Origin of the sequence: Corynebacterium sp. MSK158 (assembly GCF_030229085.1) — a bacterium.
Lineage (GTDB): Bacteria > Actinomycetota > Actinomycetes > Mycobacteriales > Mycobacteriaceae > Corynebacterium.
In genome coordinates this window covers 1-57,671 of sequence record NZ_JASPHJ010000003.1, presented here as the reverse complement: position 1 = coordinate 57,671, position 57,671 = coordinate 1, and the positions used below count along the sequence as shown (strand labels likewise).

Here is a 57,671-nt window from a genome sequence, read left to right as displayed (position 1 = left end):
CGAGCTAGGGCGATGAAGTGTGCAGCATTAGCCACCATGGACTTACCCGAGCCCGTAGGGGTAGCGAGGATAACATTATCGCCGGCCAAAATACCGAGCGAGGCTTCTTCTTGCGCTGGGTACAAATTAATACCCCGGCTGGTGGTCCACGAGGTAAAGGTATCCCAGATCGCCTCGTCAACGAGGGACTCGGGTACTTCCGTCAAATCTGGCAGCAGCTGAGATAAGTTCACCCCAACCACCTTAGCGGCGATGGGGGCGGGTTAGTTAGATATCGTCACCTAAGTCGCCCTCACCCGAAGCAGAATCAGGGCCATCCTTCCCTTCATCGGACCTCGGGCCTTCTTCCTCGGTGGAATCTTCGCGGTCATCGATCTCGGTATTTATGATCTGCTGGCTTTCTTCTTCATCCAAGGAAGCCAAAAAAGCCTGGAATTCCTCGCTGATTTCCTCACCGGTAGGCATAGGCTCCTCGCCGGGCATGATCGCCTGCGGGTGCTCCTTGCGGTAGCGCTCCATATAAGCGTCATACTGTTGCTCGAGTTGTTGGACTACGCCTTCAATCTCATCCGAGCCACCAACTTGCTCCTCCAGTTGGTTTTCCACGCGAGAAATATCGGCCTCAATGCTGCCCAAAGGAATATTGAGGCGCGCCGCCCGAGCCACCGAATCCAGCAACTGGAACGTGGCCTGCGGATAAGGCGAAGCTGCCAGATAATGCGGCACGTGGACGGTATATCCAGCCACCGTGCGGTGCTTATCCGCTAGAGCCTTTTCCAGATAAAGCGCGGCGGAGCCTGGGACCATCATGGTGGAATCCATCGAGAGCATGTGCTCGGTCAAGCGGGAGGAGGTGCCATGGGCCGTGACCACCGTGGGGCGGGTGTGCGGCACCGGCATCGGCGCGGCATAGAGCATGATGGTGTCTTCGATGTTGAACTTTTCCACCAGCTTCACCACGGCGGTAGTAAACGCCTCCCAGCGCATGTCTGGTTCAGGGCCAGACAGCAGTAGGAAGGTCTTGCCGGAATTATCGCGCAGCACCTTAATACCAAGATCCATGGACTCGATTTCCAGCGCCCGATCCTTATCAATCGTGATGGCTGGGCGGCGCGAGCGGTAATCAATCAACTCATCAGAGTTAAATGACGCCAGCTGACGGCCTTCCAAAGCGGCTTTCAGGTGGTCAGCACTTGCCTCAATGGTCTGGCCAGCGTCAGCATAGCCGTGCATGGCAACAATCATGGTGGGGCCTTGTCCGTCACCGGAATCATCCCGAATCACCGGAGCCGGATATTCCAGCTCATACATGCGGCGATCTTCTTCGTGCATGTTGTGTTACCTCCTTGCTTTCTTACCTACCCCAACGCCGCGTGCGTGCTTACTATTCCCGCGCGCACTGCGAGGTTAAATAAACAATTGTGCCCCAAACCGCTGCGCATTGCCAGCGCAATCCCGGGCGGGGTGTGGAAAGCCGCTTGCCGACGCCCCCTTCACCCCACCTATCCACAGATCCCCACCACCTATCCCTTAGCGGCCTATGCACAGTTGCGCGCGTGGTTGAAGCTGGAGCCATGGACATCACAACACCAACTCAGCCCATCCGTACGCCCGGCGATATCCTCGCCAATATCCCAGGAATCCTCGGATTCTTTCCCACCGAATCAGTCGTCCTCATCTCCATCCAACCCAGCCAACGCGGATACAGCATTGGGCCAGTAGCCCGCCTCGATCTGCACGATGTGCCTGGTGCCCTGCACGAGGTGATGGATGCTTTTCACTGCGGAAACCCCGAAATCATTTTCTGCTTCGTGCTCTCCCAGCGCGAGGAAGGAGAGCTCTGGGATATTCTGCAGTCTCTTTACCATTTCCAAGACCGGACAGGTATGGGCATCGATGCCTGCTGGCTGTCCGAAGAACTATCCACCGATACCGCCTATGACCTCATCTTTGGCCACGCCACAGAAAGCGGCGAGGGCCCGCTGCAGAATTGGATGGAAGGAACCATACCCGCCATCTCGACGAGCCACACGATGCGCGCCTGCGTGAATAATGGCATGCTTCCGGAACTTAGCCGTCATGACTTGGTCCAGCGTTTCAAGGACCCGAACCCATACTTTGGGGAAGAAGAGATTAGGGCCATGGAGCGATGCGCCGAAGAAATTGCCCGCCAATTGCGCGCCGGGCACGGGTACGGCACGACAGAACCAGTGCAGGTGGTCAAACACCTTATCGCCGATGTGCGCTATGTGCTCAGCGAGGTCGAATCGCTGGAGGAAACCCTAGAAAATGAAGAATTGTTGTGCGTGGCAGCCATGTGGATGTCTACCACCTGGACCCGTGACCTAGTTATTACGGAACTCGTCTCCGCGCCGCAGGAAGCAGGAGACCTGTTATTGGCGGTAGCGCGTACATTCCAGGGGTCTATTCGCTATAACGCCCTGGCTTTGTATGCTGCTAGCCAGGTGTCCCATGAATTTGGAATTTATGCCGGTCCGGCGCTTTCCGTAGTAGTAGAAGAGGCGCCCCATCACAATCTGGGGCGCCTCATAGCGCAGGGTTATCGCAGCGGCATGGGAAAGCGGATGGTCTCCAGTCTATGCCATGGTTGCGAGCTAGCCCGCGAAGCAGCGGGGCTCCGCGTTGACAGCCCCGCCTAACACGCGCGGCATCTAGGACCGCTTCGCCGAATGTGCTTTATCGCCAAGCTGTCGGGTGAAGTTCCACGCGTCGGTGACGATGGTTTCCAGGTCCGTGCGGGTGGGATTCCAACCGAGCTCCCGCTGGATCTTCTCAGAGGAAGCGATAAGCGTAGCTGGGTCGCCCGCGCGGCGCGGGGCAACCTCAGCCGGAATGTCGTGGCCGGTTACCTTGCGGCACATCTCGATGACTTGCTTGACGGAGTACCCATCGCCAGAACCCAAGTTGTAAATGTGGTGCTTGCCAGATTCATTGGACTCGAGAGCAAGCACGTGGGCGTCGGCTAGATCGCGGATATGGATGTAGTCACGCACTGGGGTGCCGTCTGCGGTATCCCAGTCATCACCGAACATGAAAATCTTATCCCGGCGGCCCAAAGCAACTTGCAACACGATGGGGATGAGGTGGGTTTCTACCTCGCGGTTTTCGCCAATATTTCCGTAGGCGCCAGCCACATTGAAATAGCGCAGCGAGGTAGCGCCGAGGCCGTAGGCGTGGGCAAAGGACGTGATCATGTAGTCGATGGCCAGCTTGGTCGCACCATACGGATTGGTGGGCTGGGTTGGCATGTCTTCCGTAATCGGGACCTGGTCGGGCTCACCGTAGGTTGCAGCGGTGGAGGAAAAGACGAGGTTTTTGACGTCGTTATCCCGCATGGCATTAAGCAGCGTCAGGGTAGTAACGACGTTGTGCTGCCAGTACTCATCTGGTTTTTCGACGGATTCGCCCACCAAGGAGCGCGCAGCGAAGTGAATGACGCCTTCGAAGCCACCTTCGCCCAAGACCTCGGCAGCCTTGTCCGCGACGTCGCCCTCGACGACACGGGCGGCCTCCGGAACTGCCTCACGGTTGCCGGTGGAGAAATTATCGATGATGGTTACGTCATGGCCCTGTTCGACCAATACAGCAGCGCAAACGCTGCCTACATAGCCCGCGCCACCTGTGACGAGAAGCTTCATGGGTTATACCTCCACGCGCACTGCGTGCGCCAAATCGTCGGAAAGCACGACGCTTCTGCCTTCCGGTGTCGACAGTGTAATCGTGCCGCTGTTATTGACCACAGACACCTTGGCGCCCACTCGGATTCCAGCATCGGTGAGTTCTTGGAAGGTGCCATCATCAACCTGCAAGATTTCATTGACCTGGATGACGGTCGCAGAGACCTGCTCGCCATTGGGGAGATCGACCGCGCGGGTGCCCTGATCCGGCTGTGGAACATCGAAGCCAAGTGCAGATAGCGCCGGAATAGGATTGCCAAAGGGCGACCGCGTCGGATCATCGAGAACAGCGACCATGCGCTTTTCCACCTCTTCGCTCATCACATGCTCCCACCGGCAGGCCTCGTCGTGGACCTTGGCAATGTCGAGCCCCAAGACGTCGGTAAGCAAACGCTCTGCCAAACGGTGCTTGCGCATGACTGCGGTTGCTAAGTCGCGGCCCTTGTCCGTGAGATCCAAACTGCGGTCGGTGCGCACGTGCAAAAGGCCATCGCGCTCCATGCGAGCCACGGTCTGAGAAACCGTTGGCCCGGACTGCTCCAAACGCTCCGCAATGCGGGCGCGCAGGGGAGTGATGCCTTCTTCCTCTAGCTCGTAGATGGTCCGCAGATACATCTCCGTTGTATCAACTAGGTCCCTCACGTGGGCATACCTTTCTGTGTGAATACGGTTACGCGGCTATTGTCCCGCCCAAGAACGGGAAAGCGCTTTCTAGACTCTGCAGTCCAGATTAGCCTACCCAAGGCTTGGCTCGCCGCTAAGAACCAAGCCGATGCCTTATCAACGCCAAACCCCGAGCCCATGGCGGTACGTTGCCAAATGGGCCCGGGGAGAGGATGTGTTGCCGAATGCGGTAGGCGTGGATTACAAAGCGTACTCGCGCAGGCGATCGGCGCGATTGCCATCGCGCAGCTTTGCCATAACTTCGCGCTCAATCTGGCGTACACGCTCGCGCGAAAGACCGAAGCGGCGACCAATCTGATCCAAGGTGCGCGGAACACCATCATCGAGGCCATAACGCAGGCGGATGACATCCTGCTCGCGCTTTTCCAAGGTGTCAATCACGCCGCGGATATCAGAGTGGCGCATAGATGCGACGACCGCAGTTTCAGCATCGGTAGCTTCTGCATCTTCAATGAAATCGCCCAAAGGAGCTTCTTCATCGGTGCCTACCGGCATATCGAGAGAGACCGGATCGCGTGACTGGCGCAGCAGCATTTCAATCTTGTTCTCGTCAATACCGGATTCTTCCGAAAGTTCCTCGTTAGTAGCTTCGCGGCCCAAGGATTGATACATCTCGCGCTTAATGCGGGAAAGCTTGTTAACCTGCTCAACCAAGTGGACTGGGAGGCGAATGGTGCGGGACTGGTCAGCCATGCCGCGGGTAATCGCCTGACGGATCCACCAAGTGGCATAAGTGGAGAACTTGAAGCCCTTGGCGTAATCGAACTTCTCCATTGCGCGGATAAGGCCTAGGTTGCCCTCTTGGATGAGATCCAGCAGTGGCATACCGCGGCCGGTGTAGCGCTTTGCCAGCGAGACGACGAGGCGCAGGTTGGCTTCGAGCAGGTGGGAGCGTGCCTTCTTGCCTTCGCGGGCGAGGATCTTAAGGTCGCGCTTTTCTGCGCGGGTGAGCTTTTCTGCGTTATTGAGCTTGTACTCCGCGTATAGTCCAACCTCGATGGCCTGAGCGAGTTCTACCTCATCTTCCGCGCTGAGCAGTGCGGTCTTGCCGATGCCGTTGAGATAAACGCGGACGAGATCGGCTGAAGGATTATCGTTGGTTTGGTTGCGGCGAGATCCGCGGTCTACTTCCTGTTCTTCATCAGTAGTGGCACTTGAAGTGCCCTTGGCGGTGGTGGCAGATGTCTTCGTCATAGTGAAGCCTCCTGAATTTGTCGCCGGTTTCACAAAGTACAACGGAGTCTTAAGCGATTTAGTTCCCGGTGCGGAGAGAAATATTAAAAACAGTTGTTCCCCGTGGTACAACTCCACCTTTTCGGGGGAGAGGTACCACGGGGAACGGTTACGAGCTGCGAATAGCTAGGAATGTGGAACTACTATCCACGCACCTGGACGAGGTAGCGGTAGATAGTCGGTTCAGATACGCCTAGGCGCGTCGCTGCCGCGGCGATTCCTCCTTTAAGGAGGAAAAATCCTGCATCCTCGAGGTCAGAAACCACCTCGAGGCGCTCTTCGCGCTGCATGCGAGGAACTGGCGTGCTCTGGTTGGAAATCGCAGAGTTCAACATGGAATCGAGAAGGTGCTCCACGTTAGAACGCAAAGACTCGCTGACTTCTTCCTTCTTTGGTTCTTCTTCTGCAGCCTCGTCTTCTGGGACCGGGTCTGGTACCGCTACGGGGCGCTGCGGTTGCTCCTCCGTGCCGGGGTAGCCGCCGAAAGCCTTGGACTTATCAAATGCGGGATCATCTGCGTTGCCGATAAGTGCGGCGGCAGCATCGCGAATGTGTACCAACTCGGAGACATCAACATTGATGCACAGCATGCCGCGCATATGGCCGGAGTCGTCGCGGATGAAGTAGCTTGAAGAGCGGCAAATCTTGCCTTCCGCATTGACGGCGCGGTAGCCGGTCATCATGGGGATTGCTGCGGCATCGCCTTGTTTCATAAACCACAGTGCGAAGTCGGTCACGGGGCCGCCTAGCTGCCGGCCGGAGATGTGGCCGTTGGCGATGGCCATGATGGATTTATCGGGAACGTCGAGATCGTGGAGTACGATTTCGGTGTTTGGGCCCATTGCCTTACCGAGGAATTCGACGAGGGGAATGTACTGCTCGAGGAAATTTTCTTCGGAGGCACTGCCGCTAGGGAAGTTCATTAGCTGAAGCATGTCCTTTAATTCCTGTCAGGTTATAGAGAAGATATCACACGGAAGCGAATAGGCGGAAGGGGGAGTAGCGCCAAGAAAGCCGGATGAACACAAGCGGCTTAGCGCTGTGCTCACCCGGCTCATCGCTTCTTTACAGGGTGGTCTCTATCCACACACCGGAACTGGCGGGTGAACTGCTAGGGCCAGGCCACCTTGTGAGGTTTCCCTGTACTTGGCGTTCATATCCTTACCAGTCTTATACATGGTCCAGATGACTTCGTCCAAAGAAACGCATGGCTTGCTCTCGCGCTCCAGCGCCATGCGAGCGCTGGTGATGGAGTCAACGGCAGCGACAGCATTGCGCTCAATGCAGGGTACCTGAACCTGTCCAAGGACTGGGTCACAGGTCAGGCCTAGCTTGTGCTCCATGCCAATCTCGGCTGCAATGCAAACTTGCTCTGGGGTAGCGCCCATGAGCTGGGCGAGACCGCCAGCAGCCATGGAGCACGCTACACCAACCTCACCCTGGCAGCCGACCTCAGCGCCAGAGATGGAAGCGTTCATCTTGTACAGGGAAGCAATCTGGTTGCAGGCGAAGATGTAATCAGCAAACATCTCGGTGGTAACGGGCTCAACGAACTTGTCGTAGTAAGCCAGTACTGCCGGAACAACCCCGCAGGCGCCGTTCGTAGGTGCGGTGACAACGCGGCCGCAGGCTGCATTCTCTTCAGAGATAGCCAGTGCGAACATATTGACCCAGCTGAGGATGTTCAGACCATCGTGCGGTTCAGACTGCTCCAGGCGGCGCCTGAGGGCAGCGGCGCGGCGGGGGACAAGCAGGGAGCCTGGCAGCGGGCCGTCGGTAGCGGAGCCGCGCTTGATGCCGGTGTACATGACATCGCGAACCTTGCGTAGGTGCTCGTTGACCTCATCTTCGGAGCGCAGTGCCAGCTCGTTGGCAAGTCCAAGCTCCGGGAGGGTCATGTTGTTCTTCTCGCACAGCTCGAGCATCTCTGCGGCGCTGGCGTAGGGGAAGGGGATATCAACCTTGGCGTCGGTGCGCTTGGCAAAGTCTTCCTGCTTGACGATGAAACCGCCGCCGACTGAGTAGTAGGTCTTGTGCAGGATGTCTTCCTCGCCGGCGAAGGCGATAAGACACATGCCGTTCTCGTGCATCGGGAGGTACTCATCGTGGAAGTAGAAGCCGCCGTCCTTGGGGAATTCTACCTCGTGGGAGCCGCCCAGCATGAGCTTCTCGCTGCTGCGGACGTTCTTCATGAATTCGGAGATGCCGTCGATATCAACCGTCTCTGGCTCTTCACCAGCGAGGCCAAGGAGGATGGCCTTGTCGGTGGAGTGGCCGATGCCCGTGAGGGAGAGGGAGCCGTAGACATTTGCCTGAACTCGAGTGACCTTGTCAAAGAGGTCTTTTTCCTTGAGTTCGTCCACGAAAGCTTTGCCGGCTTTCATTGGGCCAAGGGTGTGTGAGCTTGAGGGGCCGATGCCAATCTTGAACATATCGAAGATGCTGATGAACATTGTTCTTTCCTTGAATCCTCTGCGATTTTCTCGTCTGCGGCGGTGCCTAGAAGGCCTGGACGATGGAGTAGATGATGGTTGCTAGGGCGACGAGGCCCATGAAGAAGACGAAGTAGTTGGAAGCCTTGCCCTTGTAGCGCTTCAGTGCTGGAACCTTGTGGATGGCGACCATTGGGATGATGAAGAGCATGATGGCAATCGTCGGGCCACACAGGGTTTCAATCATGCCCAGGATGGATGGGTCAGCCCAGGCGACGAGCCAAGCGGTGACCAGCATGAAGATGAGGGTGATGGTATCGAGCTTGTGGGCAGACTCTGCGTCGTCCTTGCTTGCGTTCTTGCTGCCCTTGATGACGAGGCCTTCGAAGCCTTCGGCTGCGCCGAGGTAGTGGCCGAGGAAGGACTTAGCAACTGCAATCATGGCGATGATTGGGGCAATCCACTGGATAAGTGGGTTATCGAAGTGGTTGGCCAGGTAGGACAGGATGGTGATGTTTTGTGCCTTAGCGTCTGCCATGTCAGCCGGGGAGAGGCTCAGAGCGCAGGAGAAGACGAAGAACATGACCACGACGACCATGAGGATTTCTGCGCGGAGCAAGGTCTTGCGGGACTTGGCCTCGGCGAACTTACCGTAGGTCTGGCGGCGGTCAACGGCGAAGGAGGAAATCATCGGGGAGTGGTTGAAGGAGAAGACCATAACCGGAACCAGCAGCATCAGGGTAACGCCCATGCTGTGGCCAGAAGCCTCGCGAGCAACGTTGAGGTCGAAGGAATCAAAGAGCGCGGTATTCCACTTCGGGATGAGGTAAAGGGAAAGTAGAACCAGGATGCCGATGAATGGGTAGACCAAGTAGGACATGACGTGAACTACGACGTCCTTGCCCATGCGGACGATTAGGATGAGGCCGCCCACCAGCAGTAGGGAGGTAAGCCAGCGGTCCGGCGGGGTGATTCCGAGCTGGTGCTCCAAGAAGGAGTTGACCGTGTTGGTGATGGTTACCGAGTAAACCAGCAGGATGGGGTAGACCGACAGGAAGTACAGGATGTTCATCAGAACGCCGGCCTTCTTGCCAAAGTGTTCCTCGACGACGTCCGTGAGGTCACCGTCTGGCTTGGAGCTAGAAAGTACCAAGCGGGTCATTCCGCGGTGAGCCCAGTAGGTCATGGGCAGTGCTACGACCGTCATGATGAGCAGCGGGATGATGCCGCCGATACCGGCGTTGATGGGGAGGAAGAGGACGCCGGCGCCGATTGCGGTGCCGAACAGGGAGAGCATCCATACGGTGTCTTCCTTATTCCACTTCGGTGCACCCTTCTGGCCATCAAACGGAGTGTCAATGCCAGGGGCTGGTGCGGATTCTTTGGAGGAGGGAGCTGCCTTGGAGGTCTTGAGGTCCTCAGGCATCTCAGCCTGGTTTTCTGGGTGCTGGGCTTTGTTACGCCGCTTGATTGAGTGGGACATTTTCTTTCCTACATCTAGTTGGTCGGCCGAAGCGTTTGGGCTTCTGCAACCATGATTGAGAAAATTTTTCTCACTCAATTTTGCGTTTGTAGGACTTTGAGAAACTGTCTCTCATCCTGCATATCCAGCCCTTTTGCTTCGCTGTGCCTTCAGTATAGAACAAAATCTTGCAGAGTGATAATAAATTATTGCACTGCGAGTAGGGCATTTATCACTCTCTGAGGATTTGCATTCCGTAGCGCTTTATGGCTTGCTCGACACAAAATCTAAAAAAGTGGTTTAAGTCACGAAAGCGTTTGTAAAAGGGCCTGCTTAACACGATTTTCAGTTCTCGTGGGGCGGAAATAGAGGGTGCGGGCTAGGTCTCTACTAAGACGGTGAAAGGTCCTTCGTTCACAGAGGAAACGCGCATTTTAGCCCCGAATTGGCCTGTTTCAACTGATACGCCGCGTTCCCTGAGGTTCGTAATAATCGCCGCGATGACCGGTTCGGCTTCGGGGCCTGGAGCGGCATCCGCCCACGAAGGGCGCCGCCCTTTGGCAGTGCGGCCGTACAAAGTAAATTGGCTCACCACAAGCACAGGCGCTCCGGCATCAATGACTGACACTTCGCCATCAAGAATGCGCAGTTCTGCAATCTTGCGTGCCATCTTCTTAGCGCGGGGACGCCAATCATCCATATCCTCGCGCGAGACCCCAATTAGAGCGAGAAGGCCACCGGTTTCGGGGCAATCGATGGCACCCACGGTTTCTCCATCGACGGTTACTGTGGCCTCCGATACCCGAGTCAAAACTGCGCGCATGGTTTACTTCTCCTTATATAACGAGTGGGGGACAGTGTGGATCTAGCTGAGGTCCGGAGAATCGGTATCTAAGAGGAGATCAGCTGGGATAAGCAGGCCATGTCGGACCATATCGATCACGGCGGGTAGGGCAGCAGTAGTAAGTTCTGCTTCGTCGAATCCGTGTGCCGCTGCATACAGGCCAATGGTTTCTTCCAGGTTCAAGCCCTGTGGGTTGAGTCCGGCGACAATGGCAGCGATGTGTTCATCTACTTCGTGGCTCCAGCGCGGACCGTCGGTGCGAGTAAGGCGTAGAGCGGCCCGAGTAAAGCCCTGGCCTAATTCCCCGTCTGGGGTACTGATATCTTCGCGTGCCAGCCCTGGGCGTACGTGGAAGTGCTTTCCCTGTAGCTCGCCGGGTACAAGGTCGCGCAACCACGCCACACGGGCAAAGTATTCTTCTACTTCAGGGCCAAGTGGGTCGCTAAAGGTCTGCGGCATTTCTTCGGCCAAGATATCGGCAGGTTCATCGTCGCCGATCCGTTGGATCGCGACAAAACCAAAGCCAATGCCATTGACCTCATGTTGCTGGAAATGTTCCAGCCAGGCGCGAGAGCGCTCTTGTCCTTCAGGGGAGCGTACATCCAGGGATTCATCCTCGAGCCAGGTGGACACATAGAGTGCGGGATCGGCTACGTCGCGCTGAATGATCCAGGCGGCAATTCCTTTGTCCGGCAGCCAGGAAGCAACGCGTTGCTGCCAGGTCTCGCCGCTGGTGTGTACCCAAGCGGCCAGAAGGTGAGCCGTTCCGCCAGGGGTTAGGTGATCGGTGGCACGAGAGACAACCAGCTCGCTAGCACCGTCCAGATTTAACCCGGAGTCGCGGTAGACATGGCCAACTTCCGGAAGGCCAACAACAAAAGGTGGGTTAGCTACAAGGCGGTCAAAGCGGCGGCCGGCTACGGGGTCAAACCACGAACCTTGCAGCAATTCCACTTTCTCGCTATCGCCAGTAGCGGCAATGGTAGCCTCGGCCAACTCCAATGCACGCTCATGCACGTCGGTGGCGGTAATCTTTTCAGCGCAATCGAGCTGCCCCAGCAATTGAACGCCTGAGCCAGTGCCTAGATCTAAGACGCTGCCCACTGGGCTTACTGGCGTGGATTGCAGCAGCGAAAGGCTTGCCGCACCAACGCCAAGCACATGGTCTGGGCCGGGTACGTGGTCGACCAAGGATGCGTCGACGTCGGAGAAGATGAGACGGTTGGCGCCAACGATGATGTGGGGGCGGATATCGAGGGCAATGTAGGCCTTGCCATGGGCGTCGGCAAGCGCAACATTGGCATCCAGCAACTGGGTAGCCAGGCGCGCACCTACCGCCTCGCCTAAAAGCGTCGCCGGTAGGTGTTCATGCAGGAGGAAGAAGCGGATCAATAAATCCAATTGAGATTCGCTGTGCGCGGCGAGCGTAACTGGTGCGGGTTCGCCGCGGAAGAGGGCCTCGGTAACTTCCGGACCTAGGTGCCCGGCTATGCCATCGGTAGTAAAACCGGCGGCGGTAAAGACATCGGAAAGCTCTTCGGCCAGCTTGGCTAGCGCGGTGGCATCAAAGTCGGGGCCAAAAGCGGTCGTCATGAAAGCAGGAATCCTTTACTTTTCTTCGTGATCGATGATGTCGTGGTGTGCCTCAATAGGTCGGGCGGTGCCGCCGGATACCTGTGGGGCGTGGGCTTGGTTATAAAGCTGCCGGTTCATGGCTGGCTTGTACACGTTTTTCTCGCGCTTATCCTTCTTTTCACCTCGGCCGTTGCCAATCACCACTGCTATCCAGGGGAGGGGAAACGTCACGCCTACAATGATGGCGGCTAGAAGCCACCAATGCATATAGAGGAAAAAGCCGGCGATGAGCAGGGAAGGAACGCGCAAAAACTGGAAGATTCCGTACTGAATTTCGCGGCGCTTGCGGTCCTGGCCAGGCGTGAGCTTGGCATCTGTGATGAGATAGCGCTCTTTTTTGCCTAACAACCTAGATTCGGCTCCCCTCGTGCGCGTCGGCGTTCCCTCGATAAGGGGAGAGGGGCGCAGTGGCTGGCGTGCATGACGTGTACATGTTCTCCAAGGGTAGCCGCCTGACTCGCAAAGTTCGATGCCGATGCGGCAAAATGGAGTGCGTGACTACGACTACGAAGACAATTGAACGGCCAGATATTCGTGAAGACACTTCGACGACGGATAATGACACGCCGAAGTTCTTCCACTACGTCAAAAAGGATCACATCCTCGATTCCGCGGTGAACGGCAAGTATGTCGTTGCGCTGTGCGGCGAAACATTCCCGGTGACCAAGCAGGCAAAGCCGGGTTCTCCGGTGTGCCCCGATTGTGAGCGTGTGTATAAGGGTCTGCGCCGCAAGTGAGGACTTTTAAGAAGACTAACCTTCGCGCCTGGCAGCAATCCGCCCTCGATAAATTCCTCGCCACTAAGCCGCAAGACTTCATGGCGGTGGCGACCCCAGGCGCCGGAAAGACTACCTTCGCCCTGCGCATTGCCACCGAGCTCATGGAAGACCGTACGGTCGAGCGCGTAATCGTGGTGGTGCCTACCGAGCACCTCAAGACCCAGTGGTCTAGCGCTGCCGCACGCGTAGGTCTGGCCCTAGATCCGGCGTTTAGCAATTCCTCCGCCGTTAATCCCTCGATGGACGGCATTGTGGTGACTTACGCGCAGGTGGGTATGCACCCCTTTAAGCACCGCGCTGTGGCCTCTGCCCGGCGCACTTTGGTGATCCTTGACGAGATTCACCATGCAGGCGACGCCAAGAGCTGGGGAGATGGCGTCAAGGAAGCTTATGATGATGTCAATCACCGCCTGGCTTTGACCGGTACGCCTTTCCGCTCCGACGACTCGCCCATTCCATTCGTCCAGTACGTGGACGATGGGGAGGGGCACAAGGTATCCCGCTCGGACCATACCTATGGCTATGGCGATGCGCTTGCCGACGGCGTCGTGCGCCCCGTTGTCTTTCTTTCTTACTCTGGCGAAGCCCGCTGGCGCGATTCGGCCGGTGAGGAACATGCAGCCCGTTTGGGCGACATTATGAATGCGGAGCAAACCGCCCGAGCGTGGCGCACCGCTTTGGACCCCAAGGGCGAGTGGATTCCTGCGGTGCTGCAGGCGGCGCATACCCGCCTGATGCAAATGCGGCGCAATATGCCGGATGCAGGCGGCCTCGTGCTGGCTTCGGATACGACGACCGCACGCGCGTATGCCAAGATCCTCAAACAGCTTTCTAATACGCCAGTGTCGGTGATTTTGTCTGATGATCCCGGCTCCTCGGACCGCATTCAGGAATTTTCTGAGTCCACCGATGAGTGGATGGTGGCGGTCCGCATGGTGTCCGAGGGCGTCGACGTCCCGCGCCTTGCGGTGGGCGTTTATGCTACCTCGGCGTCGACTCCTCTCTTTTTCGCCCAGGCCATCGGCCGCTTCGTGCGCTCGCGCATGCCGGGCGAGACGGCATCGGTTTTCCTTCCATCGGTTCCTGTGCTGCTGGGCTTGGCGGAAAATATGGAAAAGTCCCGCGACCACGTCTTGGGTGAAGAAAAGCCCGACAAGGAAGGTTGGGATGACGACCTGCTAGAGCAGGCGAATCAGAAGAAGACCGAACCAGACATGCTGGAGAAGTCATATGAGTCGCTTGGTGCCGAAGCAGAGTTTTCGGGACTGCTCTACAACGGTTCTCAGTTCAATACTGGGGATATGACCACTGATGAGGAAGCGGACTTCCTTGGCATTCCCGGGCTACTTGATGCGGACCAGGTAAAAGATTTGCTGCGCAAGAAGCAATCCGAGGAAATGGATCGCCGCGAAGCGGAGGAAAAAGCGCGACGCGCGGCTGAGGCGGAGGAAGCCCACCGCCGTAAGCTCTACGGCATGGACTATGCGCCGGCCTCACGGAAGAAGTCTATGGAGTCTGAGTCCAGCGACACCGGAGTCGTCGATGAGCTAGGCCAGCTGCGCAAAGAACTCAACACGGTAGTCTCCATCGCTGCCCAGCGCTCGGGCCGCCCGCACGGTGCTATCCATACTGAGGTGCGCAAGGCCTGTGGCGGCCCGCCCACCGCGCTGTGCAATGCCGAGCAGCTGCGCGAGCGCATCGAATACCTGCGCAAGTGGTAGAACAGCTCACGGTGGCTAGAGAGTAGTTACGCAGAAAGCCCGCACCGAAAAAATTGGTGCGGGCTTTCTGCGCTCCTGCAGCTGCAGCGATTAGTCGAGGTAATCGCGCAGAACCTGCGAACGAGAGGGGTGGCGCAGCTTCGACATCGTCTTGGACTCGATCTGGCGAATGCGCTCGCGGGTAACTCCGTAGACCTGGCCAATCTCGTCTAAAGTGCGCGGCATACCGTCGGTCAAGCCAAAGCGGAGGCGAACCACGCCGGCTTCACGCTCGGACAGCGTAGTCAGCACGTCTTGGAGCTGATCCTGTAGCAAGGTGAAGGATACGGCATCGACCGCAATGACGGCCTCGGAGTCCTCGATGAAGTCACCCAACTGGGAATCGCCTTCGTCACCGATGGTCTGATCCAAGGAAATGGGCTCGCGAGCATATTGCTGGATTTCGAGCACCTTTTCCTCGGTGATATCCATCTCCTTCGCCAGCTCCTGCGGGGTAGGCTCGCGGCCCAAGTCCTGCAAGAGCTCGCGCTGGATGCGGCCCAGCTTGTTGATGACTTCCACCATGTGAACTGGGATGCGGATGGTACGAGCCTGGTCAGCCATGGCACGGGTAATGGCCTGGCGGATCCACCAGGTGGCGTAAGTGGAGAACTTATAGCCCTTGGTGTAATCGAACTTCTCCACCGCGCGGATAAGACCCAAGTTTCCTTCCTGAATGAGGTCCAAGAAAGCCATGCCACGGCCGGTGTAGCGCTTGGCCAAGGAAACCACCAGACGCAGGTTGGCCTCCAGCAGGTGGTTCTTGGCCTTGCGGCCATCGCGGGCGATGCTGCGCAGGTCGCGCTTTTCCATGGGGGAGAGCTTGGCAGCTTTATCGCCTTCGGCGCGGGCCTTCTCCATCTCATCCATGCGGTGCTGTGCGTACAGGCCAGCCTCGATGCGCTTGGCTAGGGAAACCTCTTGCTCGGCGTTGAGTAGGGCGACCTTACCAATCTGCTTGAGATAGGCACGGACGGAGTCAGCAGAGGCGGTTAACTGCGCATCCTTGCGTGCCTGACGCAGCGCAGCGGACTCTTCCTCGTCCCAGACGGAAGAGGAGTCTTCCTCTTCTTCCTCATCGTCGTCGTCCAAGTCCTCTTCGAGGTCTTCGCCGGCGTCGAAGTCATCATCGTCTTCGATGTCCGCATTGGTGGGATCGAAGTCGACGTCTTCGTCGTGCTCGTCCTCCTCGAGCTCCTCTTCTGCTTCCGGCTGTGCCTGCTTGTCGGACTCGGCTGGGGATTCCTGCTTCTTTGCCGCGGATTTGCGGACCGTCTTCTTAGTGGCCTTTTTGGCAGACTTCTTAGTGGTCTTCTTGGCCGACTTTTTGGCGGTCTTCTTCGCAGTCTTCTTGGCTGTTTTCTTAGCGGTCTTTTTGGCCGTCTTCTTAGCCGTCTTTTTCGCGGTTTTCTTTGCCGTCTTCTTGGCGGTCTTCTTTGCAGGAGTAGATGCCTCAGCGGCGTTTTCGCCCTCGCCGAGTGCCTGGTCTGAAGATTCAGTGGCTGCCACGTACGCCCTTTCGACTAACTTCTTGATTGAAACAGCTCAGTGCGCCCTAGTTGGGCGCTCGTGCATCAGTGTGATGTTAACGCGTTGTGGCCTTATGCAGGCCAGACACGCCCTAGAGCTATTTAACTTAGGATCGACCGCCCAGTATAGAGGATCTTTCCAATCTGCCGGTGGATAGGGTCACCTGCAGTGCGTAAACATTACGGTTTCAAACCGTCTACCGCCGCCATCGCAGCTCCGACAATTCCTGCGCGATTGCGCAGTTGTGCAGGCATGACGGGGGTTTCAATATCAAGGTGTGGGCCCCACTTTTCAAACTTACGGGAAATCCCACCCCCAATGAGGAAGGCCTGCGGGTTAAAAAGCTTTTCATATTCCGCGAGGACCTTGTTGAGTCGTTTAGTCCACTGCTTGTACTTGAGTTCCTCGCGGTCCTTCACGGCCGAGGACGCAATTTTCTCAGCCTCGTCATCGCCCACCATCAGGTGCCCCAGTTCGGTATTGGGGAACAACTGGCCGTCGAGGAAGAAGGCCGAACCGATACCGGTGCCCAGGGTTAGGAAGATTACGGAGCCGTGCTTGGCGATGTCCTCTCCGTAGGCAACCTCGGCTAGTCCCGCCGCGTCGGCGTCGTTAAGCACGGCAAAATCCGAATCCAGGTAGTCCGCAAAGAGTTCTGTGGCGTTGACGCCAATCCAATCCTTGGAAATATTTGCCGCAGTCTCGACTTCTTGGTTGCGAACCACGGAAGGCAGGGTGATGCCAACGGGGCCGTCCCACTGCTTTTCCTGCACGATTTGAGCTACTACCTTGGCAACATCATGCGGGGTAGATGGCTGTGGGGTGGCGATCTTCATACGCTCGCCCACGAATTCGCCGGTGGCAAGGTCCACCTCAGCGCCTTTAATGCCGGAGCCGCCGATATCGATGCCAAAGGAATGGCCAGAAAGAGTAGTCATGTCCGACAGTCTAGAAGAAGGCACAATAGTTGGCATGACTGAGCAGATCGATTTTTGCCAATTGCGGGATTTTGCCGTTTCTACCGCCACCCGGGCTGCGGAATTAATTACTGCGCGGCGCGCAGAACTAGTCGCAGGTGACGGCATCGCGGCGCATACCCACACCAAGTCCAGCGACGTAGATCCAGTAACGGAGGTCGATACCGCGACAGAGGAGTTCATTGCCACCACCATTCGCACCCAACGCCCCGGGGATGGAATTTTTGGCGAAGAAGGCGCCAATGTGGAATCAACCAGTGGCGTTACCTGGATTGTCGATCCGATTGATGGCACCGTGAATTTCCTCTACGGGGTGCCGGACTACGCCGTATCCATTGGTGCGGAATACCAAGGTCACCTCGTCGCTGGCGCGGTGGTCAACGTGGCGCGCGGGCGCACCTATGCGGCCGCAGCTGGGCAGGGCGCTACGGTCACCGGACCAGACGGAATTGAGCACGCACTGCGGTGCGGCCAGACACAAGATCCTGCGTTGGCATTGGTGGCGACCGGCTTTGGTTACGAAGTCGACCGGCGAGCAGCCCAAGCCGAGCTCCTCACCAAGCTCCTGCCTAATGTACGTGATATTCGCCGCATCGGCGCTGCCGCGCTCGACTTATGCAGGGTGGCAGAGGGGACCGTTGATGCCTACTTTGAGCACGGCATCAATGCGTGGGACTTCGCTGCCGGGGCAATCATTGCTCGCGAGGCAGGTGCGGTGGTGCGCCATCCAGGCTTTGATAAAGGCTCCGCTGACGGTGAACTTACCTGGGCCGCGGGGGCAGATTTGGCCCCCGCATTCGAAGAGCTTTTAGCAGCGCACAGGGCCACGGACGTGCTGCGGGGGTAATAGTTTCCCGCGCCGGCGAGCGGTGATATGACATCTAGCCATTTGTGCTTTACTATGCGCGATCGATAAATACCATTCCTTAGAGCAACTTGACCATTAGGGGCGTGCATTATGGCCACCGATTATGACGCACCGCGCCGGCGCGCGGAAGATGAACTCGAAACTGATTCCTTAGAAGGACTCAAAGCCGCTGAGAGCGATAACAACGGCATGGACGATGACGGAGAAATCGTCGAAGCCTTCCAGCCGCCAACAGTAGACCTCACGGGCGAGGAGCTTAATGTTGAGGTAGTTCCACGTCAGGAAAATGAGTTTACCTGCGGTTCGTGTTTCCTAGTGCAGTCCAATAAGCGTTACTCCCACGAAGAGGACGGCCAGCCAATCTGCAAGGATTGCGCCTAAAAGGAATACGCAGCAGAAACGAAACCCCGCACTTGGCAACCTTCTACGTGCCGAGTGCGGGGTTTGCTGTAGCAACCACCAAAATTTTGGTGGTGTGCAAAGTCATTAAAGATTAGTGCTGCTCCGGAACAAAGGCGTGGAGCAAGGCCTCCGGATCCTTCGAGGCGATGAGCCAATAAGGAGTATCATCTTCTGGATCATCGAGCACCATCATGGCGTGCTCATCCACCCAAGCGTGGGAAACCAAAAACGCCGCGGGATCGAACTGCGGACCTAGCGCATTGCGCCGCGCAGATTTGGGAACGGTGATAGACCGCGACACGACGTCGTTAGGCAATTGGGCATCTTTGACCGTGAGCCAACGCGTTCCATCCGGGTCCCGCTCTACCTTGATGACTGTATTGGACCAGGTAATAAGTACCCATACGGCGATAGCACCAAGGAGGATCGCGGGAATAATGGTCCACCACATGGAGCGGTTAAGGCCAGCGGTAGCGGAAGTAAGCCCCACGATGGCGGCTGCAAAAAGCCAAAAGTACCAAGGGACCCATTGGCGTTCGCGGTAGAGCACCTGAGGGGCCACCGTGCCCTGTGCCGAAGCGGCGCTTGACGGTGCCGGAGTTGCGGAAGTAGCAGATGTATCAGACACGTCTAGTCAGTCTAGACCACACGTGCCGCAGAATGAACCTCCCAAGGCAGGTAGGATTGGCCAGGTGACTGACTCGATTCCGCATTCTCAGCCAGAAAGCCCCTTTGGGGACGTTAAAGTCAAGCGCCTGGATAAGGAGCTTCCACTACCGCACCGTGCCCACCGTGGTGACGCCGGTGCAGACCTCTATGCAGCCGAAGCTCTTACCCTGCAACCCGGCGAGCGCGCCCTCGTCGGCACCGGGATTGCCATTGCGCTGCCGCTAGGAACGGTCGGCTTAATTCACCCGCGCTCCGGACTAGCCGCCAAGCAAGGGCTTTCCATTGTCAATACCCCGGGCACGGTAGATGCCGATTACCGCGGGGAGATCAAGGTCTGCCTCATCAACCACGACCGGCACACTCCCATTGAGATCGAACGCGGAATGCGCATCGCTCAGCTCGTGGTCCAGCGCGTAGAGCTGGTGGGGTTTGCTGAGGTTGAAGAATTGGATGACACTGTCCGCGGAGCCGGTGGCTATGGCTCTACCGGTGTGTAGTTAAAGCAGTAGAGACTCAACGAAACTTTTAGAAAGGACGTAGCACTCATGGGAATCTGGCCCTTTGGCAAGAAAAACGAGGAAGAAAAGAAGGCTCAGGACAAGCCTGCAGCACAAAGTGAAAAGCCGGCGGACCCCACTTCCGCGGATGCGGAGGCGCAGGAGACTTATGCTCCAGTAGGCGACACCGCAGCAGATGCCGCGGCGGCTTCTGGCAATGAACCTCGCGAATTCGCTCATGATGCCATCAACGGCCAGACCGGCCCCTTTGATGGCGACTCCGTCGATATCGAGACCTTCGATTTCAGCGACTTTTCCATTGGCGTATTAGATCTGGGGTCCCTGCGCATCCCACTGCCAAAAGAATCCCAGGTACAGGTGGAGATGGGTGAACAAGGCCCACGAATGCTGCACATCGTGACCAAGGTAGGGCGAATTACTCCAGTAGCCTTTGCTGCCCCGCGTAAGCCAGGCCAGTGGGCAGAATCCGTGGAGGAAATTAAGGAGGGCATGAGCCGCGACGGTCTTACCGTAACTACCGAGCCAGGGCCTTGGGGTGCCGAGGTCGTGGGCAAGAACGACAACGGCCAGGTCCGCGTCATCGGCGCAGATGGTCCGCGCTGGATGCTGCGCATGACCCTGGCCGCGCCGGCCGGTATGGAAGCCGACCTCGCTGACATGGCCCGCGAGGTTGCCGCCCGGACCTTCGTCTACCGCGGGGAAGACCCCATCTTGGCGGGAAATGCTTTGCCGGTCATCATGCCTGAGCAGCTCGTAGAGCAGGTCAAGCAGGCTATGGACCAGCGCCAGCAAGAACAGCAGGCAGCCGCTAATGCTCAAAACCACCCAGAAAACGGAGTGGGCGGCCCTGATCCTGCGGCAGAAGCAGAGGCGGAGCAACACTTGCGCGATTTGGGCGGTACCCCACACCAGGGTGAGAATGGATCGTCCCCGCAGAATCCCGATGAGGGCTCTGCACCTAATTCCAAGAACTAGGCAAAGCAGTAAACCACGTGACACATTCTTCCTCGCCGCAACCTTCCCCGGACGCTAAGAACCTGGACTCTGAGGAGTCTGCTGCCGAACCCACCCTGCTGGAGCAAATGGGAGGCTTGTCAGGGCTCATCTCGGCCACCTTGCCGGTCATTGTGCTGATTCCTGTCAATAACTTCTTTGGGCTGGGACCAGCCTTGGCGGCGGCGCTCGGCGTGGCCGTTGTTATTGCACTCTGGAGGGTAATCCGTAAAGAGACCCTGCAGCCAGCCATATCGGGTCTGCTGGGAGTGGCCCTTTGCGCAGCCATCGCCTGGTTTACCGGTGATGCCAAAGGGTATTTCTTGTACGGCATTTGGATGTCGTTGGCGCTGTGTATTGCCGCGGTACTATCAATCCTCTTTCGGTGGCCCGCTGTGGGTGTCATCTGGAAGGGGATTAATGGCGAGGAAATGCAGTGGCAAAAGGTTGCCCAGGCGCGCCGGGCCTATGCCATCGCTACTGGTGGGTGGGCGGTTATCTTCCTGGCCCGTTTTGTTGTTCAGCGCGCCATTTATGATGCGGATGCAACCACGGCCTTAGGGGTGACCCGAATCTTGATGGGGTGGCCATTGACGCTTCTAGTTACGGCGCTGACCGTGTGGATGGTGCGCCGCGCGGATGCAGCCGTTGACGCAGCGGCGGGCGCAGGTGAGCACACTAACGCAGAACGAGAACCAAAGTCTGAGGCAGAAGATGACTGAATCAACGATGAGCCGCGGCGATAGTCTTGAGGTCACCATTGACCGCATGGCGCACGGCGGGGAAGGAATTGGCCAGGCGCCGGATGGGCGAGTGGTATTCGTTCCTCGCGCTTTTCCTGGTGACGTCGTAAAAGCTACGGCCGGCCGTGTAAAGAAGTCGTTCATTAAGGCAGAGCTGGAAAGTGTACTAAGTCCTGGGTCGTTGCGCGTTCCATCGTCTTGTCCTGCAGCCGCGCAAGGAGCAGGCTGCTGTGATTTCGCCGAGCTGGATCCCGCGGCCGAAACAGGAATCAAGGCAGAGATCTTGTCGGAGCAGCTGCGCCGAACCGGCGTTGTCACCGGTGAGGAACTGAAAATTGAGCAGCACACCCTAGAGCCGGTTCGGGGATGGCGCACGCGGGTGAGGTGGGGCGTCGATAAGCAAGGGCGCGCCGGAACCCGTCAGCGTCGGTCCAATGAACTCATTACGGAAGCTGCGTGTACGCAGCTGGCTCCGGGATTGGCAGAGGGGCTCGTTGGAGAGGGCGCGCGCCGGTTTACCCCAGGTGCTGAGGTTATCGCCGTTCTCGATGGCGAGGGCAACCGCCACGTGGTGGAAACCCGCAAGGCCCCGCGCGGGCGCCGCGTGGAGATCATCCGTGAGGTGGTAGAAGGCAGCGGCAAGGTGCACGAGCATGTCGACGGGCGGACGTTTAGCTTTCCTGCTACCGCCTTCTGGCAGGCCCACATCCACGCACCGGCCGCGTATACCGATCTGATAGCGGAGTGGCTCGGGGGCCGCGAGTACCAAGAGCACACCGCCTGGGATCTCTACGGTGGCGTTGGCCTATTCGTTCCCGCACTGGCCCATGCCGTGCAGGGCAAGGTTATCTCCGTGGACTACTCACCGGCGGCTACAGCGGGGGAACAGGCCGGTCTGGCAGACTGCGAGGTGGAAATAAAGTCCGCGAAGGTGGAGCAGGTCGCCGCACAGCTTCCCAAGCCTGGCGCTGTAGTCCTTGATCCGCCGCGCACCGGAGCAGGGGAGGACGTGATTCGTTCCGTGGCGGCCGCTGCACCCCAGGCGGTCGTTCACGTGGGATGTGACCCCGCTACCTTCGCGCGCGACATGGGATACTGGAACCAGCACGGATACGGAATAGAAAAGATGGCACTCATTAACGCGTTCCCTGGAACGCACCACTTTGAAACGATTGCTCTCATTACCCCTGCCTGATGAGCCTTTATGGCTCCGAGGCGGGGTGCGGCACGGCGCCGCGCCGTTCTCGGAATATTGACCGATATAATATTCACCGCCCGCCGCGGGTACGGTAGAAAAGAAGAACTAAGCACAGAAGGAGTTGAAGGCCGCTCCATGACTATCTTGGATACCATTAACTCGCCGCAGGACCTCAAGGCACTGTCTGCAGACAAGCTTGAGGAGCTGGCGGCAGAGATTCGGCAGCGCCTCATTGACAAGGTCTCCGTCACGGGCGGACATTTGGGGCCTAACTTGGGCGTGGTGGAATTGACCATTGCGTTGCACCGCGTATTTGATTCTCCGCGCGAGCCGATTATTTTTGACACTTCGCACCAGTCCTATGTGCATAAGATGTTGACTGGGCGCACGGATCAATTCGATACCTTGCGGCAAAAGGACGGCCTTTCGGGGTATACGGACCGCGGCGAGTCCGAGCATGACTGGACCGAGTCCTCCCACGCTTCGGCGTCGCTGTCTACGGTCGATGGCTTGTCAAAGGCCTTCAAGATTCGCGGCAACGGTCACCGCAATGTCATCGGTGTTGTCGGTGATGGCGCCCTCACCGGCGGCATGTGCTGGGAGGCGTTAAACAATATCTCGGAGGATAAGGGGCGCAATGCGGTCATCGTGGTCAATGACAACGGCCGTAGCTATTCGCCCACCATCGGTGGAATCTCTGAGAATCTTGGCCGCATCCGCTCCCAGCACGGTTATGACGAGCTCATGGAACAGGGCAAGCGTCGCCTGAAGCAAATGGGATGGGTAGGCGAGCGGGCCTTTGATGCCTTGCACGCTATGAAAGAGGGTGTCAAGTCCACCGTCTTGCCTACCGAGATGTTCCCGGAACTGGGCATGAAGTACATCGGCCCCATCAATGGCCACGATATCGATAGTTTGGTGCATGCCCTGACTTATGCCCGCGATTATGACGGGCCCATCATCGTGCACGTGGTTACCGAAAAAGGCCACGGATTTGCCCCGGCTGTCAATGAGCCGAAGGACCAGATGCACTCCACCGGTGCTATCGATCCGGTCACCGGCGTGGCTAAGGGCACCAAGCAACCTGGGTGGACGGCTGCCTTTTCAGAGGAGCTGTTAGCCGCTGCCGAAAAGCGCGATGACATCGTGGCCATTACCGCTGCTATGGCCGGTCCTACTGGGCTCGCTCCCTTTCAAGAGCGCTTCCCAGAGCGATTCTTTGATGTGGGAATTGCCGAGCAGCACGCAATGACCTCTGCCTCTGGTCTGGCGCTTGGCGGGATGCACCCCGTCGTGGCGGTGTATTCCACCTTCTTAAACCGCGCCGTGGATCAGGTCATTATGGATATTGCGCTGCTAAAGCTGCCGGTAACCATCGTGCTTGACCGCTCTGGGGTTACCGGTTCCGATGGCGCTTCGCACAATGGCGTGTGGGATATGGCGCTCATGAGCATTGTGCCAGGAATGCATATTGCCGCCCCGCGCGATGGCGCGCGCCTGCGGGAGCTCTTCCGGGAGTCGCTAGAGATTGAATCTGGCCCGTCCGTGGTCCGCTTCCCTAAGGGCAATCTGCTGCCGGATATGGAAGCGGTGGATACCTTGGGCGATGGCGTAGACATCCTGCACTATGGCGAAGCTGATGCCGGGGAGGACACCCCTGAGGTACTCATTGTTTCTATCGGGGCCATGTCCGCGCGCAGTATCGAGGCTGCGAAGCTGCTGGACGAGCAGGGCGTGAACGTTACCGTTGTTGACCCGCGTTGGGTAGCGCCGGTGGCAAGCTCTGTGGTGGCTCTCGCCGCTGACCACGACTTGGTGGTTACGGCAGAAGACGGCCTTGTACGCGGCGGTATTGGCTCCATGATTTCGGAGGCCCTCAGCGCAGCCGAGGTCGATACTCCTGTGCGCCGACTCGGCGTTCCGGGTTATTTCCCTAAGCACGGCTCCCGCGGCGAGGTTTTGGAAGAGTTCGGGTTGACGCCTGAGCTTATGGCGGCGTCAATAAGCGAGTGGCTAGAAAATCTCACTGCTGATGCCAACGCGCGAGGAGAAGAGAACTAAACCTAGCCTGCTAAATATTCCTAGAAAAGACCGTCCACGATAATCGGGGCGGTCATTTCTATTTGCCATTCGCGCGCGCCCTCCGCGCGGAGATACGCAGCGACGTCGCCTGGCTGCCGGATGGCGCCAGCGACAGAATCAGGTCCGCGGTGGCGCTTATCGGCGCGCACACCTACCTTCGCCCATACCGCTGCACGCACAGCGGCAGGGCGGATAAGGAGTTCGGATGGCATACCGAGCTCAGCGGCAAGATCGGCGATGTCCGCGCGGATAGTTTGGTAAATCTCCCATAGGTCCGGGTAGTCCTTGGCCCAGATGGTTTTGGAAGGAACCGGTTGTGGGGCGCGATGGACGCGAGGCCGCTGCTGCGGAGGAACGGCGCGGGCCTGGTGAAGTACAGCCATCCACTGGGCGGTGGCGCCCTTGCGCCGGCGGGGAAATCCCTTGACTCGGGCAAGATCGCGGGCGGTGGTGGGAAGGGTGCGCGCAATTTCTACCAGCGTCCTATTTGCTAATACCCGGCCGGGCGCAGTGTCCGTGCGCCGAGCGATAGCGTCGCGCTTGGCCCACAGCGCTCGAGCAGCAGCGAGCTGACTGCCGCTGCGCAAACTGGAGATGCCCCTCAGATCGCGCCACGTGTGCGGCTGGGGAGCGAAGTCTCCGGAATGTTCCTGGACTATGGCGGAAAATTCTTCTAAAGCCCAGTCCATCTTGTCTTGTTCGGCCAAAATATCGCGCAGGGCGTCGGCTAGCTCGAGAAGCAGTTCCACATCGAGCGCGGCGTAAGCCTTGAGTTCCTCGCTGAGCTGCGGGGTGGACCAGTCGGCGTCGCCGTAGCCCTTTTCCAATTCGACGTCAAAAAGCTCTGTGACCATAGTGCCCAGATTGGGCCGTTCAAATCCCGCGAGCCGTGCCGCCAGTTCCGTGTCAAAGATGGAGCCGGGAAAGAGACCGAGCCACCCGAGACAAGGCAAATCCGAATGGGCGGCGTGAATAATCCACTCCGCGCCGTTGAGCACTGGGGCAAGGGCGGCCGTAAGCTCCTCGCGGTGGCCTTCAGGGGCAAAAAGCATCGTGCCCGCGCCGCGGCGGCGAATTTGCACTACGAAGGCGCGATCATCGTAGCGATAGCCGGAGGCGCGCTCGGTATCGATGGCAAAGGGGCCCGTACCCGCGGCGAGGCGGGCTGCGGCCGCGGTGAATTCCTCCGGGGTAGCGAGCACCGGCGGGATGCCCTCGAGCGGCCGACTGCGCAATTCTGGCATATTAGCGGCCGAGCTCGGTGACGCCCTCAGGGGGTAGTCCGGCAACGTTGGCCAATACCTGGGCAAAGGCCTGCACGTGGGGTGCTAGATCGAGGCCTTCGGCAGTCCACGAAGCGCGCATTTCAATCTGGTAGGCGCGCGGTGGGCCGCCAATCTCGCCAAAACGCACGGAGGCGGTGGAGGTGACGGTGCCGCCCAAATTGGTGTGGCCGGCACCCTCCTGTTCTAAGCCTTCGTTGAGCCATTGCCACGCCACATCGGGCAAGAGTGGATCGCCGGCTACGGCGTCGTCCATATCGGCCTGAATATAGGCCACAAGGCGCATGGCGTCCTCCCAAGCTTCCTCAGCGCCCGGATCGTGGAGCAGGATGAGGCGACCAAAGGCGTCGCCCTCTGCATCGGTGGGCACGATATCTGGGTTGTCTTCGTTCCCCACTTCGAGGCCGATTGCGTGGCTAAACGGCGCAAGGCGTTGCGGTGGGCGAATGGAGCCTAGGGTTATCTCAGGGCGCAGGTCGGCTGCGTGCATGGACTCCACTGCTTGAGTGAAAGCAGCGGGGGTTGCTGGCTCGTGGCTTTCCGCCTGCCCGTGCAAAGGGGTGGGGGCGGAGGTCTCGGCGCTGCGTGGGGTGGTCGATTCGGAATTGCTCACGACGTTCAAGCTATAGTTTCGCGGCCTCTAGCTGGGGGAGGCGCGCCGATGCGTGGGCGTGTCGTCCTCCTCGTGGCCGGGAAGTGACAAGGTTCCATATCCAACTTATGATGGATATGTTCGTTAACCCAAAGGCTTCTGCAAAGGAGAACGCAATGGCGAAGCTTGACTACAAGAAACTCAACGCGGTTCAGCAATATTCCCAGCACGCAGTTTTTAAGGTGATTCCGGGCGCGCTCGGCACCGAGCGAGCGGAGATCATCGCCCAAGCGCAGGAGTTCTTTGCCGGCGTGGAAAAGGCTGGAAAGGTAACCGTGCGCGGCATTTATGACCTCACGGCTATGCGCGATTCCGCCGACTTCATGATCTGGTGGCACGCCGAGGAATTCTCTGACCTACAAAAGGTCTTCGGCGACTTCCGCCGCGAGACTACCCTGGGCCAAGTCAGCGAAGTGACCTGGGTGGGCAATGCCTTGCACCGTCCAGCAGAGTTCAATAAGTCCCACCTGCCCTCCTTCATCATGGGAGAGGAGCCCAAAGAGTGGATCTCGGTCTACCCCTTCGTGCGCTCTTATGACTGGTACACCATGGACGATGAAAAGCGCCGCCGCATCCTCATGGAGCACGGTATGCAGGCGCGCGACTACCCCGATGTGCGCGCAAATACCGTCCCAGCCTTTGCCCTGGGTGACTACGAGTGGATTTTGGCCTTCGAAGCGGACGAGCTCCACCGCATCGTCGACCTGATGTACCTGATGCGCTACACCGAAGCCCGCCACCACGTGCGCGAGGAGATTCCCTTCCACACCGGCCGCCGCGTCAAGGACGTAGCAGAGCTCATCGCAGTACTGCCCTAAAAGAAGCGCCGCCTAGCAGTAGCCCTGCTTGGCGACGTCCCTTTGCTGCGCTCCGTCACTAGCCTGCAAGTTAGGCTACTGGCGGGGCGCTCTTTCTTGTGCATGCCACCTTAGGCGGTGCCACCTTCTACCGGCTTTTCCTCCAAGTCCAGGCAGATGGAGTTGATGCAATAGCGCAGGTCGGTGGGGGTATCGTAGCCCTCGCCCTCAAAGACGTGCCCCAGGTGAGATTCGCAGTTGGCGCACAGTACCTCTACGCGGCGCATGCCTAGCGAATTGTCTTCGCGCTCAATGATTTTGTCCCCTGCGAGTGGGGAGAAGAAGGAAGGCCAGCCGCAGTGGGACTCAAACTTTTCCGTAGAGCGGAAAAGCTCCGTTCCACACGCGCGGCAAGAATAGACCCCCTCGGTGGTGGTATTGGTGTACTCGCCTACGTGGGGCGGCTCGGTGCCGGCTTCGCGCAGGACGTAGTATTCCTCGGGGCTTAAGCGCTGGCGCCATTCGGTATCGGCAATGAGCTTGAAATCGGTCATGGGCCGAGTCTAAACCGTGCTGCGCGCGGCACGCCACCAGCCGGCGACCGTAGCGAAAATTGCGACGATAAGCAGCGCCCATCCCACCGTTGCCGTGAAAAAATTCATCCAGCGACCAGCATCCGGGTGCGCTGTGGAAGCCCAAGAAACGGGAGCCAAATAGAAAAAGGCCGCAAACCACGCACCCGCAGAATGGAAAACCGAACGCTTGAGCACAACCGTAAACATCAATGGGAATAGCCACATGGAGTAATACTGCTGGCCAAGGGAAGACAGGAAGAAGATACCCACCATGATCGCCCCGCTGGTCGTTAGCGCCCACAAGGTCGGGTCGGAGTTGCGCCAGCGCAAAAGTCCGAGAATCGCTGCGGCCGAAAGCGCGGCAAATATCAACCACACGGTCCAATACAGTCCCGCGCCAAAGTCAACGTAGGCGTGGAAGCCTGCCCAGGAAGAATTGGCATAGTCACGGGTTTCTGAGAGGTAGGGCAGGAGGTTATCCACAAAGCCGCTAGCGCCCGGCACGAGCGGCCACGCTAGGAGGTTGAGAATTACCGGTAGGCCAATGCCAGTCGCGAGACTGCGCCATTGCAGCTTGACCAAGGGCAGGAAGAGCAACGGCGCAAATTGCGGCTTAATGACGATGGCCAAGCCAATGACCACGCCTGCCACCCAGCCCAGCCATGGGGTGCGCTCGGCGCGCACGAAAGCCCACAAGAACACGGCCATGCATAGCAAGAGAATGCCGTTGATATTGGTAAATGCGAGCGTATTGGTCACCGATTCTGTGACAAAGGCCAAAGCGATGGATACTGGCCATACTGCCGAAGTAAGTGTGCGGCCCACCGTAAGGGTGAGCACAGCTAGCGCTGCCACGATTGCAGCCGCGTTGGCGACGATGAATAGTCCCCGTGCCAACGAAAAATCGATGTGCGCTAGTGGTGCGAGCAGCAACGTGGCTCCCGGGGTATACAGGTACAGCGGGTCAACGTGGTTATAAGCCTGCTCATAGACTAGCTGGCCAGTGGACATGCGTGTCACAGCGTTATACACGGTGGTGAAATCATCCGTCGGCGTGCCATTGCGCGCGATGATGAAAACGCGATGCACAACAAGCAGGATGGCCACGGGCCAGGCGGCGGCATTGGTTCGGGAATTCACGGCCCCTTAGTCTACGGCCTAGCGGGCGCGGGAATACCGCAGAAACACCGTGCCATCCTGATCGGCCGCGACATTTTCTAACTGCATGCGGCGATGGGAATGCTCGCCCCTAAAGGTCGCCATGGGAGTTTCCACGCCGGTAGATAGATGTGGGTCCAGGGTCAAATACATCTGGTCGATGGCATCGATGTCTACCAGCTGCCCTATCATTCCTGGCCCGCCCTCACAGAGCACGCGCTTAAACCCGCGGTCCTTTAAGACGGAAATGTAGTCCTGCACGGTTCCTTCGCCAGCATCGCAGACTTCCGCGCCTGTGGATTCGATGGTCGCGATGCGCTTTGCGAGCTCCTGATCGTCCCTGCTGCTATGGGGGACCAGGATGATGGGAGGGGTAGTAAAACCCGTGAAGAAATCCGAGGTGACATCAAACTCAAGGCTGCGGGAAGGCACCGCAATCGGAGCCGGCCGCGAACCATCTCCGTTAGGTTTTACTCCGGAGTAGTCCTCCGCGCGCACCGTTTGCGCACCCACCAGCACGACCTCTGCCCAGTTACGTAGCGCAGCAAAAAGCTGCCCATCAGTGTCATTTCCCATGTCTTCGGAAACGTGGTTCATGGTTGCCGAGCCGGTTAGCGTGCTGACCATATTTGTGCGGACGGTGAATGCATCACCGGAATCGGGGCCCAATAGCGAAGAGATATCCATGCCTTCCCAGCCTAGTCAAGGCACCAGATGCCCAGCACAGCAAAGTACCGGGCATAGCCACAGGAGAGGGGCCTACACCAAGCGGATGAGTATTACGCCAACCAAGATCACTGCAATGCCGGCTACCTGGCGCATGGCGACGCGCGCACCCCGCATCCGATCAATGAGCACGGAGCCCAACATGGAACCAAGAAGTGTTGCCACCACAGTAAGCCCAGTGCCAATCTGCGGTACTAAGGCCGCGTTGCCAAAGACAAACATGGCTCCCAAGGCGCCGCCTGCCCACATCCACCACGGGTTAGCCTTTCCCTCGGGACGCTCAATGCGAGGGCGCCAGCGCAAAACAATATTGAGCATTACGAGCGCGGAAACGCCAATACTAAAAGACACCAAAGCCGCACTAACGGGCGATCCGGTGATCTGCCCCAGGTGGCCGTTGATGGCGGATTGGCATGCGGTAAAGCAACCAAAGACAAAGCCGGCGAGGCGCCAAAGCCACAACGCCATAGCGCTGTCTTCTTGCTTCGTCGGCGCGCCGGGGCTGGCGACGATAGAAATCACTCCACCGAGAACAACTAGTGCCCCAAGGGCGCGAACCAGGGACAGTGGGGAAGTGGGGGAGTCAAACAGCCCAAAATGGTCGATGACAAGGCCCATCATGATTTGGCCCGCGATGGGAAGGACTACGGTCTGAACCGCACCCAGATGAGGAAACAGCAGGATATTTCCAGTAAGCGCAACCACGCCGAGCAGACCACCGAACCAAATCCACAGCGGTTCCCCAAAGGCACGGGAAATGCCAAACTCGCCGCCGGTCACGGCTGTTGCAATGACAAGCAACGTCAACGTGCCCACGGCAAACGAGATGAGCGAAGAGGAAAACGGCGTGCCAGTAGACGCGCGAAGGCGCGTATTAACCAGGGTCTGAACGGGTAGAACGAGTCCGGCGATAATGCCTAAGAGAATCCACAACACGTCGGGACACTTTACAGACATATAAAGAAACCCGCCCAAGCTCCTATGGAGTGGAGCAGTGGGCGGGATATTGTGGTCCTAACTGGGATTGAACCAGTGACCTTTCCGGTGTGAACGGAACGCTCTCCCACTGAGCTATAGGACCTTGCGGTGGCTAAATCTACACCGCACCAAATTCAAACACCTAATTGGCTGGGCAGTGGTGCACATCAGAGGGAGGCGGCCTGTGGTCCACTGCCTTCGGAGAATCACACCAGTGTGTTTTGGGATGGCCCGAATGTGAAAAACGGGTGCCGGAAAGAATGCCGCTGGGCTGGGGATTTGGAAACTGGCGCGGAGCACGATAATGTTTCTTCTCGCACCGCAACGGTACAAAGTTTGCGGGGCAATGCGGATGTAGCGCAGTTGGTAGCGCATCACCTTGCCAAGGTGAGGGTCGCGAGTTCGAGTCTCGTCATCCGCTCCACGCTTTTCTAAGGGTTTGCCTGTGAAGAGTGATTCTAAATGAATAGCGCGCGATTAGCTCAGTGGGAGAGCGCTTCCCTGACACGGAAGAGGTCACTGGTTCAATCCCAGTATCGCGCACAAGGACTTTGTCCTAGAAACCGGGCCTGGTTTCGCATGCGGATGTAGCGCAGTTGGTAGCGCATCACCTTGCCAAGGTGAGGGTCGCGAGTTCGAGTCTCGTCATCCGCTCCAACACTGTATTGTGTGAGGCGGTATCGCCACGGTGGAATGGCCGAGTGGTGAGGCAACGGTCTGCAAAACCGTGCACACGGGTTCGATTCCCGTTTCCACCTCAACTTCTTAATGCCTTCGGGCATTAAGCGCGATTAGCTCAGTGGGAGAGCGCTTCCCTGACACGGAAGAGGTCACTGGTTCAATCCCAGTATCGCGCACGAGAGTCCTCTTTGGGACTCTGCAACAAACTCCGGTTTGTTATGCGGATGTAGCGCAGTTGGTAGCGCATCACCTTGCCAAGGTGAGGGTCGCGAGTTCGAGTCTCGTCATCCGCTCAGGTGAGCCGCCCTAGAAATAGGGTGGCTTTTCGCATGTCTAGCTAGGATCGCAGGGTGACCAGCTGCTGGTTGCAGTAGCCACAGTGGAAGGGGTAGCGATGCCACGCAATGTTTTAGTTCCGCTACTGGTGGGTGCCTCAGGCTGCCTGTCACTCTTGGTAGGAAGCGCACTATTTGCTGTGGGGCTATCGGAGGCGGATACCGGTGGCAATTCCGGTAACGCGATTTGGCCCTACGCTCTCATCGTTGCAGGTACGGTTTCGATAGTCACTGCCTTGATGCTGACTGGTCCTGCATTTGAAAGTAGGCGTGCTGGGGAATGCTGAGGGAGGCAGCTCCAATCATTGAGTTGGCATTCCTTAAATAGTGATAAATGCCTCTTTTTATTCAAGGCGGGGAACTTGTGCGCACTACAGCCCGACATATGACTCGACGCGCTGCTTATCGCGATTGCCGCTCAGGCAAACCGCGCGGCTAGTATGTCTGACAATTCAACTTGTGCATTTTTAACACAAAAGGAGCTATATATGGGCTACCGCGTACCTTGGCTGCGCCGCACGGCGGCAGCAGTAGGCACTGCAGCACTGGTTTTGGGCGGGTCAATGCCGGCCGCCTTCGCGCACGATTCCGTTATTGGCGGTTCGGTCAAAGACGGCGACCAACTCGACGAGTTTCCGAAGGAAATCACCCTCGAGTTTTCTGGTATCCCCAAAGAAGACTTCAACACCTTTGCCGTGACCAACGTGGATACTGGTGAAAAAGTCTTTAGCCAGGAACCAAAGCTCCATGAGCGGGATCTCACCATTGAAACTCCTGCGGATGTCCATCCTGGGCCGGGTAATTACCAGGTGGGCTTCCAGATCACGTCTTCGGACGGACACGCTACCCGCGGGGGAGTGGAATTCTCCGTCAAGGGTGACTCCACCGAGAGCACCGAGGCAGCTGCTGCTGAATCGTCGTCCCAGGATGGGGATGAGGGCCTGCCGATCGCGCTTAAAATCATCCTGGGTGTGGGCGGCGTTTTGGCAATTGCCGCAGTAGTTGCCCTATTTATTGCCAAGTCTCGTCGCATTGATTCGGAAGGTGAAAAATAATGTCCAAGATTTCTAGCATCGCCCTTGTGGGCTTGACTGTGGCCGGCCTCGCCCTGGCGGGTTGCTCACCACAAAACCAAAATGATTCCACCGAGTCGAAGGCAGATGCTTCCACTAGTGTCGGGAAAACATCCTCCGCTGCGGAATCTAAAGAACTGACCTTTGAGGATGCTGTCGTGCGCGCCAATGAGGACAAGGACATGACCGCCATCTTTGGCACCTTGGTCAACCATTCCGATAAGGACATCACCATCACTGGATTTTCCACCAGTCTCAATGCCAAGGTGAACCAGATGCATGAGACTGTCGATGGCAAGATGCAGGAAATGTCGAGCCCATTGGTAGTTAAAGCTGGCGAATCCCACGAGCTGGCACCTGGTGGTGACCACTTCATGCTCATGGAGATGGAAAACCACATCGCTCCCGGCGAATCCCTTGACCTCAAAGTGGAACTAGAGGGCGGCGAAGAGCTCGATCTGGGCGAGATTCAAACGCGCAGCATGCCCGCCGGCGATGAGGACTACGGCGATATGGCAGGCCACGGTATGGAAGGCCACGGTATGGAAGGCCACAATCACTAGCTATGTCTGGATTCAGCAGAAGGGGGTTTCTCACTGGCGCTGCGGTATCGACCAGCGCCTTCGCGTTGGCTGGCTGCGCTGATCAGGGCTCTTCCCCGGATGCTCAGGCGCAGGATGGGCCTGCGCTTGCCGACGCCCTCGTGGCATTCGACGGTAAACATCAAGCGGGTATCGCTACCGCAGCGCAGGCCCACCTGAATTTGGTGGGGTTTGACCTTAAAAGGGACGTCGACAAGCGGGGGTTCGCCAGCCTCATGAAGCTGTGGACCGAGGATGCGCGCGCGCTGTGTACAGGGGAGGCGCCGCTGGGCACGCTGGAGCCAGAAATGGTGCAGCAACCCGCGAACCTGACTATCACGTGCGGTTTAGGCGAAGAGGTTTTTAACCTGCTCGGAGTGGACAAGCCCCAGTGGCTGGGAGATGTCCGTTCTTTTCAACGCGATGCGCTGGAGCCCGAGTGGGGACAAAGCGATATCGTCTTGCAGATCTGCTGCGATGACCCACTGATGAATACCTACGCCCTGCGGCACATGGTGCGCGCAGGCGAGCACTATGCCAGCGTGAAGTGGTTGCAGCAGGGCTTTATTAACGCCTACGGCAGCCAGGAAAAGGGCGCCACCGCGCGCAATATGTTCGGACAAAAGGACGGCACTGTTAACCCGCGAAGCGAGGAGGACTTCGCAGCCCAGGTGTGGATTGATAAGGGGCCGCAGTGGGCCAATGGGGGAACGGCGATGGTGGTACGCCGCATCCGCATGAACGTGGATACATGGGAAAAGCTGGATCGCTCTTCCCGCGAGAACGCTGTCGGCCGCAAGCTCGATACCGGTGCCCCGCTTACCGGTAAGGATGAATTCGACGCTGCGGACTTCGATGCGGTAGATGACTATGGACTGCCGGTTATCGATAAGAACTCACACATGGCTGTGGCCGCCCCGCCCGCTGACCACCCGGAGCAGCGTATCCTACGCCGCCCGTATAACTATGAGCTGGCTCCCGATGGGAAGGATGGCCAGCTATCCAATATTGGTCAGGTATTTATCTGCTACCAGCAAGATCCCACCAAGCAATTCGAGCCTATTCAGGCCCGATTGGATGAATCTGACCTAATGAATGAATGGCTGACCCATATTGGCTCCGCTATGTATTTCTGTCCGCCGGGCACCCTTGCTGCCGATGGGCGTGAATCATGGTGGGCAAAATCGCTCTGCGAGCATGCAGGGTTGTAGAATAGCTATCCGTAAATTTAAATAGCGGACGCGGCCAGGTATGCCGCCGACGCACGAGCGCAAAAAGGAGCGCGATTATGGCGGAACTCATCCCCGCAGTACCGGTCAATTACGATTCCTTCACCGTGCCCGCCGGCCAGGCCGTGGGCGCAACAATGCGAGAGCTCAACCTTCCCAATAAGGGCCCGGAGGCTGTCGTAGTCGTTCGCGGTGAGGACGGCACTCTCTTTGATTTGTCGCACACCCCAGACACGGAATCCACCTTCACCCCGGTAGCCGCCTGCGAGGAAGACGGCCGCGCCGTCATCCGCCACTCCTGCGGCCACGTTATGGCCCAAGCCGTGCAGGCCGAGTTCCCTGGCACCAAGCTGGGTATCGGCCCTGCCATTGAAAATGGCTTCTACTTCGATTTTCAGACCGCCGAGCCTTTCACACCGGAAGATCTCAAGGCGATTGAAAAGCGCATGAAGAAGATCATCAAGGGCGGCCAGCGCTTCGAGCGCCACGTCTATGAATCCGCGGAGGAAGCGGAAAAGGCCCTCGCCGAGGAACCTTTCAAGCTGGAACTGGTCCAAGACAAGGGCAACGTTGACCCTGACTCCGACGAGGCCGCAGAGGTCGGTTCCGGCGATCTCACCCACTATGACAACATCAACCCGCGCACCGGGGAAGTAGAATGGTTCGATCTCTGCCGCGGCCCGCACGTACCGACCACCAAGTACATCCCAGCCTTTACTCTGACCCGTTCTTCTGCCGCCTACTGGCGCGGCGACCAGTCCAAGGCTGGCTTGCAGCGCATTTACGGCACCGCTTTTGAGTCCAAGGAGGCGCTGGAGGCCTACCAGACCATGGTGGAAGAGGCGGAAAAGCGCGACCACCGCCGCCTGGGGCAGGAACTAGATCTCTTCTCCTTCCCGGATGAGATTGGCTCCGGCTTCCCGGTATTCCACCCGAATGGCGCGACCGTGCGCATGGAGATGGAAAACCACTCTCGCAACCGCCACGTCCAGGCTGGGTACTCCTTTGTTAATACCCCGCATATCACCAAGGGTGACCTATTCAAGAAGTCTGGTCACCTGGACTTCTATGCCGATGGCATGTTCCCGCCGATGCAGCTCGATGGCGAGTATGACGAAGAGGGCAATACCATCAAGGAGCCGCAAGACTACTACGCCAAGCCCATGAACTGCCCGATGCACAACCTGATTTTTGCATCCCGTGGTCGTTCCTACCGCGAGCTCCCGCTGCGTCTATTTGAGTTCGGTACCGTCTACCGCTACGAAAAGTCTGGCGTGGTCCACGGCCTGACCCGTGCCCGCGGCTTTACCCAGGACGATGCCCACATCTACTGCACCGAAGAGCAGTTGGAAGAAGAGCTGACCAAGGTCCTCGACTTCATCATTTCCTTGCTGAAGGACTACGGCCTGTCTGACTTCTACCTGGAGCTTTCCACCAAGGACCCGAATAAGTTCGTCGGTTCTGATGAGATCTGGGATCGCTCTACGTCTATCCTGCAGTCGGTTGCAGAAAAGTCCGGCTTGGAGCTGGTTCCGGATCCCGCAGGTGCAGCCTTCTATGGCCCGAAGATTTCGGTGCAGGCGCGCGACGCCATCGGCCGTACCTGGCAGATGTCTACCGTCCAGTTGGACTTCAACCTGCCGGAGCGCTTCGAGCTGGAATACACTGCGTCGGACGGCACGAAGAAGCGCCCAATCATGATTCACCGTGCGCTCTTCGGCTCCATCGAGCGATTCTTTGGCGTCCTGCTGGAGCACTACGCCGGTGCCTTCCCAGCATGGCTGGCACCGCACCAGGTGGTGGGCATTCCGGTGGCTGACGAATTCTCCCCGCACCTCGAAGAGGTTGCCGCCCAGCTGCGTCAGAAGGGTATCCGCGCCGATGTGGATACCTCTGATGACCGCATGCAGAAGAAGATTCGCAACCACACCACCGGTAAGGTTCCCTTCATGCTGGTGGCTGGCGCGCGCGACGTAGAAGCTGATGCCGTGTCCTTCCGCTTCCTCGACGGCACCCAGGTCAATGGTGTGCCGGTAAAGGAAGCCGTGGAGCTCATCGCCGCATGGGTAGCAGAGCGCAACAACGAGCAGCCGACCGAAGAGCTCATCAGTGCCCGACGCTAAGGAGACACACGAAACCGATAGCTCCGCCGTCGCTGAAAACCAAGCTGCGGTGGAGACCTTCGTTGACTCAGGCGCTGGCGAGCCGGACCGCCTAGAGCGGTTATGGGCGCCTTATCGCATGGCCTATATTGCCAAGCGCTCTAAAGACCCCTTCGTGGAGGCCCCGAAGGGTAGCGACGAAGACGGGCTCATCATTGCTCGCGGCAAGACCGTCTATGCATTGTTGAACCTGTTTCCGTATAACGCCGGGCACCTTATGGTGGTGCCGTATCGCAAGGAGTCGCAGCTCGAGAACCTCACGCAAGAGGAATCTCAGGAGTTGATGGCTTTCGCGCAAAAGGCGGTTCGAGTACTCAAACGGGTCTCACGCCCAGAAGCCATCAACGTAGGGCTCAACCTGGGTCGCGCCTCGGGCGGCTCGGTGGGAGATCACCTGCACCTGCATGTGGTGCCAAGGTGGCCCGGGGATAGTAACTTTATGACTGTCCTCGATGGGACTAAGGTATTACCGCAGCTTCTGCAGGATACGCGCCGCGTGCTGGCAGAAGGATGGCGCGAGATGGAAGAGGAGGATTCGCGTGCTTAGCGTGCATGGGCGAAAGCCCGCCGCCGTGGTGGTGGAACCTATAGCTAAGGCCTTTTTGAAGCTAGGCCTGACCCCGAATGTGGTCACGGTTGTGGGCACCATAGTCACCATTGCGATTTCGGTGATCCTCATTCCTACCGGCCACCTCTTTTCCGCTGCCGTTTTGTCCGGCCTCTTCGCCGCTTTCGACATGCTCGATGGCACCATGGCGCGCCTGACCGGCAAGGCTACTGCCTTTGGCGCGACCTTGGATGCCTCCTGTGATCGCATCACCGATGGTGCATTATTCAGTGCTATTGCATGGTGGCTGATTTATTCTGCGGATTCTTCCCGCATTACGGTTATTGCGTGCTTTGTCACCTTGGTATGTTCCCAGGTCATTTCCTATATCAAGGCTAGGGGAGAAGCGTCCGGATTCACGATGGTTGGCGGCCTGATCGAGCGCCCCGAGCGGCTCATTTTGGGCTTGGGCGGCATCGGCCTTGAAGGCCTAGGCGTACCGCATGCCATTGAGGTAGCGCTGTGGATCTTGGCTGTTGGCTCCGTCTTTACCGTGTGCCAGCGTATGGTTATTGCTGCCCGCCAGGAGCAGCAGTAGCTCGTACTGCACCACCTAAAACCAGGAGGTTGTGACACCATGTGGGATAGAGAAGACCTCTCCGCGGCGGGGTACCTCGCGGGATGGAAGGTGGTGCGCCGTCTGCCCGAGCCCATTGCGCGCACGCTTTTTCGCTGGGGTGCGGACTACGCAAGTGGCAACGGTCGCGGAATGGAGGGCTTGCGCCGCAACCTAGCGCGAGTGGTGGGCCCGGAAAACGTTACCCGTGCCTTGGTGTGCGATTCCGTGCGCTCCTATATGCGCTACTGGATGGAGGCGTTCCGCCTGCCAGCTATCCACGGTGATGCCGGGTTGCATCAGCGCTTGCTCAGCGGCTTGGAAGGCCTTGAGCATTTTGATGCTTCGGCTCAATCCGGCCGCGGTACTATTTTGGCTCTGCCGCATTCCGGTAATTGGGATATGGCGGGCGTCTTCCTCGTTGGCCATTATGGTCAGTTCACCACCGTTGCAGAGCGCCTTAAGCCCGCAGTGCTTTTCGACGCCTTTGTAGACTACCGTGAAACCCTTGGCTTTGAGGTTCTTCCCCTCACCGGCGGCGAAGCCTCGCCTTTTGCCCGCCTCAAAGAGACGCTGGAAGCCGGTGGCGTGGTCTGCCTGCTGGCTGAACGCGACCTGACCCGAAGCGGCGTTACCGTGGATTTTATGGGGGAAAAGGCCAATATGGCCGCCGGTCCCGCACAGCTGGCCCTAGAGACTGGCGCCGCCCTGCACGTGGTGCACTCGTGGTTTGAGGGTGAGGGCTGGGGGCTCTCTGTGTCTCCTGAGCTTGAGGTAACGGACCTGCAGGAGACAACTCAGCGCATGGCCGATGGCTTCGCTGCCAATATCCGCCGCCACCCGGAGGATTGGCATATGCTGCAGCCGCAGTGGAATGTGGACATAGAGAGGCGTCGGCAAGCGCGGGCAGCCAAAAGTGCCCGCAATGCCCGCCACACCGGGCCATCACAGGAAGGCGAGAGCTAGTGCGTATAGGAATCGTATGCCCTTACTCCTTCGATGAACCAGGCGGAGTTCAAGCCCATATCCTTGATCTAGCAACAGTTTTCATTGAGCAAGGGCACCATGTACAGGTCATTGGCCCCGCTGCGGAATCCACCCAGCTGCCGGATTTCGTAGTCAAGGGAGGGCCGGCTTTCCCCATCGCGTATAACGGTTCGGTGGCGCGCCTGTCCGTGGGTCCCCACGTCACGCGCAAGGTAAAGCAATTCATCAAGGAGGGCGACTTCGATGTCTTGCACATCCATGAGCCTAACTCCCCGAGCTTTTCCATGACCGCGTTGGCCGTGGCACAAGGCCCACTGGTGGCGACGTATCATGCTTCCGCGTCTAGCTCCCTGGTGCTGACCTTGGCCAAACCTTTTCTCGTTCCCTTTTTGGAAAAGATCCGGGGTGGCATCGCGGTATCCGATATGGCGCGGCGGTGGCAGGTGGAGCAATTGGGTGGCGACCCGGTCCTCATTCCCAACGGCGTGGATACGTCGGTCTACGCGCAGGCTCGGCGTCGCAGCCCGGCTAAGGCCCCCGGCGATCCCCTGGAAGTTGTCTTCTTGGGACGGTTGGACGAACCTCGCAAAGGCCTCGATATCCTGTTGAGCGCGCTGCGCCAAGTACACCACGATATTCGCGTGACCATCATGGGCGGCGGCCGCGCCCGCGAGGTCGAGGGCGTGGATTTTGTAGGCCGGGTCAGCGACGCCGAAAAGGCAGAAATCCTGGGCCGTGCCGATGTCTATGTGGCGCCAAATACCGGTGGTGAAAGCTTCGGCATCGTGCTGGTAGAAGCGATGGCGGCCGGCGCGGCAGTCGTTGCTTCCGATCTGGAAGCCTTCCGTGCTGTGTGCAATGCCGATTCCGACGAGGTTGCCGGCGCACTCTTTCGCAATGAAGACAGCGAGGATCTGGCCCGCGTCCTCAACGAGGTGCTCGATGATGCTGAGTATCGGGCCCAGTTGGTGCGCAATGGCGTCCAACGCGCCAGCACCTATGATTGGGACCATGTAGCGGCAGCCGTGATGCAGGTCTACGAGATTGTCCAAGACGGTACCAAGGTGAGGGTAAAGCGTTGATGGCCATTGAAATTGCCCTAATCCTCTTCCTACTTATCATCGTAGGTTTGTGGGCGCTTTTTACCGCCCAGCGGCTTAACTCGCTGCACATCCGCACTGATGCCTCGCTGGCCCAGCTACAGGCGGCACTAGACCGCAGAGCAGCGGTGACAGCGGTGGTCGCACCAGAGCTCGCGGCGCTAGCTCAGCGAGCAGAGTCTACCGAGCTCTATCAGGGCCATTTCGAACCGCGCACGATGGCCGAGCGGGAACTATCTGCCGCCATAGTGAGGGAGTTTCCCGCGGACCGTCGCCCTGCTGCGCTTGCCGACGCCGAGGGCCGCATCCAACTTGCCCACCGCTTCTACAACGAGGCGGTCAGCGACACTCGCGCTCTGCGCCTGCGCCCTGCGGTACGGCTCTTTCATCTGGGTGGTACCGCAAAACTGCCGGAATACTTTGACTATATGCTGGCCGAGTAGCCAGCAGAGCTAACTCAAGACTCAGGACGCAAGTGCGTGCCGGCCGCGTCGGCGGCGGAATACCGGCTTCGCCTCGGTGCTGGCGGCCGTGCCTTCCTCCGGGGCGTTAGGCGCTTGTTGCTGCACCTGCGCCCGCTCGATCTTCGACGCCAGGGCCACCTCGACTGCAAACCAGACAAGTCCGATGATGGCCATGACAACGATGAGGATATTGCGGGCTACCAATAGGTAGACGGCGAACATGTTCTCACCCACGTGGTTCCAGATGTAGTCATAGTTGAATGGGTAGACCAAGGTGCCCAGCACGGCGGCGATAATGGTGCAGGACGCTAACAAGGCTTGGAATATCCGCAAGGGAGCGAATCCTTGCGGCAGGCGCTGGCGGATCACCACGGCTAGCAAGGGGCCCAGCCAGACGATGTATTGCGGGGAGAAAACCTTATTCGTCGCGATAAGAAGCAGGACCGTAACGGTAAAAAACGCCATGGTCGTGCGGGTGGTCCATCCGCCGGCACACAGCCGATACAACGCCCAGCCCACTGCGAAGACGAGCATGGCAATGGTGGCAATACTGCTCCAGGTCATTGCGGTATCTACGCCAGGCCCGGAAATTTCAAAGCTCTTGGACGGCGCATAGCCCAGGTGCCACCGCCCCGGAGTGCGATGTGCTTGCAGCAACAGGAACGTCGCCGGGATGGACTCCAACTGGAGACCGCGCACGCCCTGATAACTCAGCGGTGAAAGCAGGCGCTCGGTGCCAGAGGCAGCTATCGTGACGGTGCAGACCGCGACGATGGTGCAGAAAAACGCGAGTAGGCGCTGCCAGGTTGCGGATCTGTTGAAGCGGCCCACCAAGCCGGCAGCGAGGACTCCTGGCCATAGCTTCATCGTGGTGGCAAAGCCCAGTACCGCCGAGGCGATGAGCGGGCGGGTAGCTAGAAGGGCGGCTGCCCCGGCTACGGCTAGGGCGGGGAATATATCGAGACGCCACACAAAGGTGTGGCCAGCTGCGGTGCCAAAAAGGACCCAGAACCAGGCGGCCTGGAAACTGCGCGGTTGAGCCGAGTGGTGGCGCAGGAGGAGGGCTAAAAAGGCGGCGTCAACAAGCAGGGTCATAATGGTGAAGCCGATATAGAATGCGTTGATATTCTCGCCGGTGAGCCACCCCAAAAGCACCGTGGGCCACGTGCCCGCGTGAGGGTATTCGGTCATCATTGTCGGGTCATCGCCAAAGCGCCCGGCAAAATAATATGCGACATCGCCCCTGGGATTGTGGTCAATCTTGAGTAGGTAAATAAGGACAAGGCGGGCGATGACCCACCCAATCCATACTGCTGGAACAGAAGCGATGCGTTTCACTCGAAAGACTTTATTCAATGCGCGCCTACTTCGGTAGCGGACATAGTTTCTTCCAGAAAATTCCTCCACTTTTGCGCCCAGAAGTGGGGGACGGATCAGAAAAACAAACTGACGGCGCGTCCAGTGAGTAGTGTGGACGGCAATTGCTTAGAAAGTGATATAGGGCATAGGGAGCGTGCAGATGGCATCCATTCGCGAGGTTCTGGCCGTCGAGGAAACGACAATGGCCGATGTCTTTAAAGGCCCTGCTGTGGAGTCGCGGATTGAACGTACCTTCGGCGGGCAAATTGCTGCGCAAGCAGTGGCCGCAGCCCAGCGCACTGTGTCCGGCAAAGACATCCACTCCCTGCATGGCTATTTTGTAGGCCCTGGCGATGCGAGCCGGCCAATTGAGATCCGGGTCGAACGCATTCGGGAGGGGAGATCCTTTGCCAACCGGCAGGTGGGTGTCTACCAGGGTGACGTGCTCCTGTTTACTCTCATGGCTAGTTTTCACCGCGACGGCGACTATGGTCCGCAGCATCAGGACGCCGCGCCGAAGGTGCCAGGGCCCGAGGAAGTAGCTCGGATGGGTGGCGGTGCCCCGTACTCGACCCGGATCATCCTCAAAGAGTGGGAGGAGTGGGATATTCGCCTCGTGCCGGAAGAGGGGCGCGATCCTGTGGCTGCAGAGCGCACCGGCGCAGGCTATCGGCATATCTGGTTCCGCAACACAGGTCATCTCCCAGCGGATTCAGCCTTTCACTGTGCCGCGCTGACCTATATGTCTGATATGACGCTGATTCGCTCGGCCCTTATTCCGCATCAGGGAGAAAAAGTGCAATTGGCCAGCCTCGACCATGCGATATGGTTCCTGCGCCCATTCCGCGTGGATGAGTGGTTGCTGTATGAGCAGATATCACCCACGGCGTCGAATGCAACGGCGGTTGCGCGTGGCAAGATTTTTACAGAGCAGGGTGAACTGGTGGCCTTGGTGAATCAAGAGGGGCTTACACGTTACTTAGATGAAAATTTGGGCAGCGGCTCTGCCCATGGCAATTGGCACAACGTATAAGAATGTCCCGCTTATAAGGGGGTCGCTTTCACGCATTCGTGCAGCACACGTATAATTGCCACCAGTTTCAGCACCCGATTAGAAAGGGACTACATGTCAGGCCACTCGAAATGGGCAACTACCAAGCATAAGAAGGCTGCCAATGATGCCAAGCGTGGCAAGGAATTTGCCAAGCTGATCAAGAACATCGAAGTGGCGGCTCGTACCGGCGGTGGTGACCCAGCGGCTAACCCAACCCTTGATGACATGATCAAGAAGGCCAAGAAGGCCTCCGTCCCCAATGACAATATTGAGCGTGCTCGCAAGCGCGGTTCCGGTGAAGAAGCCGGCGGCGCCGACTGGGAAACTATCATGTACGAAGGCTACGGTCCCAACGGCGTAGCGATGCTTATTGAGTGCCTTACGGATAACCGCAACCGTGCGGCGACCGACGTGCGTACCGCGATGTCCAAGAACGGCGGCAACCTGGGGGAGTCCGGCTCTGTGGCCTACATGTTCACCCGTACCGGCTACGTCTTGGTGGAAAAGGGCGAGCTGACGGAGGATGACGTCTTGATGGCCGTGCTGGAAGCAGGCGCGGAAGAGGTCAAGGACCAGGGCGAGAAGTTTGAGATTGTCTGCGCGCCGACGGACGTGCAGGCAGTCAAGGACGCGCTCAAGGACGCCGATATTCAGGTGGATGACTCCGACAATGACTTCCGTGCGTCTGTTGAGGTGCCGCTGGAGGCCAATGACGCCAAGAAGATTTTCCGCCTCATCGATGCCTTGGAAGACTCCGACGATGTGCAAAACGTCTACACCAATATGGATCTCTCCGATGAGGTTCTAGCCGAGCTGAACGAGGACTAACCACCTCGCTGCAAAGACGGCTCTTAGCGCCGGTAGCGCTCCGTGGGCATAGCCCAGGAGACGTTGCCGGCGCTTCGCTATGGTGCAGCTGGATGCTACGCTTGTAGAACACCTGTGTGTAGTCCATAATGGGGCAGTAAGCGGTGCACAGTGGTGCCAACATGACAATGGGGGAGAGATGAACCTAGAGGGAATGCGCGTGATGGGAATCGACCCAGGCTTGACGCGCTGCGGACTTTCCGTGGTTCAGGCTGGTCGTGGCCGAGCAATCCTTCCCGTTTCTGTCGGCGTGGTGCGAACCCCTAGCGATAAGGACTTGACGGAGCGCCTCCTGCGCCTTTCGGTGGCGGCGAAAGAGTGGATGGATGACTATTCGCCAGATGTGGTTGCGATCGAGCGCGTCTTCGAACGCGGCCAGGTGTCCACAGTCATGCAAACGGCCCACGTCGTAGGGGTACTGGTGCTAGCCGCGGCTGAACGCGATATTCCGGTGTACATGTACACCCCGTCCGAGGTGAAAAAGGCCATCTCTGGAAACGGGCGCGCGGATAAGAAGCAGATGACCACCATGATTACCCGTATTCTGGGGTTGACTGAACCGCCCAAGCCTGCCGACGCCGCCGACGCTCTTGCGTTGGCGGTGTGCCACTGCTGGCGTGCCCCTGCCATTGTGCGGATGGACCATACCGGTCTCGGGCTTGGTGCTAAGACCAGCGGCGTGCGCGGCCAGGGCAAAAAGCGCTAGGGAATTTTACTGAGAGTGGAAGGAAAAGAAGCCAATGATTGCTGCACTGCGTGGAGAGGTAATCCATATTGGACTCGACCATGGGGTTATCGACTGTGCAGGCGTGGGGTACAAGTTTTTAGCCACCCCAAAAACGCTGGGCACCTTGCGCCGCGGGGAACAAGCCACGGTTCTTACTAACTTGGTGGTCAAGGAAGATTCTCTGACTCTCTATGGCTTTAGCGCCGATGAGGATCGCGAGATGTTCCATGTGCTGCAATCCGTGTCCGGCCTAGGGCCTAAACTTGCCTTGGCGGCGCTGTCGGTCATGGGGGCAGGGGAGCTTGCGGCGGCAATTGGCGGGGAAGATGTGAAGGCGCTGCAGTCTATCCCGGGCGTCGGCAAGCGGATGGCCCAACGCTTGGCGCTGGAGCTGAAAGATAAGGTAGCGGCCTTTACCCCAAGCGAGCCTGCCGCCGCAGGCTCCGTAGATACCGCCGTCGCGCCGGCCGGTGGTGCCGTGGTAGAAAGCGTGACTGAGGCACTCATTGGCCTTGGGTTTACCGATAAGGGAGCGCGCCCCGTGGTGGAATCCGCCTACGCGGACAATCCCGATGCCGATACGTCCTCTCTCTTGCGTGCAGCGCTGGCGCAGCTGGGCAAGAAGAAATAACCGGCAGGAAGGCTGAAAAATCATGTCCGATATAGAGCGCACCGAGTTCAATCTCCCTGAGGGCGTCGGCGCGGCGCACACCACCCAGCGCAATAGCGATGTGGATGCGACCGCACACTCCGAGGAGCATGATATTGAACGCTCCTTGCGTCCAAAGTCGCTCGAGGAGTTTATCGGCCAACCCAAGGTGCGCGAGCAGCTCTCCCTTGTGCTTAAGGGGGCAAAGAACCGTGGGGTGACGCCCGACCACGTTTTGCTTTCAGGGCCGCCGGGCCTAGGCAAGACCACAATGGCGATGATTATTTCCCAGGAGCTGGGCACCTCGCTGCGTATGACTTCCGGGCCTGCTTTGGAGCGCGCCGGTGATTTGGCCGCAATGCTTTCCAACCTTATGGAAGGCGATGTCTTGTTCATCGATGAGATTCACCGCATTGCCCGGCCAGCAGAAGAAATGCTGTACATGGCAATGGAGGACTTCCGCATTGACGTCATCGTGGGCAAGGGACCCGGTGCTACTTCTATTCCGCTAGAGATCCCGCCATTTACCCTGGTAGGTGCGACTACGCGCGCCGGCATGCTCACCGGCCCATTGCGCGACCGCTTTGGTTTCACCGCGCAGATGGAGTACTACGACACGGCTGATCTCACCCAGGTGATCAAGCGCGCCGCCCACATTTTGGACGTGGAGATTGACCACGATGCGGCGGTAGAAATTGGCTCTCGGTCGCGCGGAACCCCGCGTATTGCTAACCGCTTGCTGCGCCGCGTGCGCGACTATGCCGAGGTCAATGGCACCGGGCTGATTGATCTCAGTGCGGCCCAGGGAGCGCTCGAAGTCTTTGACGTGGATGACATGGGTCTTGACCGCCTCGACCGAGCGGTGCTCAATGCCTTGATTAAGGGGCACGGCGGCGGACCGGTAGGCGTGAGCACACTTGCCATCGCCGTGGGCGAGGAGCCCTCGACGGTAGAGGAGGTGTGTGAGCCTTACCTGGTTCGTGCCGGGATGGTTGCGCGCACTGGGCGCGGCCGTGTAGCTACCGCCGCAGCATGGCGGCACCTGGGGCTTACCCCGCCGGAGGGCGCGGCCGGGCTGTTTTAATTCAGGGGCTAGCCTGCTTGGCGATGCCCCCCTTGGGGTTTCTGTGCGCACCGCCGTCTGGCACACTAGGGTGCTATGGAAATCATCATTCTCATCATTATTGGCATCCTCTTCGTCGTTCCCTCGTTTATGGCCATGCGAAAGCAGCGCCAGCGCCAAAATGAGATGCAGGCCCTCCAGAATTCCCTGCAGCCGGGCGACGCCATCGTTACGGCGGGTGGCGTGCACGGCGTGGTGCGCAGCACTGGCGACAAGGATGTCGATCTAGAAATCGCCCCTGGTGTGGTGGTTACTTTTGACAAGATGGCCGTGATTCGCACCGAACAAGAGGCCAATGACCTGGCGCGTCCCGGCGCTGGGGAAGAGAAGAACGATGCGGCAGATAACCTGCCAGATGAGAAATATCCTCCGTTTGACGGCCTGGAGAAGAAATAGCCGGCTATTTCCTAAGAGTTGCCTTAACGTTTGCTAGATAGGTGGGGCCTTCGCGGAGCGTAGACCCCATCACACTTTGAGTCTTTTCCGGACCTCGTTAAGGAAAACTCCGCCTGATGACGTACGATTGTGCGTTGTTGACGTGCCTGCGCCATGTGGCGGGGCCGTATTTAATGTTTAAACACCCTGTTATAAGCAGCACAGGAGATTATCGTTGTCCGCAAAAACCCGTGGCGCTATGAAAAATAGCAAACGCCAATGGCCGAAGCGCGCGCTCGCGCTCTTCGTGCTCATTGTGGTTGTTATCTATGCGCTTATCTTTTTAACTGGTAGCCGTCAAAGCACCCCAAAGCTTGGCATCGACTTGCAGGGCGGTACCCGCGTAACGCTGGCGCCGCAAGGCGAGGAACCCACCCAAGACCAGCTCAAGCAAGCACGCAATATTTTGGAACAGCGTGTTAACGGCATGGGTGTTTCTGGTTCTGAGGTTGTCATCAACGGCAATACCCTGGTCATTACGGTGCCAGGTGAAGACGCCTCCCAGGCACAGGCCGTGGGCCAGACCTCGCAGCTGTTCTTCCGTCCGGTGGCAAAGCCCTCCATGCCGGATATGGAAAAGCTCAATAAGGAGCTGGAAGATATGGCCAATCGCTGGGTGAAGTACGACGTACTGAGCGCAGACGAGGCCAATAAGCAGATGGAGCAGATGACCAAGGGCATCGCTCAGCAAGAAGCGCAGATGACTGGCAAGGAGCCAAAGGAGCAGAAGGCTCCTAAGGTTAGCGCCAAGCCGCTTGAGGAGCCAAGCAACTCCATTGAGCAGACTAAGCGCCGCGATGAAGTTACGGAGATGCTCCTGAAGGACCGTCAGTCCGAGGACCCGACCACCCAGGCGGCAGCCTCCGCGCTGATGACCTGCCAGGGCAGCAGCGACCCACTGGCCGGCGCCGATGATCCTGCAAAGCCATTTGTTACCTGTGACTACTCCAACGGCAACCCGTACGTTCTGGAACCCGCACCGCTTCTCAATGGCATTAAGGACGAAAACGGTACCCGCCTCACCGGTAACGAGATTGATACCAATTCTCCTATCGAAGGCGGCCTTAACGGTCAGTCCGGCCAGATGGAGATCAACTTCTCCTTCAAGACCGGTGATGGCCCGAACGGTTCGCAGACCTGGGCAGACCTGACGCAGGAACACCTCAAGGACCAGGTTGCCATCACCCTTGACTCTGGGGTTATTTCCGCACCGGTTATTCAGGGAGCAACTCCAGTTGGCTCTGCTACCTCCATTACTGGTGACTTTAGCCAGGAAGAGGCACAAAACCTGGCTAATAACCTGAAGTATGGCGCACTGCCGTTGTCCTTCGCCGGTGAAAATGGCGAGCCGGGTGGCACCGTAGAGTCCATTCCACCAACACTGGGTAAGGCCGCACTGCAGGCCGGCCTCATTGCAGGCCTGGTTGGCCTGGTACTCGTGATGGCGTACTCGCTGTACTACTTCCGCGCGCTTGCCGGCGTATCCCTCATCTTCCTCATTGCCTCTGGTCTCCTGACCTATGGTTCCCTGGTTCTCCTGGGCCGCTGGATCGGTTATTCGCTGGACCTTTCCGGCATCGCCGGTCTGGTCATCGGTGTGGGCGCAACTGCTGACTCCTTCGTGGTCTACTACGAGCGCATCAAGGATGAGCTCCTCGAAGGACGCACCTTCCGCTCCGCTACGCAAAAGGCGTGGGAGCGCGCTCGTGCCACCATTGTGACCGGTAACGCGGTGACCCTGATTGGCTCTGTTGTGGTCTACTTCCTCGCCATCGGTGAGGTGAAGGGCTTCGCCTTTACGATGGGTCTGACCACGGTCTTCGACCTGGTCGTATCCTTCCTGGTCATGGCACCACTGATGCAGATGGTGGGCCGCCGTCCGGCTGCTGCTAAACCTTCGATGAATGGCCTCGGCGGAATCTACGCACTGGTGGAAGAGCGCCGTGAGCGCGGCTACTTTGGCTCGGGACGTCGTCAAGCAAGCACTGCTGAAGCCTCCGACGCAAAAGAGTCAGCCACCAAAGAAACGGCAGGACATTCTGCCGCAGGAACCGCACGTCCCGTAGACGCTGCGGAAGATGAGGAGAAATAAGCATGGCTGTTTCGACTAAGCACAAGATTTCCCGGATGGACCGCCTCTACGAGGACGAGCGCGGTTATGACTTCATCGGTCGCACCAAGCTGTGGTACGGCATCACCGCCGCGTTGATCGTGGCCGCAGTGGCCGCAATCCTCATTCGTGGTTTCTCGCTCTCGATTGACTTCGAAGGCGGCACCACGTTGTCGATGCCGGCAGGCGACCTCAAGGAAGATGAGGTAAGCCAGGTATTCGAAGACTCCACCGGTGTCGAACCTGAGCAGGTTCACATTGTGGGCTCTGGCGATTCTGAGACCTTGGAAATCGTTTCTGAGCGCTTGAGCCAAGAGGACGTGAATGCGGCCCGCACGGCTATCTATGACAACTTCCAGCCGAAGGATGAAAACGGCAAGGCCACTCCGGATGCCATTGGCTCGTCCACGGTTTCCGAATCCTGGGGTTCTTCTATTACCCAGCGCATGCTCATTGCCATGCTGGTCTTCTTGGTGGCTGCGACCGTCTACGTGGCCATTCGCTTGCAGAAGAACATGGCTTTTGCCGCAATTATCGCGCTGATTGCAGACGGCGTGATCATCGCCGGTATTTACGCCCTGTTTGGCTTCGAAGTTTCCCCGGCCGTCATTATTGGTCTGCTTACTGTCTTGACCTTCTCCATGTATGACTCGGTCATCGTTTTTGACAAGATCAACGAGAATACGGAAGGCCTCGAGGGCCAGCGCAAGAAGACCTTTGCTGAGCTGACAAACTTGGCTATTAACCAGACGGTCATGCGCTCGATTTCTACCTCGGTTATTTCTGCGCTGCCTATCATTGCGCTCTTCGTGGTGGCCGTGTGGCTCATGGGTATCGGCACCCTTCGCGATTTGGCGCTCATTCAGCTCATCGGCGTGGTCGAGGGCATTTTCTCCTCCATCTTCTTCGCTACGCCGCTGGTCGTGACCCTCGCCAATATGTCCAAGAAGATCAAGCGTCACAACAAGCGGGTCGCGGACTACCGCGCTGGCGAGGACGAGAACGCCGAGGCTGAATCTGGCGCAGCATCCTCCGGCCGCACCGTGGTCTCACCAGTGAGCGCAAAGGCCACCCCGGCTGAGATCGACGATGATCCGTCCGAGTCCACTGGGCACCCTGGCGCTACCTGGCGCCCGGGCCGGTAACCTCCGGTAGTAAGATTTTGGCGGAATTGTAGCTGAAGTGAGGGCAAATAACGGTGCTTAAATCAAAGAGCAGTTCTAGCGAACGTCACTGGGGAAGGAAGGCCATTGCCTCGTGCGTTTCGGCTCTAGCTCTGGCTGCTTCTGCCTGTAGCGGGCAGGGCGGCGAGGAGGACTCGTCTAGTGCTCCCCAGGAGCCAGAATCCTATGGATACTTTGGCTACCAGGTAAATTCCCGCTTGGCCACCACTAATGCTGGCACCTCCTTTGGTGATGCTACCTCCGCAGGTTTGTTGTCTACGCGGCTCTATCCGGGTCTTTTTGTGCCCGGTCCCTCTGGCGAATTAATCCCCAATGCGGATCTAGTTGAGGCCGAGGAACTTCCGCCCGTCGCCGGCAGCGACCAGCGCAGCGTCCAGCTCACTTTAGAGGAGGACGCCGTATTCTCCGATGGCACTCCCGTTACCTGTGATGACTACTTTTTGGCGTATGTGGCCGGTACTCATCCAGCTGAATTTGCCTCCCATATGCCGTTGATGAATGACATCGCGGATTTTAGCTGTGAGCCCCAAAGCAAAACGTTCACCCTGACTTTTAAGAAGGATCAGGGGCAGCGCTGGCGCCACATGTTTGGCGCCGGCACGGTCATGCCGGCCCATGCGCTGGCTAAAAAGTCCGGGTTGAGCATTGCCGAACTCAACGCGGCACTGACAGTAGAAGACATGCAGGCGCTTGCGCCGGTTGCTAAGGAATGGCGCTATGGCTTTTCCGTGGCCAAGGATCAACTAGATCCCGAGCTGCAGGTTTCCTTTGGGCCCTATGTCATTGACAAGGTAGGTGACGAAGGGGAGATCATTCTCAAAGCAAACGAAAAGTACTTCGGAGACGCCCCAGCGGAAGATCATGTTGTGGTCTGGCCTTCGGAGGCTGATGCACAGAAGCTCGCAGATAAAGGCGCACTGCGCGTAGTGGATTCCGCCAGCGAAAATCCTGACTGGCTGGACAGCACGAAGGATGAGGCAGGGGAGTCCCCCTACGAGGTCACTCCAATGGTCGGCGAGCTAACGGATACGCTCACGCTATCTGAAGCTGGAGTATTCGCGGAGCCGTGGGCGCGCGAGAGCTTCGCTGCCTGCGTCGACCAGCAGGCGGTTGCGCAAGCAAGCTCAGCGGCCTCTGGTGTGGAGGTGCCACCGGCTTACCTGCGTACCGTTTCCGCGACCAACCCGGTTGCCGGCGGTCTAGACAAGGTGGGCAAGCAACACCAAGGTACCGATTTAGCCAAGGCCGGTGATCTCAACGGTACGACCATCAAGGTCGGCTATTTAGGGCCAGACAAACGCTATGCCGCCATGGTGGAACAACTTCGTGCATCCTGTGAGCCGGCTGGTATCACCATCGAGGATGCGTCTGCGGAGTTCATGTCCCAGCACTATTTGGAAATGGATCCGGAAACCTGGGCGCCTACCGTCGATGCCTTCCTCGGTCCAGTCGATCCTCAGACGGAGTATTCCACGGTGGAATCCAGTATGAAGAACTCTGCGGAGCTGAAGAAGACAGAAGAGACTCTGTGGAAGGATGTACCGTCCATTCCGCTCTCCGCGCAGCCGCGTGTTTTCCTCGTCCGCCGCGACGTGGAAGGTGTCCTGCCGTACACTGGCGTCTCGGGCATCGGTTGGAATATGGACCGCTGGCACAGCACCGCCCCAGCTGAAAAGAACTAGGCTGCACACAGCGGCCGTTAACGACCTCTCGCAAAAATTTCTCAAGGAAGATTATGAGCTCGCACTACGAATCAGCAGCACAGGCACTCAAGGATAAGGTTCGCCTCGTTCAAGACTTCCCAGAGGAGGGCATCCTCTTTGAGGACCTCACCCCAGTCTTGGCGGACCCAGAGGCATTTCGCACCGTAGTGGACGGCTTGGCGGCCGCCTGCGAGGAATTGGGCGCAGATATGATTGGCGGCCTAGACGCCCGTGGATTTCTCCTCGGCTCGGCCGTCGCCTACAAGATGGGCCTGGGTATCTTGGCCATCCGCAAGAAGGGCAAGCTTCCCCCACCGGTATATACCGAGGAATATGAGCTGGAGTATGGCTCCGCGGCGCTGGAGATTCCAGCCAGCGGCGTTGACATCAAGGGCAAACGCGTAGTGCTTGTCGACGACGTCTTGGCCACCGGTGGCACCCTCCACGGTGCCAAGCTTTTGCTTGAGTCCGCAGGTGCCGAAGTCGCTGGCAATGTGGTGGTGCTGGAGGTCAAGGGTCTCAACGGTCGTGAGCGTTTATCCGGCCCACCGCTCATTGTGTTGAATGCCACAGACTAAGATGGGATATCTAAGCTAGATCGCACGATCTAGTTGGACATGAGGCCACAAGGCTCATGACACTGTGAAGGGCGGTAGATTTGGCCATGGACAAACCCGTAAAGCGCCAGTCCGGCGGCGGAATGCGCAGTATGTCGGCTCGCCTAGCTCGTTCGCTCACCGGCGGCCGAGTGAAGGTGAATCCGGTGCTGGACCCGTTGATGTCCATCCACCGCAAGTTTCACCCCAAGGCTGATGCTGATCTGCTCAATCGCGCCTATGACACCGCGGAGCGGCTTCATGAGGGGGTCTTTCGCAAATCCGGAGAACCGTATATCACCCACCCGCTCGCCGTGGCGACGATTGCAGCGGAGATCGGTATGGACACCACCACCATCGTTGCAGCACTGCTGCACGACACCGTGGAGGATACGGACTACTCCCTAGAGGACCTCACCCGAGATTTCGGTCCGGAGGTGGCTCGGTTGGTCGATGGCGTGACCAAGCTGGACAAGGTGGCGCTGGGGTCGGCCGCAGAGGCTGAGACCATTCGTAAGATGATTGTCGCCATGGCCACCGACCCCCGAGTCCTGGTCATTAAGGTCAGCGACCGCCTGCACAATATGCGTACGATGCGGTTCCTCCCGCCCGAAAAACAGGCTAAGAAGGCGCGGCAGACCCTAGAGGTTATCGCGCCGCTAGCTCACCGCCTCGGCATGGCCAGCGTGAAGTGGGAGCTGGAAGATCTGTCCTTTGCCATCTTGTATCCGAAGAAGTACGACGAGATCGTAAGGATGGTGGCAGATCGTGCCCCCTCGCGCGACCGCGCGCTGAAGGAGATCATTAGCCAGGTCAGCGGGGCGCTGAAGGAAAACGGCATTGAAGCCGAGGTTATGGGCCGCCCAAAGCATTACTGGTCCATCTATCAAAAGATGATCGTGCGCGGCCGTGACTTCGCGGAGATCTTCGACCTTGTAGGAATCCGCATTTTGGTCGAGGACGTCAATAGCTGTTATGCCGCTATCGGTGTGGTGCACTCGATCTACCAGGCATTGCCGGGGCGCTTCAAGGATTATATTTCCTCGCCGCGGTTCGGCGTGTATCAGTCCTTGCATACCACGGTGCTGGCAGATGGCGGCGCTACCTTGGAAGTCCAGGTACGTACCCACGAGATGCACTACAACGCCGAATTCGGTGTGGCTGCTCACTGGCGCTACAAAGAAACCAAGGGCAAGAACTCGGGTCACCAGGAAGAAGTTGACCAGATGGCGTGGATGCGCCAACTTCTGGACTGGCAGAAGGAAGCCGCCGATCCCAACGAGTTCCTCGACTCGCTTCGCTACGATCTGACCGCCAAGCAAATCTTCGCCTTTACCCCCAAGGGCGATGTGGTGAACCTGCCTGCCGGTTCAACTCCGGTGGATTTTGCCTACGCAGTACATACTGAGGTGGGGCATAGGTGTATTGGTGCCAAGGTCAATGGCAAGCTCGTCGCGCTCGAATCGAAGTTAAAGTCCGGCGACAAGGTGGAAATCTTTACCTCAAAGGATCCCAACGCCGGTCCGTCCCGCGATTGGCAAGACTTCCTCGTGTCTGCTCGAGCTAAGACAAAGGTGCGGCAGTGGTTTGCCAAGGAACGCCGCGAAGAACACTTGGAAGCAGGCCGCGATGCCCTGGCGACCGAAGTCCAGCGCGGCGGCCTGCCTATGCACCGCCTGTTTACTGCCAGCTCCATGAAGCAGGTAGCGGAACAGCTGCACTATACCGATGTCGATTCGCTGTATACCGCCATCGGCGCGGGCCACGTATCTGCTCAACACGTGGCCAACCAATTGGTCGCCATGTTCGGCGACCAGGACGATGCCATCGACACCCTGGCCTCCCGCACGCCACTGTCTGAGATTGAGCACTCCCGCGCCCAACACACCGAAGACTCGGCATCGGGCACCGGCATCTTGGTGGAGGGCAGCCCCGATGTGATGGCAAAGCTCGCCAAGTGCTGCCAGCCCGTGCCGGGAGATGCCATTTTCGGCTTCGTTACCCGCGGCGGGGGAGTCTCCGTGCACCGAGCCGATTGCACAAACGCGGAAAAGCTCAAGGCAGAACCAGAGCGCATGTTGGAGGTGGCCTGGTCTTCTGGTACCTCTGCAACGGGCGCTTTCTCCGCGACGCTGCAATTGGAAGCCCTCGACCGTCAGGGCCTCCTTTCGGAGCTCACTCGGGTAATGAGCGATCAAAACATCAACGTTTTGACCATGAACTCTAACCGCGGCGATGACCATATCGCGACGGTACGGTTCACCTTCTCCGTTTCGGATACCAAGCAATTGGGTACCCTGATGACCACACTGCGCAATACCGAAGGCGTCTTCGACGTCTACCGCGTAACCGCCTAGGGCGCTTTCCTCACCCTCAAGGAGGGGCGGGGCAAGCAACGCAAAGGCATCGGGGAGGTTACCTGTGCGTGAATTCTTGACTGCTGCAAGGTAAAGCGCCAGCAAGCAGGCTTAAGTTCTCCTGCCAAGTAGTTAGCAAAGCGATATAAATTATCCTGTCGCTTTCCACTATCTAGGAGTACTTGAATGCAGTTCCGTCGCATCGGCCAGCTTGTGGCCGCCACTACCGTTTCCGCCGTTGCTCTCTCCGGCGCGCAGGCGGTAGCACAGGAAAACAAGACCACCATCTCCGTCACCAATATCACCGATATTCACGGTCACTTGGAGGACAAGATTGGTGACCCAGCAAAGGCTGGCGATGAAATCGGCGTAGCTCGCCTGCAGACCCTTATCAAGCAGGTGAATGAAGGTCAGGAATTCAACCTGACCTCCTCGGGCGATAACGTGGGCGGTTCCGCCTTCGTATCTGCAATTTCTGATGACAAGTACACCCTTGAGGCTCTCAATCAGATGGGTATGAAGGTGTCAGCAGTGGGCAACCACGAGTTCGATAAGGGGACCGAGGATCTCACCGAGCGTATTCAGCCAAACTCCACGTACCCCATCCTGGGTGCAAACGTGCTTAAGGATGGCCAACCCTTGCTCAAGCCTTCTCACGTTGAAGAGGTGGACGGCGTCAAGGTGGGCTATGTCGGAACCGTAACGGAGAACACCAAGTACAAGGTATCCGCCGCAAAGATCCCAGGTGTTACCTTCACGGATCCAGTAAAGGCCACCAACGATGAGGCCACCCGACTGAAGGAATCCGGCGAGGCGGACGTCGTCGTCGCGCTTTTCCATGAGGACGCCCAGGAGTATGCCCAGGGATTCAACAAGGATGTAGACGTGCTCTTCGGCGGCGATACCCACCAGCGCACCAAGGGCGAAATCCCCCGCGAAGGTGCCCTTCCATTGCAGTGGGCGCAGGGTCATGAGTATGGCAAGCTGCTTAACGACGTCGACATTACCTTCGACAAGTCCGCCAAGAAGGTAACCGACATCAAGCTCAGCCAGTACGACGCTACGGATGCCGCCTTTGTTGAGCCGGACGCCGAGATTGCAGCCGTCGTTGAGAAGGCACAGAAGGAAGCCGAGGTGGAAGGCTCTAAGACTGCCGGCAACGTGGAGCAAGACCTGTTCCGTGGCTCTGATGAAGGCGCAGAGCCTGGCTCCAACCGCGGCGTGGAATCCACCCTCAACAACTTCATTGCGGATGGCCAGCGCTATGCCATGAGCAAGCAGGTGGGCGAAGACATTGAGATCGGTGTTATGAACGCCGGCGGCGTGCGCGCTGACCTGAAGGGCGGAGACGTAACCTACAAGGACATCTTTGAAGTTCAGCCATTCGGCAATTCCGTAATTACCGCCAAGATTTCCGGTGAAGAGTTCATCAAGGCTTTGGAAAACCAGTGGCAGGAGGGAAGCCGTCCACGCCTGGCTATGGGTCTTTCCAATAACGTCCAGGTGGTCTACGACCAGAAGGCTGACAAGGGCGAGCGCGTAAAGTCTGTGACCATCAACGGCGAGCAAATCGATCCAAAGAAGGATTACTCCATTGCGCTGTCATCCTTCCTTGCTTCCAGTGATGAAGAAGCAGGCGGCGACGGCTACTTCAACGCTGGTGCCATCAAGGACAAGAACGATGTGGGCTACATGGACACTCAGGCCATGATCGACTACATCAAGTCGGGTGAATCGGAGGTCCGCACGGGCCAGGGCCAGATCGGTGCACACATTGAGGGGGACGTGAAGCCGGGTGAGGAAATCACGGTGAACCTGTCCAGCCTTAATTACTCCACCGACGGTGAGCCGATGGCGAAGAAGGCAACGGTGAAGCTGGGTGACGCTGAGCAGACCGTAGATATCGACAACTCCGCGCAGGAAGGCGATGCGCAATTTGGTGAGCGTGGTCGCGCAACGGTAAAGCTCACCGTTCCGGAGAACCTGAGCGGTACCCAGAACCTGGAAATCACTACCGACGCCGGCACTAAGGCAACTCTGCCTCTCGAGGTAAGCGGCGAGGGCTCCGAAGAGCCGGGGGCTAAGCCGGCGCCAAAGGGCTCTTCCTTGTCCTCCAACGGCTCTTCCGTGGGCGGCGCAGTATTCGCCATCGTTGCAGCGCTGGTAGCTGGAGTTGCGGTTGTGAGCATGAACCCGCAGATTCTTCCTGCCCCAGCTCGCAAGATGATTGAGGACCTGCGCAAGCAGTTCCACATCTAAGACAGCACAGCACTTGGCGGAGCGGCTCTTCCTGAACGGGGGAGTGACGCTCCGCCTTTTCTGTATGTCTCGCGGCTGCCGGGTAACCTAATCAACCGTGGATACTCTAGAACTCTTCCTGCGCGAAATTACTTATCAGCTGGGTATTGAATGGCACCGTATTCCCGTTGTCGTGCTGGCTACTTTGGGTATCTACCTATCCTTCATGGTTTTGGTGAAGGTATTTGGCTCTCGGGTACTTACGTCCATGACGGCCTCAGATGCCATCATCATTATTATGTTTGGCGCGGTTGCAGGTCGTGTCATCGTGGGCAATCCACCGACCCTAGCCGCCGGTGTCATCGGTCTGACCACGCTGATGGCGCTCGAAGCTGCCTTCGGTACGATTCGCAAGGTAGTGAAGTGGACGCGCTTTCTGGACCGTCGTCCCATCCTTTTAGTCTTTAGCGGCGAGATGGTTGAAGATAACCTGACGCTGGCCCACATTACAGAATCGGATATCTTCTCGGCGGCGCGTAGGGCCGGCATTAGCCGCATGGAAGACGTGCAGATAATGATCCTTGAGCCTACAGGCCATATCTCCGTCATCAAGGTCGGTCAAGCCATCGACCCGGAGCTTTTCAAGGACCTCGTGGGGTCTGAATACATCGAAGACGCTAAAGACGCTTAGGACACACGCCAAAGCTTGGCAAGAAACGTAGAGAGCATCCCTGAGCTCCCTGAACTGGCCCCCAAAAGTTGGACTGGTTTAATTCTAGGCGGTGAGGGACTCAAGGGCCTGATTCCGATAGTGCATC

The 57,671-nt window shown here is 58.2% G+C and carries 54 protein-coding genes and 7 tRNA genes (1 of these 61 running past the window's edge); 39 read left to right on the top strand and 22 right to left on the bottom strand.

Translation table 11 applies throughout. The annotated features are described in order from the left end of the window. Positions 1–233, bottom strand: partial view of a DEAD/DEAH box helicase gene (locus QP915_RS03515; protein WP_284768065.1) — the 5' end (the start) only. The gene continues 2,311 nt to the left of window position 1, outside the view; the window shows 233 of its 2,544 coding nt (coding positions 1–233); it begins with the start codon at positions 231–233; its stop codon lies off the left edge, out of view. A 34-nt stretch (positions 234–267) separates the two neighbouring features. After that, the gene (locus tag QP915_RS03510; protein ID WP_284768064.1) at positions 268–1,332 is read right to left on the bottom strand and encodes a PAC2 family protein; all 1,065 of its coding nucleotides are present in this window, start codon (positions 1,330–1,332) and stop codon (positions 268–270) included. Between the two features lie 224 nt (positions 1,333–1,556). Here QP915_RS03510 and QP915_RS03505 point away from each other — a divergent pair, with 224 nt between their 5' ends. After that, a complete protein-coding gene (locus QP915_RS03505; RefSeq protein ID WP_284768062.1) occupies positions 1,557–2,660 on the top strand; it encodes a DUF4192 domain-containing protein in 1,104 nt (367 codons plus the stop codon). 12 nt (positions 2,661–2,672) lie between these two features. Here the strand turns inward: QP915_RS03505 and galE are convergent, their stop codons facing one another. From galE to QP915_RS03460, 9 genes are all read right to left on the bottom strand, one after another. Further along, entirely contained in the window at positions 2,673–3,659 is a 987-nt protein-coding gene (gene galE / locus QP915_RS03500) for a UDP-glucose 4-epimerase GalE (protein ID WP_284768061.1), read from the bottom strand. A gap of 3 nt (positions 3,660–3,662) precedes the next feature. Beyond that, positions 3,663–4,340: a metal-dependent transcriptional regulator gene (locus tag QP915_RS03495; protein ID WP_239277554.1), complete on the bottom strand. Its 678-nt coding sequence runs from the start codon at positions 4,338–4,340 to the stop codon at positions 3,663–3,665. Positions 4,341–4,562: 222 nt separating this feature from the next. Continuing rightward, entirely contained in the window at positions 4,563–5,576 is a 1,014-nt protein-coding gene (locus tag QP915_RS03490) for a sigma-70 family RNA polymerase sigma factor (protein WP_005325073.1), read from the bottom strand. A gap of 182 nt (positions 5,577–5,758) precedes the next feature. Beyond that, positions 5,759–6,550, bottom strand: coding sequence for a helix-turn-helix transcriptional regulator (locus QP915_RS03485; RefSeq protein ID WP_370658817.1), 792 nt, complete (start codon positions 6,548–6,550; stop codon positions 5,759–5,761). Positions 6,551–6,694: 144 nt separating this feature from the next. Next, complete coding sequence (locus tag QP915_RS03480; protein ID WP_284768060.1) at positions 6,695–8,068, bottom strand: L-serine ammonia-lyase; 1,374 nt, start codon at positions 8,066–8,068, stop codon at positions 6,695–6,697. 46 nt (positions 8,069–8,114) lie between these two features. Then, entirely contained in the window at positions 8,115–9,530 is a 1,416-nt protein-coding gene (locus tag QP915_RS03475) for an SLC5/6 family protein (RefSeq protein ID WP_225746854.1), read from the bottom strand. A gap of 358 nt (positions 9,531–9,888) precedes the next feature. Beyond that, the gene (gene dtd / locus QP915_RS03470; protein WP_284768059.1) at positions 9,889–10,332 is read right to left on the bottom strand and encodes a D-aminoacyl-tRNA deacylase; all 444 of its coding nucleotides are present in this window, start codon (positions 10,330–10,332) and stop codon (positions 9,889–9,891) included. A gap of 42 nt (positions 10,333–10,374) precedes the next feature. Continuing rightward, complete coding sequence (locus tag QP915_RS03465; RefSeq protein WP_284768058.1) at positions 10,375–11,946, bottom strand: DUF7782 domain-containing protein; 1,572 nt, start codon at positions 11,944–11,946, stop codon at positions 10,375–10,377. 15 nt (positions 11,947–11,961) lie between these two features. Next, positions 11,962–12,336, bottom strand: coding sequence for a DUF3099 domain-containing protein (locus QP915_RS03460; RefSeq protein WP_284768057.1), 375 nt, complete (start codon positions 12,334–12,336; stop codon positions 11,962–11,964). A gap of 137 nt (positions 12,337–12,473) precedes the next feature. On the opposite strand from QP915_RS03460, the gene QP915_RS03455 reads away from it, so the two are divergent. Continuing rightward, positions 12,474–12,725 carry a DUF3039 domain-containing protein gene (locus QP915_RS03455; RefSeq protein ID WP_005325062.1) on the top strand — a complete coding sequence of 84 codons (252 nt, stop codon included), beginning with the start codon at positions 12,474–12,476 and terminating at the stop codon, positions 12,723–12,725. Continuing rightward, entirely contained in the window at positions 12,722–14,488 is a 1,767-nt protein-coding gene (locus tag QP915_RS03450) for a DEAD/DEAH box helicase (protein WP_225746858.1), read from the top strand. The genes QP915_RS03455 and QP915_RS03450 overlap by 4 nt, the downstream gene beginning before the upstream one ends. Before the next feature lie 90 nt (positions 14,489–14,578). On the opposite strand, the gene QP915_RS03445 is transcribed toward QP915_RS03450, so the two are convergent. Together QP915_RS03445 and ppgK are read right to left on the bottom strand one after the other, a co-directional pair. Then, a complete protein-coding gene (locus tag QP915_RS03445; protein WP_284768054.1) occupies positions 14,579–16,036 on the bottom strand; it encodes an RNA polymerase sigma factor in 1,458 nt (485 codons plus the stop codon). Positions 16,037–16,236: 200 nt separating this feature from the next. Further along, on the bottom strand, positions 16,237–16,995 hold the full coding sequence (ppgK, locus tag QP915_RS03440) for a polyphosphate--glucose phosphotransferase (protein ID WP_284768053.1): 759 nt from the start codon (positions 16,993–16,995) through the stop codon (positions 16,237–16,239). On the opposite strand from ppgK, the gene QP915_RS03435 reads away from it, so the two are divergent. Both QP915_RS03435 and QP915_RS03430 read left to right on the top strand, forming a co-directional pair. Continuing rightward, positions 16,994–17,881 (top strand): inositol monophosphatase family protein, encoded by an 888-nt coding sequence (locus tag QP915_RS03435; RefSeq protein ID WP_284768051.1) that lies wholly within the window; start codon positions 16,994–16,996, stop codon positions 17,879–17,881. The two genes, ppgK and QP915_RS03435, sit on opposite strands and share 2 nt — an antisense overlap. 111 nt (positions 17,882–17,992) lie before the next feature. Beyond that, the gene (locus tag QP915_RS03430; protein WP_284765912.1) at positions 17,993–18,283 is read left to right on the top strand and encodes a DUF4193 domain-containing protein; all 291 of its coding nucleotides are present in this window, start codon (positions 17,993–17,995) and stop codon (positions 18,281–18,283) included. A gap of 112 nt (positions 18,284–18,395) precedes the next feature. Here QP915_RS03430 and QP915_RS03425 read toward each other — a convergent pair whose 3' ends face one another. Then, positions 18,396–18,932 (bottom strand): DUF3093 domain-containing protein, encoded by a 537-nt coding sequence (locus QP915_RS03425; RefSeq protein WP_049377388.1) that lies wholly within the window; start codon positions 18,930–18,932, stop codon positions 18,396–18,398. 64 nt (positions 18,933–18,996) lie between these two features. Between QP915_RS03425 and dut the strand changes: the two genes are divergently transcribed. From dut to dxs, 5 genes are all read left to right on the top strand, one after another. Beyond that, complete coding sequence (gene dut / locus QP915_RS03420; RefSeq protein ID WP_200435696.1) at positions 18,997–19,470, top strand: dUTP diphosphatase; 474 nt, start codon at positions 18,997–18,999, stop codon at positions 19,468–19,470. Positions 19,471–19,518: 48 nt separating this feature from the next. Further along, entirely contained in the window at positions 19,519–20,466 is a 948-nt protein-coding gene (locus tag QP915_RS03415; protein ID WP_284768050.1) for a DUF3710 domain-containing protein, read from the top strand. Positions 20,467–20,483: 17 nt separating this feature from the next. Further along, positions 20,484–21,206, top strand: a complete 723-nt coding sequence (locus tag QP915_RS03410; RefSeq protein ID WP_502868552.1) for a DUF3159 domain-containing protein — start codon at positions 20,484–20,486, stop codon at positions 21,204–21,206. Next, positions 21,199–22,422, top strand: a complete 1,224-nt coding sequence (locus tag QP915_RS03405) for a class I SAM-dependent RNA methyltransferase (protein ID WP_284768048.1) — start codon at positions 21,199–21,201, stop codon at positions 22,420–22,422. Before QP915_RS03410 ends, QP915_RS03405 begins: the two co-directional genes overlap by 8 nt. 138 nt (positions 22,423–22,560) lie before the next feature. Continuing rightward, positions 22,561–24,486, top strand: coding sequence for a 1-deoxy-D-xylulose-5-phosphate synthase (dxs, locus tag QP915_RS03400; RefSeq protein WP_284768046.1), 1,926 nt, complete (start codon positions 22,561–22,563; stop codon positions 24,484–24,486). 20 nt (positions 24,487–24,506) lie between these two features. Here dxs and QP915_RS03395 read toward each other — a convergent pair whose 3' ends face one another. Then, the gene (locus tag QP915_RS03395; RefSeq protein ID WP_284768044.1) at positions 24,507–25,751 is read right to left on the bottom strand and encodes an HRDC domain-containing protein; all 1,245 of its coding nucleotides are present in this window, start codon (positions 25,749–25,751) and stop codon (positions 24,507–24,509) included. A gap of 1 nt (position 25,752) precedes the next feature. Beyond that, positions 25,753–26,412: a DUF3000 domain-containing protein gene (locus QP915_RS03390; protein WP_284768043.1), complete on the bottom strand. Its 660-nt coding sequence runs from the start codon at positions 26,410–26,412 to the stop codon at positions 25,753–25,755. Positions 26,413–26,558: 146 nt separating this feature from the next. Between QP915_RS03390 and hemQ the strand changes: the two genes are divergently transcribed. Further along, the gene (gene hemQ / locus QP915_RS03385; protein WP_284768041.1) at positions 26,559–27,260 is read left to right on the top strand and encodes a hydrogen peroxide-dependent heme synthase; all 702 of its coding nucleotides are present in this window, start codon (positions 26,559–26,561) and stop codon (positions 27,258–27,260) included. A gap of 110 nt (positions 27,261–27,370) precedes the next feature. Here the strand turns inward: hemQ and msrB are convergent, their stop codons facing one another. From msrB to QP915_RS03360, 5 genes are all read right to left on the bottom strand, one after another. Then, positions 27,371–27,793: a peptide-methionine (R)-S-oxide reductase MsrB gene (gene msrB / locus QP915_RS03380; protein WP_005328550.1), complete on the bottom strand. Its 423-nt coding sequence runs from the start codon at positions 27,791–27,793 to the stop codon at positions 27,371–27,373. A 9-nt stretch (positions 27,794–27,802) separates the two neighbouring features. Further along, entirely contained in the window at positions 27,803–28,954 is a 1,152-nt protein-coding gene (locus QP915_RS03375) for a glycosyltransferase family 87 protein (protein WP_284768040.1), read from the bottom strand. Positions 28,955–28,972: 18 nt separating this feature from the next. Next, complete coding sequence (locus QP915_RS03370; protein ID WP_284768038.1) at positions 28,973–29,659, bottom strand: pyrimidine reductase family protein; 687 nt, start codon at positions 29,657–29,659, stop codon at positions 28,973–28,975. 72 nt (positions 29,660–29,731) lie between these two features. Further along, positions 29,732–30,634, bottom strand: a complete 903-nt coding sequence (locus QP915_RS03365) for a DMT family transporter (RefSeq protein ID WP_284768037.1) — start codon at positions 30,632–30,634, stop codon at positions 29,732–29,734. Between the two features lie 73 nt (positions 30,635–30,707). Then, positions 30,708–30,779: transfer RNA gene (locus tag QP915_RS03360), tRNA-Val, on the bottom strand. A gap of 245 nt (positions 30,780–31,024) precedes the next feature. Between QP915_RS03360 and QP915_RS03355 the strand changes: the two genes are divergently transcribed. From QP915_RS03355 to QP915_RS03285, 15 genes are all read left to right on the top strand, one after another. Then, positions 31,025–31,100 (top strand) — tRNA-Gly (locus tag QP915_RS03355). 47 nt (positions 31,101–31,147) lie between these two features. After that, positions 31,148–31,219 (top strand) — tRNA-Val (locus QP915_RS03350). A 38-nt stretch (positions 31,220–31,257) separates the two neighbouring features. After that, positions 31,258–31,333 (top strand) — tRNA-Gly (locus tag QP915_RS03345). Between the two features lie 30 nt (positions 31,334–31,363). Continuing rightward, positions 31,364–31,434, top strand: a tRNA-Cys gene (locus QP915_RS03340). Positions 31,435–31,461: 27 nt separating this feature from the next. After that, a tRNA-Val gene (locus QP915_RS03335) sits at positions 31,462–31,533 on the top strand. A 44-nt stretch (positions 31,534–31,577) separates the two neighbouring features. Continuing rightward, a tRNA-Gly gene (locus QP915_RS03330) sits at positions 31,578–31,650 on the top strand. A gap of 530 nt (positions 31,651–32,180) precedes the next feature. Further along, positions 32,181–32,747, top strand: a complete 567-nt coding sequence (locus tag QP915_RS03325) for a copper resistance CopC family protein (protein ID WP_284768036.1) — start codon at positions 32,181–32,183, stop codon at positions 32,745–32,747. Further along, on the top strand, positions 32,747–33,328 hold the full coding sequence (locus tag QP915_RS03320) for a copper chaperone PCu(A)C (RefSeq protein ID WP_284768035.1): 582 nt from the start codon (positions 32,747–32,749) through the stop codon (positions 33,326–33,328). Before QP915_RS03325 ends, QP915_RS03320 begins: the two co-directional genes overlap by 1 nt. 2 nt (positions 33,329–33,330) lie before the next feature. Further along, a complete protein-coding gene (locus QP915_RS03315) occupies positions 33,331–34,557 on the top strand; it encodes a Dyp-type peroxidase (protein WP_284768033.1) in 1,227 nt (408 codons plus the stop codon). Between the two features lie 77 nt (positions 34,558–34,634). Further along, a complete protein-coding gene (thrS, locus tag QP915_RS03310; RefSeq protein ID WP_284768031.1) occupies positions 34,635–36,698 on the top strand; it encodes a threonine--tRNA ligase in 2,064 nt (687 codons plus the stop codon). After that, positions 36,685–37,284 carry an HIT family protein gene (locus tag QP915_RS03305; RefSeq protein ID WP_005325004.1) on the top strand — a complete coding sequence of 200 codons (600 nt, stop codon included), beginning with the start codon at positions 36,685–36,687 and terminating at the stop codon, positions 37,282–37,284. Before thrS ends, QP915_RS03305 begins: the two co-directional genes overlap by 14 nt. After that, complete coding sequence (gene pgsA / locus QP915_RS03300; protein WP_239277599.1) at positions 37,277–37,882, top strand: phosphatidylinositol phosphate synthase; 606 nt, start codon at positions 37,277–37,279, stop codon at positions 37,880–37,882. Before QP915_RS03305 ends, pgsA begins: the two co-directional genes overlap by 8 nt. Positions 37,883–37,921: 39 nt before the next feature. Beyond that, complete coding sequence (locus QP915_RS03295) at positions 37,922–38,866, top strand: phosphatidylinositol mannoside acyltransferase (protein ID WP_284768029.1); 945 nt, start codon at positions 37,922–37,924, stop codon at positions 38,864–38,866. Continuing rightward, a complete protein-coding gene (locus QP915_RS03290; RefSeq protein WP_284768028.1) occupies positions 38,866–39,969 on the top strand; it encodes a glycosyltransferase family 4 protein in 1,104 nt (367 codons plus the stop codon). Before QP915_RS03295 ends, QP915_RS03290 begins: the two co-directional genes overlap by 1 nt. After that, positions 39,969–40,430 (top strand): hypothetical protein, encoded by a 462-nt coding sequence (locus tag QP915_RS03285; protein ID WP_284766574.1) that lies wholly within the window; start codon positions 39,969–39,971, stop codon positions 40,428–40,430. Before QP915_RS03290 ends, QP915_RS03285 begins: the two co-directional genes overlap by 1 nt. 21 nt (positions 40,431–40,451) lie before the next feature. On the opposite strand, the gene QP915_RS03280 is transcribed toward QP915_RS03285, so the two are convergent. Then, positions 40,452–41,789 (bottom strand): glycosyltransferase family protein, encoded by a 1,338-nt coding sequence (locus QP915_RS03280; protein WP_284768026.1) that lies wholly within the window; start codon positions 41,787–41,789, stop codon positions 40,452–40,454. A 181-nt stretch (positions 41,790–41,970) separates the two neighbouring features. Between QP915_RS03280 and QP915_RS03275 the strand changes: the two genes are divergently transcribed. From QP915_RS03275 to QP915_RS03215, 13 genes are all read left to right on the top strand, one after another. Then, positions 41,971–42,843: an acyl-CoA thioesterase gene (locus QP915_RS03275; protein ID WP_284768024.1), complete on the top strand. Its 873-nt coding sequence runs from the start codon at positions 41,971–41,973 to the stop codon at positions 42,841–42,843. A 93-nt stretch (positions 42,844–42,936) separates the two neighbouring features. Beyond that, positions 42,937–43,692 carry a YebC/PmpR family DNA-binding transcriptional regulator gene (locus QP915_RS03270; RefSeq protein ID WP_150851185.1) on the top strand — a complete coding sequence of 252 codons (756 nt, stop codon included), beginning with the start codon at positions 42,937–42,939 and terminating at the stop codon, positions 43,690–43,692. A 178-nt stretch (positions 43,693–43,870) separates the two neighbouring features. Continuing rightward, a complete protein-coding gene (ruvC, locus tag QP915_RS03265; RefSeq protein WP_040425252.1) occupies positions 43,871–44,437 on the top strand; it encodes a crossover junction endodeoxyribonuclease RuvC in 567 nt (188 codons plus the stop codon). 34 nt (positions 44,438–44,471) lie between these two features. Then, entirely contained in the window at positions 44,472–45,089 is a 618-nt protein-coding gene (gene ruvA, locus QP915_RS03260; protein ID WP_284768022.1) for a Holliday junction branch migration protein RuvA, read from the top strand. A gap of 22 nt (positions 45,090–45,111) precedes the next feature. Continuing rightward, positions 45,112–46,191, top strand: a complete 1,080-nt coding sequence (ruvB, locus tag QP915_RS03255; RefSeq protein WP_284766569.1) for a Holliday junction branch migration DNA helicase RuvB — start codon at positions 45,112–45,114, stop codon at positions 46,189–46,191. A gap of 75 nt (positions 46,192–46,266) precedes the next feature. Next, entirely contained in the window at positions 46,267–46,626 is a 360-nt protein-coding gene (gene yajC / locus QP915_RS03250; protein ID WP_284768020.1) for a preprotein translocase subunit YajC, read from the top strand. Between the two features lie 238 nt (positions 46,627–46,864). Next, positions 46,865–48,757: a protein translocase subunit SecD gene (secD, locus tag QP915_RS03245; RefSeq protein WP_284768019.1), complete on the top strand. Its 1,893-nt coding sequence runs from the start codon at positions 46,865–46,867 to the stop codon at positions 48,755–48,757. Between the two features lie 2 nt (positions 48,758–48,759). Next, the gene (gene secF, locus QP915_RS03240; RefSeq protein ID WP_284768018.1) at positions 48,760–49,920 is read left to right on the top strand and encodes a protein translocase subunit SecF; all 1,161 of its coding nucleotides are present in this window, start codon (positions 48,760–48,762) and stop codon (positions 49,918–49,920) included. Between the two features lie 236 nt (positions 49,921–50,156). Beyond that, positions 50,157–51,641, top strand: coding sequence for an ABC transporter substrate-binding protein (locus QP915_RS03235; RefSeq protein WP_284768016.1), 1,485 nt, complete (start codon positions 50,157–50,159; stop codon positions 51,639–51,641). 53 nt (positions 51,642–51,694) lie between these two features. Continuing rightward, the gene (locus QP915_RS03230) at positions 51,695–52,240 is read left to right on the top strand and encodes an adenine phosphoribosyltransferase (RefSeq protein WP_005324978.1); all 546 of its coding nucleotides are present in this window, start codon (positions 51,695–51,697) and stop codon (positions 52,238–52,240) included. Positions 52,241–52,326: 86 nt separating this feature from the next. Next, complete coding sequence (locus QP915_RS03225; protein WP_284768013.1) at positions 52,327–54,615, top strand: RelA/SpoT family protein; 2,289 nt, start codon at positions 52,327–52,329, stop codon at positions 54,613–54,615. Positions 54,616–54,801: 186 nt separating this feature from the next. After that, positions 54,802–56,874 carry a bifunctional metallophosphatase/5'-nucleotidase gene (locus QP915_RS03220; RefSeq protein ID WP_284768012.1) on the top strand — a complete coding sequence of 691 codons (2,073 nt, stop codon included), beginning with the start codon at positions 54,802–54,804 and terminating at the stop codon, positions 56,872–56,874. A gap of 97 nt (positions 56,875–56,971) precedes the next feature. Continuing rightward, entirely contained in the window at positions 56,972–57,544 is a 573-nt protein-coding gene (locus QP915_RS03215; RefSeq protein WP_284766562.1) for a DUF421 domain-containing protein, read from the top strand. Positions 57,545–57,671: the final 127 nt, after the last annotated feature.

What these genes read in the sequence shown, in the direction of transcription:
- QP915_RS03510 (WP_284768064.1), bottom strand. Translation starts at nt 1,332, where the DNA reads ATGCACGAAGAAGATCGCCGCATGTATGAGCTGGAATATCCGGCTCCG.
- galE (WP_284768061.1), bottom strand. Translation starts at nt 3,659, where the DNA reads ATGAAGCTTCTCGTCACAGGTGGCGCGGGCTATGTAGGCAGCGTTTGC.
- QP915_RS03490 (WP_005325073.1), bottom strand. Translation starts at nt 5,576, where the DNA reads ATGACGAAGACATCTGCCACCACCGCCAAGGGCACTTCAAGTGCCACT.
- QP915_RS03485 (WP_370658817.1), bottom strand. Translation starts at nt 6,550, where the DNA reads ATGCTTCAGCTAATGAACTTCCCTAGCGGCAGTGCCTCCGAAGAAAAT.
- QP915_RS03480 (WP_284768060.1), bottom strand. Translation starts at nt 8,068, where the DNA reads ATGTTCATCAGCATCTTCGATATGTTCAAGATTGGCATCGGCCCCTCA.
- QP915_RS03475 (WP_225746854.1), bottom strand. Translation starts at nt 9,530, where the DNA reads ATGTCCCACTCAATCAAGCGGCGTAACAAAGCCCAGCACCCAGAAAAC.
- dtd (WP_284768059.1), bottom strand. Translation starts at nt 10,332, where the DNA reads ATGCGCGCAGTTTTGACTCGGGTATCGGAGGCCACAGTAACCGTCGAT.
- QP915_RS03465 (WP_284768058.1), bottom strand. Translation starts at nt 11,946, where the DNA reads ATGACGACCGCTTTTGGCCCCGACTTTGATGCCACCGCGCTAGCCAAG.
- QP915_RS03455 (WP_005325062.1), top strand. Translation starts at nt 12,474, where the DNA reads ATGGAGTGCGTGACTACGACTACGAAGACAATTGAACGGCCAGATATT.
- QP915_RS03435 (WP_284768051.1), top strand. Translation starts at nt 16,994, where the DNA reads ATGTCCGACAGTCTAGAAGAAGGCACAATAGTTGGCATGACTGAGCAG.
- ppgK (WP_284768053.1), bottom strand. Translation starts at nt 16,995, where the DNA reads ATGACTACTCTTTCTGGCCATTCCTTTGGCATCGATATCGGCGGCTCC.
- QP915_RS03430 (WP_284765912.1), top strand. Translation starts at nt 17,993, where the DNA reads ATGGCCACCGATTATGACGCACCGCGCCGGCGCGCGGAAGATGAACTC.
- QP915_RS03415 (WP_284768050.1), top strand. Translation starts at nt 19,519, where the DNA reads ATGGGAATCTGGCCCTTTGGCAAGAAAAACGAGGAAGAAAAGAAGGCT.
- QP915_RS03405 (WP_284768048.1), top strand. Translation starts at nt 21,199, where the DNA reads ATGACTGAATCAACGATGAGCCGCGGCGATAGTCTTGAGGTCACCATT.
- dxs (WP_284768046.1), top strand. Translation starts at nt 22,561, where the DNA reads ATGACTATCTTGGATACCATTAACTCGCCGCAGGACCTCAAGGCACTG.
- QP915_RS03395 (WP_284768044.1), bottom strand. Translation starts at nt 25,751, where the DNA reads ATGCCAGAATTGCGCAGTCGGCCGCTCGAGGGCATCCCGCCGGTGCTC.
- hemQ (WP_284768041.1), top strand. Translation starts at nt 26,559, where the DNA reads ATGGCGAAGCTTGACTACAAGAAACTCAACGCGGTTCAGCAATATTCC.
- msrB (WP_005328550.1), bottom strand. Translation starts at nt 27,793, where the DNA reads ATGACCGATTTCAAGCTCATTGCCGATACCGAATGGCGCCAGCGCTTA.
- QP915_RS03370 (WP_284768038.1), bottom strand. Translation starts at nt 29,659, where the DNA reads ATGGATATCTCTTCGCTATTGGGCCCCGATTCCGGTGATGCATTCACC.
- QP915_RS03325 (WP_284768036.1), top strand. Translation starts at nt 32,181, where the DNA reads ATGGGCTACCGCGTACCTTGGCTGCGCCGCACGGCGGCAGCAGTAGGC.
- QP915_RS03320 (WP_284768035.1), top strand. Translation starts at nt 32,747, where the DNA reads ATGTCCAAGATTTCTAGCATCGCCCTTGTGGGCTTGACTGTGGCCGGC.
- QP915_RS03315 (WP_284768033.1), top strand. Translation starts at nt 33,331, where the DNA reads ATGTCTGGATTCAGCAGAAGGGGGTTTCTCACTGGCGCTGCGGTATCG.
- thrS (WP_284768031.1), top strand. Translation starts at nt 34,635, where the DNA reads ATGGCGGAACTCATCCCCGCAGTACCGGTCAATTACGATTCCTTCACC.
- QP915_RS03295 (WP_284768029.1), top strand. Translation starts at nt 37,922, where the DNA reads ATGTGGGATAGAGAAGACCTCTCCGCGGCGGGGTACCTCGCGGGATGG.
- QP915_RS03285 (WP_284766574.1), top strand. Translation starts at nt 39,969, where the DNA reads ATGGCCATTGAAATTGCCCTAATCCTCTTCCTACTTATCATCGTAGGT.
- QP915_RS03275 (WP_284768024.1), top strand. Translation starts at nt 41,971, where the DNA reads ATGGCATCCATTCGCGAGGTTCTGGCCGTCGAGGAAACGACAATGGCC.
- QP915_RS03270 (WP_150851185.1), top strand. Translation starts at nt 42,937, where the DNA reads ATGTCAGGCCACTCGAAATGGGCAACTACCAAGCATAAGAAGGCTGCC.
- ruvC (WP_040425252.1), top strand. Translation starts at nt 43,871, where the DNA reads ATGAACCTAGAGGGAATGCGCGTGATGGGAATCGACCCAGGCTTGACG.
- ruvA (WP_284768022.1), top strand. Translation starts at nt 44,472, where the DNA reads ATGATTGCTGCACTGCGTGGAGAGGTAATCCATATTGGACTCGACCAT.
- ruvB (WP_284766569.1), top strand. Translation starts at nt 45,112, where the DNA reads ATGTCCGATATAGAGCGCACCGAGTTCAATCTCCCTGAGGGCGTCGGC.
- yajC (WP_284768020.1), top strand. Translation starts at nt 46,267, where the DNA reads ATGGAAATCATCATTCTCATCATTATTGGCATCCTCTTCGTCGTTCCC.
- secD (WP_284768019.1), top strand. Translation starts at nt 46,865, where the DNA reads ATGAAAAATAGCAAACGCCAATGGCCGAAGCGCGCGCTCGCGCTCTTC.
- secF (WP_284768018.1), top strand. Translation starts at nt 48,760, where the DNA reads ATGGCTGTTTCGACTAAGCACAAGATTTCCCGGATGGACCGCCTCTAC.
- QP915_RS03230 (WP_005324978.1), top strand. Translation starts at nt 51,695, where the DNA reads ATGAGCTCGCACTACGAATCAGCAGCACAGGCACTCAAGGATAAGGTT.
- QP915_RS03225 (WP_284768013.1), top strand. Translation starts at nt 52,327, where the DNA reads ATGGACAAACCCGTAAAGCGCCAGTCCGGCGGCGGAATGCGCAGTATG.
- QP915_RS03220 (WP_284768012.1), top strand. Translation starts at nt 54,802, where the DNA reads ATGCAGTTCCGTCGCATCGGCCAGCTTGTGGCCGCCACTACCGTTTCC.